The organism is Streptomyces sp. NPDC059828, from assembly GCF_042731955.1.
GTDB lineage: Bacteria > Actinomycetota > Actinomycetes > Streptomycetales > Streptomycetaceae > Streptomyces.
The window spans coordinates 1-57,671 of sequence record NZ_JBHWIW010000033.1 but is presented as its reverse complement, the minus strand read 5'-3'; the positions used below and the strand labels follow the sequence as shown (position 1 = coordinate 57,671).

The window sequence follows — 57,671 nt, the reverse complement described above, 5'->3', positions numbered from 1 at the left end:
GGGCGTCCGCAGGCACCCACCGGAGCACCTACTGGACGCTGTAGGTGAACCGGACGGTCGACGGGTTGTGGTCGGAGAGCTGTTCCCCCTTCGAGTCGAGGAACTTCGCGTACTCGTTGTTGTAGTACGTCGCCTTCAGGTCGAGGCCCGACCCGCTGCGGTAGAGGATCTTGTCGATGACCTCGCACGCGTTCTCGGTCTTGCAGGTGGCCGCGTTGTCGTCGATGTCCGGGGTCTTCCCGCCGTTGATCAGCTCCACCCAGGCGTCGGTGAACCCGTTGTCGTCCCGCAGTTCACGGATGATGTCCCCGGAGCGGGTGTAGCGGCTGTTCATGTCGCCCATGACGAGGACGGCATGGCCCGCGGAGTGCTTCTGGATGTACTCCGAGAGCTGGCGGGTGTTGTCCCGGCGGACGCGCAGTTCCTTCGCCGAGCCGGACCCGGCGTTCATGTGGACGTTGTACAGGTCGAGGGTGGCACCGCCGGGCATCTCGAGCTGCACGAAGCTGAAGCCCTTGGGCGTCAGGCAGTTGGTGCCCGTGCACTTGTCCCAGTCCTCACGGTCCAGGTTGCTCTGCCTGAAGTCGGAGAAGGTGTTGAGGCCGTCGGAGAACGGCACTCCGAATATCCAGCCCTTGGCGGACGCCTTCGTCCGGTAGGGGTGCTCGTCGTGCTTGCGGAGGTCGTCGTCGTAGGCGAAGTCCTCCTGGACGTTGACCACGTCGTAGGCGTTGAGCCGGGGCGAGATGAGCTTCGTGTTCTTGTCCGGACTGCTGCCGGAAAGCGGCTCGGGGAGGCCCGCCACGTTGTAGCTGAGGACAGTGAACGTGCCGGTGGCCGCCTGGGACGAAGCACCGGCGTGCGCCGCCGGCATCGTCGCCATGGCCGTTGCCGCCGACACCACTGCGGCGGCGATGACGGCGCTTCTGCGCTGTGTACGAAGTCTGGACACCATCTGGCCCTTCGGGGGAATTTTCCGTCGGAACTCTTGCGGAACGAGCGCTGACACGAGCAAGCGCTGTCTGCTCACCACCACTTCGGCGGTGAACTCCCTTACGAGTGAAGCAATATGACGATGCGTCGGGGGTTTTGTAAACCGTTCGGCGGGCTTTTCCGAACGTGCCGACCGCCGCCCGTCGCGCGGGGGCCGGACCGCGAGAGCGGACCCGGCGCGGGTTCGGACGGCGGGAGTGTAGCCCCTGAGACTATGTGCCTCGTGAACGCGCGAGACGATCGAGACGAACCCGCCTCCGGCACCACCGCTGCGGGACGGCAGCGCCGGTGGCGGCGTGATCCGGAGCGGACCAACGCGGTGCTGCTGGACGCACTGCTGGACCTGGTCTCCGAGGGTGTGCGCAAGCCGACCGGGAAGGCCATCGCGGAGCGGGCCGGAGTGTCGGAACGAAGCGTTTTCGTGCACTTCGCGGACCGCGAAGCGCTGTTCACGGCAGCCGCCGAGCGGCAGGCCGAGCGATGGCGGGCCCTGTCCGAGCCGGTGCCCCCGGAGGAGCGCACGGTGCGCAAGGTGCGGGCGTTCGTGGCCCAGCGTGGCCGGATGTACGAGGTGATGACGCCGATCCGCAGGGAAGGGCTCGGGCTGGAGGCGGACTCGCCAGGCCTGCGCCGGGTCATGGCCCGGGGGGACACCTGGCTGCGGGACGACCTGGCCCGGACCTTCGGTCCGGAGCTCGACCGGGTGTCAGGGGCGCGCCGGGCGGGCGGACTGCTGGACGCCCTGGAAGCCGCGTCGTCGTGGGGAGCCTGGGAACATCTGCGCGGCCGGCGGGGCCTGGGCGAGGCGGCGGCCCGGACGGCGATGGGCCGGACCTTGCGGGCGCTGCTCGGCGACGCCACGGAGGGCTGAACGGAAGTTGCGCCACGCATCTTCTTTTATTTCACCGTGGCTGCAATAGTGGCGCCTCGACTCCTGTTGCAGTCCTACTGCACTACGGCCCGCCCCTCGCCCCATGGAGGACCGGGCCTGATCCTTGCGGGAAGGGAAGGTGCACCATGGCCCCGATGGACCGGCGCGGATTCGTCACCGCAGCGGGCGCCGCAGCCGCGGCAGTCGCGCTGAACCCGCAGACCGCCCAGGGATTCCCCGGACAACACCATGCCGGTACCCCCTCGCCGACACGCACCGACGGCCTCGCCTACGACGACAAGCAGGACTTCGAAGACGCGGACCGCGGCTTCATCGCCGCGTTCGCCGGGGGACCGATCAAGAACAAGGCCGGTACCACCGTCTGGGACACGGACGCCTACGGCTTCCTCGCCGACGCAGGTGAGACGCCGCCCAGGACCGTAGACAGGAGCCTGTGGCGGCAGGCCCGGCTACTGTCCCGGCAGGGCCTTTACCAGGTGACCGAGCGGATCTACCAAATCCGCGGCCTGGACATGTCCAATATGACCGTTGTCGAGGGTGAGACCGGCATCATCGTCATCGACCCGCTGATCTCCGCGGAGACCGCGGCCGCCGCACTGACGCTCTACCGCACTCATCGGGGCGCTCGCTCCGTGAAGGCGATGATCTACACCCATCCGCATCTCGACCACTTCGGCGGCTGCCGCGGTGTCCTGCCGGACGGCGGCGCCGGGGTCCCCGTACTCGCTCCCGCGGGATTCATGGAGCACGCGGTCAGTGAGAACGTCTACGCCGGTCCGGCCATGGCCCGGCGGGCCTCCTACATGTACGGCACCCAGCTCCCCTGGGGAGCCGCCGCCCAGGTCGGCTGCGGGCTCGGGCTGACCGTCTCGGTGGGCAGCGTGGGACTGATCGCCCCGACCGAGTACATCAGCGAATCCGGTCAGGAGGTCACCCTCGACGGGGTCCGCATCCAGTTCCAGATGACCCCGGGGACCGAATGCCAGGCGGAGATGAACTTCCTCTTCCCCGACCTGCGGGCGGTGTGCATGGCGGAGAACGCCACCCACACCATGCACAACATCATCACCCTCCGCGGCGCCCAGGTCCGCGACGCCCATGCATGGGCCGGCTATCTCACCGAGTCCATCGGCCTCTACGAAGGCAGGGCCGATGTCGCCTTCGCCTCGCACCACTGGCCCACCTGGGGCAATGACAGCATCGTGGCCCTGCTCGCCCACCAGCGGGACCTCTACGGATATCTGCACGACCAGACGGTCCGCCTGATCAACCGGGGAATGACCGCGGCGGAGATCGCGGAGACACTGGAACTGCCTCCGGCACTGGAGCAGGTGTGGGCCAACCGCGGCTACTACGGCTCCCTCAGCCACAACGTCAAGGGCATCTACCAGCGTTACATGGGCTGGTTCGACGGCAACCCCGCCCATCTCTGGGAACACCCTCCCGTCGAGGAGGCCCGCCGCTACGTCGCCTGTATGGGCGGCCAGTCCGCCGTGCGGGCCCGCGCCGATCAGTACGCACGCAAGGGCGATCTGCGCTTCGCCGTCACGCTGCTCAACCACGCCGTCTTCAACGACCCCGAGGACACCCGGGCCAAGCGCCGGCTCGCCGAGGTCTACACCCGGCTCGGCCAGGCCTCCGAGAACGCCGTGTGGCGCAACTTCTACCTCACGGGTGCGCAGGAACTCACCAGGGGCGTCACGTCCGGGGCTGACGCGACCCTGGGTGCCGATGTGTACGCGGCACTCACGGTCGGGCAGCTCATCGACGGTATGGCGGTCCGGGTCAACGGCCCCGAGGCCTGGGACCTGAGTCTGGCCGTCGACTGGCACATCGGCGACGAGTACTGGCACCTCGTGCTGGCCAACGGCCTTCTCAGCCACACCACCGACAGCAAGCCCGCCCCGAACGCAGGCCTGACCATGACGATGACCAAGGCCCAGCTCCTGGTCATGCTGTCCACCAAGGCGACCGCGGGCATCACCATGACCGGCGACCCGCGCCTGCTGATGAAGCTGCTCGCCGTGCTGGACACCGCGGACCCGCATTTCGCCATCGTCACCCCCTGAGCACCCGGGCCTTCTGACCTCGGACCTCAGCCCACGGGGCCGACCGCCATCGAGCTGGCGGCCGGCCCCGGTCGGATCCCCGTGCCTGTACGGCTTCGCACCGGCAGGGCCGACACGAAGCACGTTCTGGGTGTGTACCGGCTTAGACCGGCGTACCCACGTTCTCGATGAAGCCGACACCGCAGGCCGCGGCGATGTTCGTGGCGTCGAGGATGGTGGCCGCCACACTGCACTCGGCCTGGTAGGCCACGCCCTTGTGGTCCACCACGGTGATGTAGAGGGTGCCCGGGTCCGGCTCCGCCTCGGTCACCGACACCGCGACATCCTGGACGCAGTCCGGGGCGCCGGGGATCAGGGAGAGGCTGAACCAGTCCGCCGGGTCCCGGCTGTCGTTGAGGAACCCTTCTCCCCGGCGGTCCGTCGTGGCGGTGAACACCGTGCCGAACAGCTCGCTCTCGCTGTCGTCGATGGTGGTGGTGGCCACGTCGTGCTCGGAGTTACAGCCACGGCCGCCGTATCCCCAGTCGTAACCGGACATCGCCAGGATGGTCGCGGCCACGCCGTCGGACGGGGTGTCCGAGTGGCTGCTGGCCATCGCGGTGGGAGCCACGACACCGCCCGCGAGCAGGGCTCCGGACACGGCCGCCAAGCTCCTGGCCGCCCAAGTGAGCTTCTTCATTCGTGCTTTCCTCTCCATGCGCACAAGGCCGGCGAGCATGCCGAAGCAGAGGCAATGTGCATGTCATTCAGCCGGAGTCGAACCGAATTCACACCTGGTGTCCCGGCAGGACTTCGCTCCGGAGAACGGGCTGAGTGGGGTGGGATGCCATTCCGGCACCGGCTGCCGCGGCGGCCTCTTTCGTCATCGAATATGAAGGGATACGGAGCCTGGAGCCGTGACATATTCCGGGTCGTCACTCAGGGAGAGCACGGCAGTGCCCCGAATGGTCCAGGTGGTATGACTGGTTCAGCCCGCCGGATTCAGGCCCGCCAGGTTCAGCCCCTCTGGGTTCCGCTGCCCCGGCCGTTGAGTCTTTCGATATCGGCAGTGCGGATGCGGATGACGAACAGGGCGATCAGCGCGGCGACCGCCGTGAACACGGCGGCGACGGCGAAGGCGGTCGTCGCCCCGGACGTGAGGACCGCGTCCGCGTAGGGCGCCGGGAGCCTGCCGGATTGTGCATAGCGCAGTTTCTCGTCGGCGGTGGCCCCGGTGAGGAAGAGCGGCGCCTGGCGGGCGGCCTCCTCGCCCGCTGCCGCACCGAACACCGTGGTCAGCAACGAAAGCCCGAGCGAGCCGCCCACCTGCTGGTGGGTGTTGAGGAGACCGGAGGCGGCGCCGGACTCCCATGCGGGGACACCGGAGAGCGCCGTGACCGTGATCGACACGAACTGGAGCCCCATGCCCAGGCCGAACACCAGCATCGGCCCCAGAAGACTTCCGGCATACGTGGAATGGACATCGACGCGGGTCAGCCAGATCAGGCCGGCCGTGGCCAGCACGGCGCCGGTGACCATGAAGGGCTTGGGCCCGAATCGGGGCAGCAGCCGTGCCGTGGTCCGTGCCCCCGTCACGATGATCGCGCTGACCGGCAGAAAGGCGAATCCCGCCTTGAGCGGACTGAATTCCAGCACGTTCTGCACGAAGAGCGAGAGGAAGAAGAACATGCCGAACATCGCGGCGGCGAGACTGAGCATCATCGCGTAGGTCCCCCGGCGATTGCGGTCGGCGAACAGATGCAGCGGGATCACCGGCTGCCTGGAACGGCGCTCGACGCGGGAGCACAGGGCCAGGATCACGATCGCCAGGGCGAACGACGCGATCGTGAAGGCGTCCCCCCAACCGTCCTGAGCGGCCCGGATGAAGCCGTAGACGAGCAGCACCATTCCGGCCGTGGCGGTGAGCGCGCCGGCGATATCGAAGGTGCCGGGCCGGCGCGTGGACTCCGCGATCCAGCGGGGCGCGGCAAGGACGATGAGCAGTCCGATCGGTACGTTGACGAAGAACACCCAGCGCCAGTCCAGCCATTCGACGATCACACCGCCCGCCATCAGCCCGAGCGCACCCCCTGCGGCGGAGACGGAGGCGAACACGCCGAAGGCCCGGTTGCGCTCCGGGCCCTCCGTGAAAGTCGTACTGATCAGGGCGAGGGCGGTCGGGGAGGCGACGGCGGCGCCCGCGCCCTGGAAGGCGCGTGCGGCCAGCAGCTCACCGGCGCTCTGGGCGAGCCCGGCGGCCATCGAGCCGACGACGAAGAGCAGCACTCCGCAGACGAAGACCCTGCGCCGCCCCAGGATGTCCCCCGTCCTTCCGCCGAGCAGCAGCAGCCCGCCGAAGGTGAGGGTGTACGCGCTGACGACCCACGACAGGTCGGTGGTGGAGAAGCCCAGCGAGGTCTGGATGTGCGGCAGTGCGATGTTCACGATGGTGATGTCGAGCACCACCATGAGCTGGCAGGACGCGATGACGAGCAGCGCCATGACGCTCCCACCGCCCCGCTCCGGGGCGGTGGTCCGCGGTGCTGGGGCGGATCGCGGGCTGGTCATGGCGTGGTGCGGCCCCGGCGGGCGTGGCCGGAAGGGCTGGAGTGGGCGTGGGGTCGATCGGCGAACCCACGCCTGCTCTTCGACCGTAGGCCGCGGCCGGAGCCGCCGCGAGTCGGCGGCTTCGGCCGAGCACCTCGGCCTGGCGGCTCGCGGCTGCTAGCGGCTGCCGAGTCGGTGCCGCGAGCGCGGCTCCACCGGTACGTCCCTCGCCTGGGCCCAGAGCGAACGCACATGCCCGAGGTGGCGGGCCATGCAATCCTGCGCACCCGCCGTGTCACCGGCCACCATCAGATCGAGCAGCTCCAGATGCTCCTCGGCCGAGGCGACCAGCTGGCCGCGCTCGTCCAGCCTGGTCAGCCCGTAGAGCCGGGAACGCTTGCGGAGATCCCCGACCGTCTCGACCAGCCGCTCGTTTCCCGCGAGGGCGAGCAGACCGAGGTGGAAGCGGCGGTCCGCGTCCAGATATCCGATGAGATCGTGATCCCGCGCACGCGTCACGATCTCCTCGGCGACCGGACGGAGCTCTTCGAGCTGCTCCACCGTCGCGAGCTGGGTGACCCTCCCGATGGTCGGCACCTCGATCAGGGCACGCAGCTCGGTGTACTGGTCGAGGTCGCGCTCGCTGACCTCGGTGATCCGGAAGCCCTTGTTGCGGACCGGCTCGACAAGGCCCTCACGCGCGAGGTCGAGCATGGCCTCGCGCACGGGTGTGGCGGAGGTCCCGAAGTCGGCGGCGAGTCCGGGCGCGGAGTAGACATGACCGGGTCGGAGCTCACCCGCCACGAGGGCGGCGCGCAGCGCGTGGGCGACCTGGTCGCGCAGCCGTTCCTGGGCTGTGATCAGGGTGAACTGCTTCGGGTCGCCCATGGCATGCCTCCGTGAATCCTCGAGGAGCCAGCGTACAATGTGACGTTTGCTCGACGGCCCGCGCTGTCACAGCAGGAAGCCTCCGGGAAACGGGTCGGACGGATCCAGGAAGTACTGGGCCGTGCCGGTGATCCACGCACGCCCCGTGATGGTGGGGACGACGGCGGGCAGCGCACCGACAGTGGTCTCCTCGATCAGCCGTCCGGTGAACTCCGTACCGATGAACGACTCGTTGACGAAGTCACGGCCGATGGGCAGCTCCCCGCGGGCGTGGAGCTGGGCCATGCGGGCACTGGTGCCCGTGCCGCACGGGGAGCGGTCGAACCAGCCGGGGTGGATGGCCATGGCGTGCCGGGAGCGTGCCGCGTCGGAGCCCGGTGCGGCGAGATAGACGTGCTTGACCCCGCCGATGTGCGGGTTCTCGGGGTGGACGGGACGGTCGCCCGCGTTGATGGCGTCCATGACGGCGAGCGAGGCGGTCAGCAACTCGTCCTTGCGGGCCCGGTCGAAGGGGAGCCCCAGCGCGTCCAGGGAGACGATGGCGTAGAAGTTGCCGCCGTACGCCATGTCGTAGGTGATCGTGCCATGACCGGGTACGTCGGCCTTGCGGTCGAGTGCGAGGCAGAACGCGGGCACGTTGGTGAGTGTGACGGACCGGGCCGCCCCTTCCTCGACTCGTACGTCCGCCCTCACCAGTCCGGCGGGGGTGTCGAGGCGGACGGTCGTCACCGGTTCGGTGACGGGCACCATGCCGGTCTCGACCAGCACGGTGGCGACACCGATGGTGCCGTGGCCGCACATCGGCAGCACCCCTGACACCTCGATGAACAGCACCCCGTAGTCGGCGTCCGGCCGGGTGGGCGGCTGGAGGATCGCGCCGCTCATCGCGGAGTGGCCGCGCGGCTCGTACATGAGCAGGGTGCGGATGTGGTCGAGGTGCTCGATGAAGTAGGTACGCCGCTCGGCCATGGTCGCGCCGGGGATCACCCCGGTGCCACCGGTGATGACACGGGTGGGCATGCCCTCGGTGTGGGAGTCGACGGCGTGGAAGACATGACGGGTGCGCATACGGATCCCTTCCCCTTCTGGCTCTGTTGCTGCGGGTCAGCGGTGGCCTTCGGCGAGAGCCTTCTCGGTGGCCGCGCGCACGGCCGTGTCCTGTTCCGGGGTGAGGGGGGAGCGTGGCGGACGGGTCGGGCCTCCCGGGCGGCCGGCGAGGTCCATGGACAGCTTGATGGCCTGCACGAACTCGGTCCTGGAGTCCCAGCGCAGCAGGGAGTGCAGGGACTTGTACAGGGGCAGCGCGGTCTCCAGATCCCGGTCGACGGCGGCGCGGTAGAGGGTGGCGCATGCCCTCGGCAGCGCATTGGGATATCCCGCGATCCAGCCGACGGCACCGGCCAGGGCCAGTTCGAGCAGCACATCGTCGGCGCCGATCAGCAGATCGAGTCCCGGGGCGAGTTCGGCTATCTCGAATGCGCGCCGCACATCACCGCTGAACTCCTTCACGGCGACGATGCTGTGCTCGGTGTGGAGCCGGGCGAGCAGGCCGGGGGTGAGGTCGACCTTGGTGTCGTACGGGTTGTTGTACGCGACGACGGGAAGACCGCAGCGCGCGACCTCCGCGTAGTGGGCCGTCACCGCCGCCTCATCCGCGCGGTAGGCGTTGGGCGGCAGCAGCAGCACGGATCCGGCGCCGGCCTCGGCTGCCTGGTCGGCCCAGCGGCGGGCTTCGGCGCTGCCGTAGGCGGCGACACCCGGCATCACCCGGTCTCCGTCGCCGGCCGCCTCGACGGCGGTACGCACCACTCGGGCTCGTTCGTCGTCCGTGAGGGTCTGGTATTCGCCGAGTGAGCCATTCGGCACGACTCCGTCGCAGCCGTTGGCGACGAGCCAGGACACATGGTCGGCGTAGGCGTCGTAGTCGATGGAGAGATCGTCACGCAGCGGGAGAGCGGTGGCGACCATGATTCCGTGCCAGGGGCGGGTGCGAGGTGCGAGTGTCATGCCAACTCCTCTTGTGCGATGTGACATTGTATAAGTGATCGACTGACGGTGTCAGCGGGATCGGCCGGTGAGTACCGGAAGTACCGGACAGTGCGGTCAGGATGATTCGGGCAGCTCTGCGAGATGGCTCAGAGGCACCGGACAGGACAGTGGGCGCCGGTCGGCCACGGAGTGCGGCGCGGCCCGATCCGCACTGGCTTCCGCCTCGGCCAGGCAGGCCACGGCGTGGCCGCACATCCGCCCCTGGCACCAGCCCATGCCGGCGCGGGTGAGCAGCTTGACCGTTCGCGAGTCGTGCGCTCCGAGCGCACCGGCCGCCTCCTTGATCAGCCCGGCCGGCACCTCCTCACAGCGGCACACCGTCGTGGTGTCGTCGAGCCACCCGGTCCAGCCCGCGCCCGGGCGGTGCGCGGCAGCCATCAGGTCGGCGAAAGCCCTCAACCGGGTACGGCCGGCGGTCAGCCGCGCTGCACGCCGGGGGCTCCCGGGCCTACCACGCAGGGCACGGGCGATGGAGTGTCCGGCCAGTTCCCCTTCCGTCAGGGCGAGTTCGGCACCGCCGATGCCACCCGCCTCCCCGGCCGACCAGACGCCGTTCACGGAGGTGCGCTGCTCGGCGTCGACATCCAGCGCCGCGCCGCCGTCGGGAGTGCGACGGGTGGCACAGCCGAGTCCCGTGGCGAGTTCGAGCTGGGGCACAAGGCCGTGCCCGATGGCCAGCGCGTCACAGGCGAGACGTCGGCCACTGCCCGGCACAGGCCGCCAGTCATGGTCGAGCCTGGTGACGGTGACGGCCTCGACCCGGTCCGTGCCATGGGCCTCGGTGACGGCATGCCTGCTGAGCATCCGCACACCGCGCCTCATCAACGCAGCTGTGTGAAGGGCTCCTTCGGCGAGCTTCGCGGGGACGCTCAGGAGCGTGGGCAGCCCCCGGGCGTACGCCGTGTACGCCGACCCCTCCACCACGGCGGGCACCCTGGCACCTGCGGCGGTGAGCGATCCGGCGACGGCGAGCAGCAGTGGTCCGCTGCCCGCGACGACGATACGCCGACCGGGCAGCACCAGCCCGGACTTGAGCATGGCCTGTGCCGCTCCGGCACCGACGACCCCGGGCAGTGTCCAGCCCGGGAACGGGAGTTGGCGCTCGTACGCACCGGTGGCCAGCAGCACGGTGCGGGTCTGGACCTGGACGGGCCGCTCGTCCTCGGCACGGTTGCCCGCCAAGGCGTGCAGCCGCCAGAGGGGAGCGCCGCCGTCGATACCGGCACTGTCGGCGTCGCCGCGAAGCACCGTCCACACATGGTGGGCCGGAAGGTACCGGATGCCCCCCGCCGCGCGAAGCACGTCCAGTCTGCGTTCCAGATCGGCGTAGGCGGCCCAGCCGTGGTGCAGTGCCTCGGGGCGCCGGGCGCGGAATGCGGGTGCGGGGTGGCGGTAGAACTGCCCCCCGGGCCGCTCCCCCGCGTCGAGCAGCGCCACCCGCAGCCCCAGCCCGGCGGCCGTGACGGCGGCCGCGAGCCCGGCGGGCCCGGCACCGACGACCGCCAGGTCATACGGTGAGGTCGTCATGGCCGGTGCCCTCCTGGGTGGTGATCGTGTCGCCCGGGCGGGCCGGCACCAGGCAGGCCCGCTGATTGGGACGGCCGTTGATGGTGGCGAGGCAGTCGTAGCAGACGCCGATACCGCAGAAGGCCCCGCGCGGGACGCCGTTCACACGGGTGGTGCGCCACGAGAGGATGCCCGCGGCCCAGAGCGCGGCGGCGACGGTCTGCCCGGGAAGCGCGCGGATGGGGCGCCCGTCGAAGGTGATCTCGTAGGCGGGACCGGGTTCGGCGCGCACGAGGGAAACGGGTGTTCTGGTCACTGTGCCGCTCCTGTCCGGCCGTCCGGGTGATCGGGGTTGCCGGGGCCGCGCTCGGTCGGCTCGCCGAACCGCTCCGGACGGAACGGCTTGAGGTCCAGGGCCTGCTGGCCGCCGCCGAGCGTGGCGGCGATCAGCAGTCCGGTGGCGGGCGCCAGCCCGATCCCGGCCCCCTCGTGGCCGCAGGCGTGGAACAGGCCGGGCACCCGGGGGTCGGGCCCGATGGCGGGCAGGTGGTCGGGGAGGTAGGGCCGGAAACCGTGGTACGCCCGCGTCACCCGCAGGTCCGCGAGGACGGGGAAGAGTTCCGCGGCCTGGCGGGCGAGTCTGCGCAGCGCTCCGGTGGACAGGCCCCGGTCGAAGCCGACCCGTTCGCGGGTGGCGCCGATCAGGACCGGTCCCGACGGTGTGCCCTCGACGACCGCGGAGGACTGGAGCTCCGCGGATCCGCTGGCGACATCGGCGATGTAGTCGGCGGCGTACACCTTGTGGCGTACGACGCGTGGCAGTGGCTCGGTGACCAGGACAAAGCCCCTTCGGGGCAGTACGGGCAGTTCGGTGCCCGCGAGCCGGGCGACGGCACCGCCCCAGGTGCCCGCCGCGTTGACGACGGCGGGTGCGAGGAGTCCGCCGCGCGAGGTGCGCACGCCGCGGACAGCGCCGCCCGGTGTGGTGAGCACTCCGGTGACCTCCTCGCCCAGCCTGATGACCGCGCCGCGCTCGTGTGCCGCGGCGAGGAGCCGCGCCGCCGCCCTGGCGGGCTGGACCTGGGCGTCCTGGGGGTAGTGGATGCCGCCCGCGAGCCCCGGCGCGAGATGGGGTTCGAGCTCGCGGAGCCGGTCGGCGGGGACTCCGAGTGCGGTGACACCGGCCGGGCGCTGCCGTTCGGCGAAGCGGTTCAGTGCGTCGAGCGCGCTCTCGCCGGGGGCCACGACGAGACCGCCCTTGGGTTCGTACTCGATGTCCGGCGGGAGCACCTCCGCCAGTTCGCGCCAGAGTCCGGTGGACAGCAGCGCGAGGTCGAGCTCGGGTCCCGCCTCCTTGTCGGAGACGAGGAGGTTCCCTTCCCCCGCACCGGTGGTGCCGCCCGCGACCGCGCCCCGGTCGACGACGGCGACCGCCAGACCGGCGCGGCTGGCGTAGTACGCGCAGGCCGCGCCGACGATGCCGGCGCCGATGATGACGGCGTCCAGGAGGCCACGGGATTGTGTGGTGAGCACGACAGTAATATGTCACATGTCATGCCTGCGGGGAAGGGAACCACGCCGGCCCAACACTCAGCTGCGCAGCGGCCCTTCACACTGGTAGGCCGACGTACCGGCGCGTCCGTTGGACCAGATCTCCACCGGGCCGAAGGAGCAGTTCATATCGGCGAGGTTGGTGGAGGCCGGTGCAGACCTGTCCAGGAGGAAGTAGTCCACCGTCTCGGACATGTCCTTGAACACCAGGTCCGGGCTGGTCGCGTCGGAGAGGTTGGCCGTGATGCGGCCCGTGCAGGTGAAGCGCCGTTTGCCCGGGTCGCCGTTCTCGGTGCAGGCCGGATCGGCGTACGTGGCGGCGGCGAGGGCCGCACGGACCGCGTCCGCCGATGACTGCGTGAGCCGGTCGTTGGGCGTGTACGACGTGTTGGGCACGAAGAGCTCGCCGACCTTGGCGATCTGCGCGTCCAGGAATGCGTCGTAGGCGCGCTGGACGGCCGGATCGCCGCCGACGCGGCTGCGCCAGGAGTCGAAGCCCGCGACGTCGTCGGCCCGCAGGTGGCCGTACATCTCCCGGAGCAGCGAGGGGCGTTCGGTCCACAGGAACTCGAAGAACGTGCCCGCGTAGTCGTAGAACCGGAAGCCGTCGCCGTCGTAGGTGGCGTGCAGCAGCTGGTTCACGCTCATCCGCGGCCCACCCGAAGCCGTGTCGTCGATGACGCCCTGGACGAGGGACTTGCGGACCGCGATGCCGTTGTCCCGGGTCGCTCCGTCGAAGAACTCCGCCGTGCCCTCGTCCATGGCGGTTGTGCGGTCACCGGTGTACCAGTCGCCTTCGCCGAAATAGCCGGGCACCGCCCAGCGGCCGTTGAGGTAGTGCACGTACTCGTGCCGGAAGAGCTCTTCGAGCGTGAGCGAGGAGTCCTGCGGCACTCGGCGCTGGTAGGTGTAGAAGGTGGCGCCGCGCTCGATGTAGATGCCGCCGTTCTCGGTGCCCATTCCAGTGAGGATCGGGTGGTAGACCTCGTAGTCGGAGCGCGAGGCGTACAGCACGATGCTGAGGGCGGTGTTGGTGTCACCGGCGAGTGGCTGCTCGGTGCCGAGCACCCGGTGGAACTGCGCCTTCACCTGCTTGCTCGCGTAGTAGAGCTGGTCGACGGTGGCCCGGTCGAGGGCCGTGCGGACCTTGATGGCCCCGTTGTCGTAGGTGTAGGTGTACGGGAAGATCCGCCGCTCGATGTCCTCCTTGCAGACCCCGTACGGCTTACAGGCCTGATAGAAGTCCAGCCAGCCGACGAGCGCCGCCCAGGGGCGGCCGCCCTTGCCGAAGTTGGCCTCGGCGACCGGCAGCAGCGCACCGAGGTCGGGGATGATCCCCTCCTTGAGCGCCGCCACCTGACCGAAGCGCCCGTACTCGCCGAGCGCGTCGCGTACGACCCACTCGTTGGGTGTGCCCTTGAGGTGGGTGTAGCCGGCGAAGGCACGGAAGGCGGCCCGGTAGGAGGCGTTCTGCGTGACGACGTTGTGGAACGCGGTGTCCTTGTTGCCGGGGTACACACCCAGGTAGTTGACGGACAGGGCGGCCAGTGCCGCACCACCCCAGGAAGCGTCGTCGTACTGCCCCTTGTGGTACTTGTCCATGGTCGCCAGGACCTTCTTGATCAGCCCGAGCTGGCTGTGCCGCAGACCGGGGGCACTGCCCGCGTAGAGCGCTTCGCGCAGGGTCTCGGCGTTGGTGCGGGTGACCTGGAAGGTGCGGGCGGCGGTGCCGAAGTCGTTGATGGCCCTCCGCAGGACCTCGGTGGTCGGCGGGTCGGTGACGTCGATCTCGGGGCGCGAGAAGTCGTGGTAGGCGACCGCATGGAGATACGTGAACATCTCCAGCAGGTGGGTGCCGTTGTGGCCGTCGTGGCGGGCGGCGAGTGAGGAGATCCTGCGGCCGACGGCCTGCACGTGGGCGTCGGACATGACGGGCACGAGGCGGGCGTCCCAGGTCCAGATGAGGTCACGGAGACAACCGTCGGCGGTGACGGCCGGGTCGGCGAGGAAGTCGGCGAACTGCTGCGGGCTCAGTCCGGTGACACCGTCGAGGGTGCAGGGCACCCCGGCCGCGGTGCGGACCGCCGTGGCGCGGGACCTGGCGCCACTCCCCGGGCCCTGCCGTCCGGGGATACGGCCTTCGGCGAGCTCACCGGGTGCGGGGGCGGTCCTTGCGGTGCGCTTGGGCGCGTTGGCCAGGCGCTCGACCTCGTCGAAGGGGTTCGGGGCCCGGGTGGGAGCGGGCGCCGGGGCCGGGCGGGCGGCCGGTCGGCCGAGCTGGGCCGCCGAGGCGGCCGGGGCGAGAGGCGCGAGCAGGGTGACGGCGAGGCCACCGGCAAGAGCGCCGGTGAGCAGCGGCCTGCGCAGGGATGCGGGCACGGATATGGGCAGCACGGATCTGGACTGTGACACCGAACGCTCCTGTGTGGGAGGTGACGGGGGATGTGCGGCAGTGCGGTCACCGCGAACCGCCGTGGCAGGCATGGGGATTGGCCGAACCGACGGGCGCGATGTGACCCGTAACATAGTAATGTGAAATTGCACTGACAAGGCCTCAGCACAACTCTGTTTCCAGGGAGCCCGGATGTCCGAAAATGCCCACCCCGAGAATCCCGTCACCCCCGCGCGCCCCACACCGGCGACCGGGAGTCACGATCTGACGGTGTCAGCGCAGTTGGCCGCCTTCATGCGCACGGGATGGGCACCGAGCCCCCTGCCCGCCGACGCCCGGGTACCCGCCCATGCCGTCACCGCGGCACGGCGGCAGCGGCTGTCGGCGCTCTTCCCGGACGAGAGACTGCTGGTCCCCGCAGGCGAGTTGAAGGTGCGCTCCAACGACTGCGACCACCGCTTCCGCCCGCACAGCGCCTATGCCTGGCTGACCGGGCTCACCGGCGAGGACCAGCCCGGCCATGTACTGGTCCTGGAGCCTTCGGGGCCGTCCGGCCATGAGCCCGTGCTGTATGTGCGGCCGCGATCGGCACGAGGGGACCGAAGCAGCGAGGAGTTCTACCGCGACCGCCGCTACGGCGAGTTCTGGGTGGGCCGCCGCCCCGATCTCGGCGAAACCGAGCGGCTGACCGGCATCCGCTGCGTACACCTGGACGACCTCGGTGCACTGCCGCCCGGCCGCAACGCGGCGAGTGACTCCGAACTGGCCACCACGCTGTCGGAGTTGCGCCTGGTGAAGGACGCCTGGGAGGTTGGGCAACTCCAGCTCGCCGTCGATCACACAGCCGCAGGCTTCGAGGACGTGGTGCGCGCCCTGCCGGCCGCCTTGCGCGACCCCCGTGGTGAGCGCCGGCTCGAAGGCGTCTTCGGGCTGCGCGCCAGACTGGAGGGCAACGGCACCGGATACGAGACGATCGCCGCGTCCGGGCCCCATGCCTGTGTGCTGCACTGGACACGCAACGACGGTCGGCTCGACCCCTCCGAACTACTGCTGTTCGACGCGGGAGTGGAGACCGACACCCTGTACACCGCCGACGTCACCCGCACCCTCCCGCTCTCCGGCCGGTTCTCCCCCGTCCAGCGCCAGGTGTACGAACTCGTGCTGGCGGCCCAGGAAGCGGGCATCGCCGCGCTCCGGCCCGGTGCGCAGTTCCGTGACTTCCACCGCGCCTGTATGCGGGTGATCGCCGAGGGGCTCGCCGAATGGGGCGTGCTGAAACACGCGGACGGCGACCTCCACCGCCGGTACACCCTGTGCAGCAGCGGCCATATGCTCGGGCTCGATGTGCACGACTGCGCGTCGGCGCGTGCCTCGGCCTATCCCGACGGAGTCCTGGCGGAGGGGCAGGTGCTCACCGTCGAACCGGGGCTCTATCTCCAGCCGGACGACGAGACACTGCCCGCCGAACTGCGCGGCATCGGCGTACGCATCGAGGACGACCTCGTCATCACCGCGGAGGGGGCCCGGCTGATGTCCGGTGCGCTGCCGCGCACCCCGGACGCGGTGGAGGAATGGATGGGCTCACTCCTGGAAGACCGATGACGGCAGCCTGCTGACACTGCGGTCTTCCGCGGACGAGGCGGCCCGGCGGTGGGGACGCTACGGCAGTACCGCGATCCCGTCGATCTCCACCAGCGCCTCCTCGTCCCAGAGCCGCACGATCCCGATGACCGCCATGGCCGGATAGTCCCGCCCGGCCAACCGGTGCCAGACCTGCCCGAGTTCGGCGGAGTGGGCGCGGTAGTCGGCGATGTCCGTGGCGTAGACGGTGACCCGGGCCAGATCGTGCGGTGTGCCGCCGGTGGCGTTGAGCGCGGCGAGCAGGTTGGCCAGGGCCGTCTCGAACTGCTCCACGATCCCGGCGCCGGTGATCTTGCCACCGGCGTCGAGGGCGGTCTGACCGGCGAGGTACACCACCCGGGAGCCGGTCGCGGCGACGGCGTGCGAGAAGCCGGTGGCCGGGGAGAGACCGGGCGGGTTGATGCGTTCGAGACTCATCGGGCGTCCTTCATCGTCGGTACGACTCCTCTATTCCTCTATACAGCTCACCGGTACAGCTCCTTCGCGATGATGCTGCGCTGGACCTCGCTCGCGCCCTCGTAGATCCGCGGCGCACGGACCTCCCGGTAGAGATGCTCCAGCAGATGGCCGCGCTGGAGTGCGCGTGCGCCGTGGAGTTGCACCGCCGTGTCGACGACATACTGCGCGGTCTCGGTCGCGAACAGTTTCGCCATCGCCGAACGCCGGGGGACGTCCGCCGCGCCGGAGTCGTACGCGCAGGCCGCCGCGTACACCAGCAGCCGCGCCGCCTCCGTCCGGGTCGCCATCTCGGCGGTCTGGTGGGAGACGGCCTGGAGGTCTTTGAGGGTGCCGCCGAAGGCGGTGCGGTGCGCGGTGTGTTCGAGCGTGGCCTCGAGCGCCGCCTGGGCCATGCCGACGGCGAAGGCGCCGACACTGGGCCTGAAGAGGTTGAGGGTGTTCATGGCGACCCGGAAACCACCGCCCGGCTCCCCGAGCAGATCGTCGCGGCCGACGGGTACGCCATCGAAGTGCAGGGCGCCGATGGGGTGCGGGGAGAGCATCTCCAGGGCGCTGCCGGTGAGCCCGGGCCGGTCGGCTGGGACGAGGAAGGCACTGATGCCGCGCGCTCCCGCCGCCTCACCCGTTCGGGCGAACACGGTGAAGAAATCCGCCTCGGGGGCGTTGGAGATCCAGCGCTTCTCTCCCGTGAGCCGCCAGCCGTCGCCGTGCGGGGTGGCTTCGAGGGCGAGTGCCGCCGCGTCGGAACCGGCATCGGGCTCGCTGAGCGCGAAGGCGGCCACGGCCCGGCCCGCGATGACCTCCGGGAGGACACGGTCGCGCTGGGCCGGTGTGCCCGCCTGGAGCACGGGGTAGCTACCGAGACCCTGGAGCGCCAGGGCGGTCTCGGCCTCCGTACAGCCGTGGGCGAGCGACTCGCGGAGCAGACAGAGATCGAGGGCACTCGCGTCAGTGAACAGACGTTTCAGGAGCCCGAGTTCGCCGAGGGCGGCGATGAGCGGGCGGTTGACCCGGCCGGGCTCGCCCTTCTCGGCGAGTGGGCGCAGCCGCTGCGCGGCGAGTGCGCGCAGCTCAGCGCACCAGGCGGTCTGTGCCGGATCGAGCGAGAATGCGAACATCCGATCCCCCACTTCCTGCGGCCGGGGCCCGGGGCCCGTGCGGCCGCGCCGCACTGTTTGGTCGTCCCCGGGGAAAAGCACAGTATCGCGGACCGTTGACTGTCGTCACCTACACGATACGCTCGATGCGCGACCCCACCACGACAAGGGGCGAACCATGGAGCTGTCACCCTCGGCCCACCTCGACACCTTCGCGCGCGACCATCTGCCGCCCGCGGAACAGTGGCCCCGGCTGCTGTTCGACGCGCTCGAGCCGCCCGGCTCGTCCGGGCTGCGCTACCCGGCGCGGCTCAACTGCGGTGCGGAGCTGCTGGACGCGACGATCGACCGCCACGGAGGCGGCCGGCCGGCCTTCCACGACGGGACGTCCGGCGCCGTCTGGACCTACGACGACCTGCGCACGCGAGTGGACCGCATCGCGCATGCGCTGACCGATGAGCTGGGTGTGGTGCCCGGGAACCGGGTGCTGCTGCGCGGCCCGACCACACCCTGGCTGGCCGCGTGCTGGCTGGCGGTGATGAAGTCGGGCGCGGTGGCCGTCACCGTACTCGCGCAGCAGCGGGCCAAGGAGCTCGCGACGATCTGCGAGATAGCCCGGGTGGAGCACGCGCTGTGCGATATCCGCGGGATCGACGAGCTGGTGAAGGCGGAGGTGCCGGGGCTGCGGATCACGGCGTACGGCGGGGACGCGCCGGACGACCTGCTGCGGCTGGCGGCCGGGAAGCCGGAGGCGTACACCGCCGTCGCGACCGCGGCCGACGACGTGGCGCTGATCGCCTTCACCAGCGGCACGACGGGGCGCCCGAAGGGGTGCATGCACTTCCACCGTGATGTGCTGGCGGTCGCCGACACCTTCTCGGCGCAGGTACTGCGCCCTACTCCCGACGATGTGTTCGCGGGCAGTCCCCCGCTGGGCTTCACCTTCGGCCTGGGCGGGCTGGTGATCTTTCCGATGCGGGCAGGCGCCTCGGCACTGCTGCTGGAGCAGGCGGGACCCAAGCAGCTGCTCCCGGCGATCGCGCAGCACCGGGTGTCCGTGCTGTTCACGGCCCCGACCGCGTACCGGGTGATGCTGGACGAGCTGGCGGCGTACGACCTCTCGTATGACGTCTCCTCGCTGCGGCGCTGTGTGTCGGCCGGGGAGAACCTGCCCGCCGCCACCTGGCAGTCCTGGCACGAGCGCACCGGTCTGCGCATCATCAACGGCATCGGCGCCACCGAGCTGCTGCATATCTTCATCTCGGCCGCGGACGGGGACATCCGCCCGGGCACGACCGGGGTGCCGGTGCCCGGCTGGGAGGCACGGGTCGTGGACGCCGACACCCGTATGCCGGTGCCGGACGGCGAGCCGGGGCTGCTGGCCGTGCGCGGTCCGGTCGGCTGCCGCTATCTGTCCGACCCCCGCCAGCAGGTGTACGTACGCGACGGCTGGAATCTCACCGGGGACACCTACGTACGCGAGCCGGACGGATGGTTCCGCTATGTCGCCCGCGCCGATGACATGATCATCTCAGCGGGGTACAACATCGCTGGACCCGAGGTGGAGGACGCCCTGCTGGACCATCCCGACGTGGCGGAGGCCGCGGTGGTCGGGCAGCCGGACGAACTCCGCGGCCAGACGGTGGCGGCGTATGTGGTGCTGCGGGAGGGTGTGGAGCGCGGCGACAGCACGGCGGCGGCGCTGCGCGACTTCGTCAGGGACCGCCTGGTGCCGTACAAGTGCCCGCGCGCGATCGTGTTCCTCGACGCGCTGCCCCGTACGCCCACGGGCAAGCTGCAACGCTTCCGGCTCAGGGACCTGGCCCCTTAGAGGACGCGGCCGTGCGGAACTAGAGTGATCACGTGGCCGAACAGCACACCCCTCGATCCCTGATCGTCACCCTGTACGGCGCGTACGGGCGCGAGACCACGGGCTCGCTCGCCGTGGCCGAGCTGATCCGTCTGCTCGGTGCGGTCGGCGTGGACGGCCCCTCGGTGCGCTCCTCGGTGTCCCGGCTCAAGCGGCGCGGACTGCTGGTGGCCGAGCGCACGCCCACCGGGGCGGCCGGTTACGCCCTCTCGCAGGATGCCCGCCAGCTGCTGGACGACGGCGACCAGCGCATCTACGACCAGTCGGCGCCAAAGCTCGCCGACGGCTGGGTCCTCGCGGTGTTCTCCGTACCCGAGGCCGAACGCCACAAGCGGCATCTGCTGCGCTCCCGGCTGGGGCGGCTGGGATTCGGGACGGCCGCCCCGGGTGTCTGGATCGCGCCCGCCCGCTTCCACGAGGAGACCGCGCACACACTGCGGCGGCTGGGGCTCGACCCGTACGTCGACCTGTTCCGGGCCGAGCACCTGGGTTTCGCGGCGACGGCCGATGCGGCGGCCCGCTGGTGGGACCTGGCGGCGATCGCCAAGCAGCACGAGGAGTTCCTGGACGCACATGGCCCGGTGCTGCGGGCCTGGGAGGCGCGCGAGGACACTCCGCCCGCCCAGGCCTACCGGGACTACCTGCTGGCCCTCGACTCCTGGCGCAGGCTGCCCTATGCGGATCCGGGGCTGCCCGACGAGCTGCTGCCCGCCGACTGGCCGGGTGGCCGCTCGGCCGCGGTGTTCATGGGGCTGCACGCGCGGCTGCGGGACGCCGGGGCGCGGTTCATCACGGAAGCCTGAGCTGCGCCCGGTGCCCGCTCATGCCCCGGCTTCCCCCTTGTCCCCGCGCCCTCTTATGCCGGCAGGGTGAGACGTGGCTTCGGCGCGTCGGTGCGCCCGGTGGGCGGCTTGCGGCTGCCGGCCCTGTAGGGCAACGGCCAGGGGGCGGCCGGGCCCTCGTAACTCTGGTCGGCCGCCGCGTGCAGGGTCCAGTGCGGGTCGTAGAGGTGCGGTCGGGCCACCGCGCACAGGTCGGCGCGTCCCGCGAGGAGCAGGGAGTTGACGTCGTCCCAGGAGGAGATGGCGCCGACGGCGATGACCGGGACGCGCAGGGTGTTGCGGATCCGGTCGGCGTACGGGGTCTGGTACGAGCGCCCGTACTCGGGGCGTTCCTCGGGCACGACCTGGCCGGTGGAGACGTCGATGGCGTCGGCGCCGTGCGCGGCGAACGCCTGGGCGATCTCGACGGCGTCCTCGGCGGTCGTGCCGCCCGGAGCCCAGTCGGTGGCGGAGATGCGCACCGTCATCGGGCGGTCGTCGGGCCATACGGCACGTACGGCGTCGAAGACCTCGAGCGGGTAGCGCAGCCGCCCGGCGAGGGTGCCGCCGTAGCCGTCGGTGCGCTGGTTGGTGAGCGGCGAGAGGAAGCCGGAGAGCAGATAGCCGTGGGCGCAGTGGAGTTCGAGCAGGTCGAATCCGCTGTCGGCGGCGCGCCGGGCCGCCGCGGTGAACTGCTCGCGGATGGCGGTGAGTCCGGGCTGGTCCAGCTGGTGCGGGGTCTGGTTGACGCCGGGCCGGTACGGCAGCGGCGAAGCGGCCACCAGCGGCCAGTTCCCGTCGGGCAGGGGTTGGTCGATGCCCTCCCACATCAGCCGGGTGGAGCCCTTGCGCCCGGAGTGGCCGAGCTGGACGCCGATGGCGGTACCAGGGGAACGGTGGTGCACGAAGTCGGTGAGGCGCCGCCAGGCCGCGGCCTGCTCATCGGTGTAGAGGCCGGTGCAGCCGGGGGTGATACGTCCCTCGGCGCTGACGCAGACCATCTCGGTCATGACGAGACCGGCGCCGCCGAGTGCCCGTGAACCGAGGTGCACGAGGTGGAAGTCCCCGGGCATGCCGTCCTCGGCGCAGTACATGTCCATGGGCGAGACCACCACCCGGTTGCGCAGGGTGAGTCCACGCAGCCCGAAGGGCGTGAACATCGGCGGGGTGCCGGGCGGGCAGCCGAAGTCCCGCTCGACGGACTCGGTGAAGCCGGGGTCGCGCAGCCGCAGATTGTCATGGGTGACGCGGCGGCTGCGGGTGAGGAGGTTGAACGCGAACTGGCGGGGCGGCTGGTCGAGGTAGGTCCCGAGCTCCTCGAACCAGCGCAGGCTGGCCGCTGCCGCGCGCTGCGTCGACTCGACGACCGGGCGCCGTTCAGCCTCGTAGGCGGCGAGTGCCTCGGGGATGCCGGGCTGCTCCTCGATACAGGCGGCGAGGGCGAGCGCGTCCTCGACGGCGAGTTTGGTTCCGGAGCCGATGGAGAAGTGCGCGGTGTGCGCGGCGTCCCCGAGCAGCACGGTGCCGCCGTGCGACCAGTGTTCGTTGACGACGGTTCGGAAGGCGACCCAGGCGGAGTTGTTGCCGCGCAGGGGCCGTCCGCCGAGGGCGTCCGCGAAGATCTTGGCACAGCGCTCGGCGGACTGCTGCTCGTCGCACTCGTGGAGCCCGGCAGCCTGCCAGACCTCCTCGCGCATCTCCACGATCACGGTCGACTCGCCGGGCGCGTACGGGTAGCCGTGCAGCTGCATCACGCCGTGCTCGGTCTCGGCGATCTCGAACCGGAAGGCGTCGAAGGCGAAGTCGGCGGCGAGCCAGATGTAACGGCAGCGGTGCGTGGCGATCCTGGGCCCGAACGCTTCGGCGTGGGCGGCGCGGGTGAGGCTGTGGACCCCGTCCGCGGCGATGACCAGATCGTGGCTCGCGGCCAGCTCCGCGGCGGGCGGCGCCTCGGTGCGGAAACGCAGCCGCACGCCGAGCGAGGTGCAGCGCTGGTGCAGGATCTCGAGCAGCCGTCGCCGCCCGAGCGCGGCGAAACCATGGCCACCGGAGGTGAGGGTCCGGCCGCGGTGGACGATGTCGATGTCGTCCCAGCGGACGAACTCGTCCTGGAGGGCCCGGTAGACGACGGGGTCGGCGTGCTCGATGCCGCCGAGGGTCTCGTCGGAGAGGACGACGCCGAACCCGAAGGTGTCGTCGGGCGCGTTGCGCTCCCAGACGGTGATCTCCCGCTCCGGGTCGAGCCGCTTGAGCAGCGCCGCGGCGTACAGCCCTCCGGGCCCGCCCCCGATGACGGCGATCCGCAGCGGTGCTGCGGCCGCGGACGCCACAGCGGGGCCGGCAAGCGCCGCGGGCGCGGCCGCTGTGAGGGGGCCGGATGGTGCCGTACTCCCGGCCGCTGGGGTGGGCCCGGTCGGCGTGGTCGGCGTGGCCACGGTCAGCGCCCCCGCCAGTTCGGGGCGCGCTTCTCGGTGAAGGCCGCGTGGAACTCCGCGTAGTCCTCGCCGTTCATCAGCAACGCCTGCGTCGCGGCGTCCAGCTCGATCGCCGCGGCCATCGGCATGTCGAGCTCAGCGGTCAGCAGCGCCTTCGTCTGCGCGTAGGCGAGGGTGGGGCCGTCCGCGAGTCGGCGGGCGAGGGCCGCGGCGGCCTTGTCCGCCTCGCCCTCCGCGGTCAATTCGCTGATCAGGCCGATGCGCTCGGCTTCGACGGCCCTGACGGGCTCGCCGAGCATCAGCAGCCGGGTGGCGTGGCCGAGGCCGACGACGCGCGGCAACAGATAGGCGGCGCCCATGTCACCGCCGGAGAGTCCGACCTTGGTGAAGAGGAAGGAGAACCGGGCTGTCGGGTCGGCGACCCGGAAGTCGGCTGCCAGGGCGAGGACCGCACCCGCACCCGCGGCGACGCCGTGCAGGGCCGCGATCACGGGGAAGGGGCACTCGCGAAGTGCCCGGACGACCTGGCCGGTCATCCGGTTGAAGTCGAGGAGCTGCGCGGTGTCCATGGCGAGCGTGGCACCGATGATGTCGTCGACATCGCCGCCGGAGCAGAAGCCGCGCCCCTCCCCGCCGAGTACCAGGGCGCGCACGGAACGTTCCCGGGAGAGCTCCGCGAGCAGATCGCGCAGGTCGGCGTAGGCACCGAAGGTGAGCGCGTTGAGTTTCTCCGGGCGGTCGAGGGTGACGGTGGCGACACCGTCCTGCCTGGTCAGCCTCAGATGGCGCCATTCCTCGGTGCGTGGCGCAGAGCTGGCAAAGGGGCTCATGGGTGGCCTCCCTCGGGGCTGCCGGGCGGGTTCCCGCCCTTCGAAGTTATCACTCATACGTGACTTCCGTCATGAGTCCGCGATACGACTGCCCCGACATGCCGTCACATGGTCGCAATTCGGCAAAGGTCCCATATCAGCTCAGGCACGAGACATGGGCAAAACCCCCATAAGGGTCAGGTCCTCTTGCCGGGCCTTCGTATGTTGACTGCTGCACCAGCAGTACGGAGCACTGCGAACGGACCCCTGCCTTGCGTCACGCACCCGCCACCGCGGAGACCGCGACCCCCGTCTGCCGGCGGCTCGCGCTCCCGCACTCGACGGCCGCCGTGCCGTTGGCGCGTGCGCTGATCCGCTCCCTGCTCGCCGGCGCCGCCGCCCAGGCCGACCGCGACACCGCCGAGCTCCTCACTGCCGAACTGGTCGCCAACGCGGTGGAGCACACCACGGGCGACGCCCCCATCGAGCTGGTCGTGGAGCTCCTGCCCACCGGCTGCCAGGTCGAGGTCCACGACCCCGACCCCGTACCGCCCGCCGGCCTGTCGATTCCGACCCCGGACCGCGAGCCCGACCCCTGGCAGGAGCATGGCCGCGGCCTCCTGCTGATCCGCGCTCTCAGCGCGGCCTGCGGCCACCGCCCCACCGCCGAGGGCAAGGCGGTCTGGTTCACCCTGCCGACCACCCCGGCCGCGGGTCCGGTCATACCCTCGGTGCCGTCGCCCCGCACCCCTCGCGCCGGGTCGTAAGGGCACCAGCAGATGCGCCGGCTCGGCGCGGCGGCGTTCCACGGGTGAGGGGACGGTGCCACGCGTGACCGCCAGAACGGTCAGATTCCGTCAGACGCCGCGAGATGCCACGCGTTCGGCATAGCTATTCACCAGGCGTCGCGAGCGTGGCCACCAGGACCGCCTTGATGGTGTGCATACGGTTCTCGGCCTGGTCGAACACGACCGAGTGCCGGGACTCGAACACCTCGTCCGTGACCTCCAGTTCGGCCAGACCGTGGCGTTCGTGTATGTCACGTGCGACCTGCGTACCCAGGTCGTGGAAGGCCGGCAGGCAGTGCAGGAACTTCACATCGGGATTCCCCGTGGCCCGCAGCACGTCCATGGTCACCGCGTACGGGGCGAGGGCCGCGATGCGCTCGTCCCAGACCTCCTTCGGCTCACCCATGGAGACCCAGACGTCGGTGGCGACGAAATCAGCACCGGCGACACCTTCCGCGATGTCCTCGGTCAGTGTGACCTTCGCGCCGCTGGCGGCGGCGAGTGCGCGGGCCTGCACAACGACCTCGTCGGCGGGCCAGTAGGCCCGGGGGGCGACGATCCGGACGTCCATGCCGAGCAGCGCGCCGGTCACCAGATAGGAGTTGCCCATGTTGAAGCGGGCATCGCCCAGGTAGGCGAAGGCGATCGGGGCACCCTCACGCCCCCCGGCGCGGTGCTCGGTCATGGTGAGCACGTCGGCGAGCATCTGCGTGGGGTGCCAGTCGTCGGTCAGACCGTTGTAGACCGGCACTCCCGCATGGGTCGCGAGCTCCTCGACCACCGCCTGGCCGTCCCCGCGGTACTCGATCGCGTCGAACATCCGCCCGAGCACCCGGGCCGTGTCCTTGACCGACTCCTTGTGGCCCAGCTGGGAGCCGGAGGGGTCGAGGTAAGTCGTCGACGCGCCCTGATCCGCCGCGGCCACCTCGAAGGCGCAGCGCGTGCGGGTCGAGGTCTTCTCGAAGATCAGCGCGATGTTCTTTCCACGCAGTCGCTGGACCTCGGCACCCGCCCGCTTGGCGGCCTTGAGCTCGGCGGCCAGCTCGACCAGCCCGCGGAAGTCGTCCGGGGTGAAGTCGAGCTCCTTGAGGAAGTGGCGGCCTGCAAGGTGTGTCGCCATGGTGCCTGCTCCTGGGTCGCGCATACGGGGACGGTGATATGCTGGAAGTATATACGATACCCAGTATCACTATACAGAGCAGGCCGGTGGCGGCGCCCCGCTCAGTCCGCGGCGTCCCGCTCGATGGGGCAGCTCATGCAGCGAGGCCCTCCGCGCCCTCTGCCCAGTTCGGAGCCGGGGATCTCGATCACCTCGATGCCCTGCTTGCGCAGATGGGTGTTGGTGGTCACATTGCGCTCGTACGCCACCACCACCCCCGGCTCGACGGCGAGCACGTTGCAGCCGTCGTCCCACTGCTCGCGCTCCGCCGCGTGCACGTCCTGCTTCGCGGTCAGGACCCTGATGTCCTTCAACCCCAGCGCGGCGGCGATGGCGCTGTGCATCTGCTCCGGCGGATGGTCGCTGACCCGCAGCCCCACCCCGTGCTCGCCCTCCGCGGGCTCGATGGTGTACGAGCGCAGCATGCCGAGCCCCGCGTACTGGGTGAACGTGTCGTGGTCGACCATCGTCATCACCGTGTCGAGATGCATGAACGCCCGCGCCTTGGGCATGTCGAGCGCCACGATGGTGCGTGCCGAACCCGCCGCGAAGAGACCCCGCGCCAGCATCTCGACGGCCTGCGGAGTGGTCCGCTCGCTCATGCCGATCAGCACGGCGCCATTGCCGATGACGAGGACGTCCCCGCCCTCGATGGTGGAGGGATAGTCGTCCTGGCCCTCCGACCAGTGGTGGAAGGAGCCCGCCTGCGGACCGGTGAACAGCGGATGGTGTTTGTAGATCGCCTCGAAGTGGACGGTCTCGCGCCTGCGGGCCGGCCAGCGCATCGCGTTGATCGACACACCGTCGTAGATCCAGGCCGAGGTGTCGCGGGTGAAGATGTGGTTGGGCAGCGGGCCGAGCAGGAAGTCGTCAAGGTCCATCACATGGAAGCGGACGGAGGAGGGCTCCGAATGCCCGGCGAGGAACTCCCGCTTGGTCATTCCGCCGATCAGCACCTCGGTCAGCTCGGCCGTGTCCATCGCGTCGAACGCGTCGCGGAGATGGTCCGTGGCCAGCGGACCGTACTCCTTCTCGTCAAAGACCCGGTCCAGCACCAGCTTCCGGGCCGCCGGCAGCTCGAGCGACTCGCGCAACAGATCGCCGAAGAGATGGACCTCGACACCGCGGTCCCTGAGCACATCCGCGAAGCCGTCGTGTTCCTGGCGGGCGCGGCGGACCCACAGGAGGTCGTCGAAGAGCAGCGCGTCCTTGTTGGTCGGGGTGAGCCGCTTCAGCTCCAGGTCAGGGCGGTGGAGTATGACCTGGCGCAGCAGCCCGGTCTCGGAGTCGACATGGAATCCCATGGAGGAAACGTTCCCAGACGGGTTTCGTTTGTGCCCCCAGGGCGGGTGAACTTGCGAGATTCTTGTCGATCAGCGATCAGGTGGGCCAATCCGAGCCGGTGGGTCGCGGGGCGGGGTGGACCCCGCCCCGCGTGCCTCACAGCCGCGGGTCCACCGGCTCCGACTCCAGCGCCAGCACCGCGAAGACTGCTTCGTGGACCCGCCACAGCGGCTCCCCATCGGCCAGCCGGTCCAGCGCTTCGAGACCGAGCGCGTACTCCCGCAGCGCCAGGGACCGCTTGTGTCCCAGCGTCCTGCCGCGCAGCCGGATCAGCTGGTCCTCACGCGTGTACTCGGGGCCGTAGATGATCCGCAGGTACTCCCGGCCCCGGACCTTGATCCCGGGCTGGACCAGCCGCCCCTTGTCGTCGCGCACCAGCGCGTCGAGGGGCTTGACGACCATGCCCTCGCCACCCGCCGCGGTCAGCTCCAGCCACCAGTCGGTTCCGGCTCGCACCGACTGCTCGTCGGCGGTGTCGACGACGACACGGCGGGTGGTCTGGAGCATCCCGGAGCCGGTGGCGGCGTCGGCCTCCACCAGACGGTCCAGCCAGGCCAGTTGCCCGTCGTGCGGCACCGCCGCCAGCGAACGCCCCTGCGCCCCGAGGATCTGGAACGGGGCGAAGCGCACGCCCTCCAGGCCGTCGGTGGTCCAGCAGTAGCGGCGGTAGGCGTCCGTGAACGCGGCCGCTGCCACGGCCCGTTCGCGCTGCCGCTCCAGGAGCCCGCCGAGGTCCACTCCGCGTGCCACGGCGGACTCCAGGGCGGCCGTGGCCCCGGGGAACACGGCGGCGGACGCGGCGCCGACGGCCGCGTACTGCTTGCGCAGCAGCCCCGATGCCTTGAGGGACCAGGGCATCAGCTCGCCGTCCAGCAGCAGCCAGTCGGTCTCCAGCTCGTCCCACAGGCCGGCACCGCTGATCGCCGTGCGCAGGCGGTCGAGGACCTCCTCGGTGACCTGGGGGTCGTCGAAGAAGGGGCGGCCGGTGCGGGTGTGCAGCGCGCCGGTCGTACCCTCCGCGCCGAATCGGGTACGGGCCGCGTCCGCGTCACGGCAGACCAGGGCGACCGCACGGGAACCCATGTGCTTCTCCTCGCACACCACCCGCCCGACACCGTCCGCCCGGTACTGGGCGAACGCCTCCGCCGGGTGCTCCAGATAGCCGTCCTCCCGCGAGGTAGCCGTCGGAGCCATGGTGGGCGGCAGATACGCGAGCAGACGGGGGTCTACCGCGAACCGGCTCATCACCTCGAGCGCCGCCGCGGCGTTCTCCTCGCGCACCGCGACGCGGCCCATGTGGCGGGTCTCCACGACACGGCGCCCCTGCACATCGGCCAGGTCCAGGGGGCGGCCCTGGTGTCCTCCGGGTGCCTCGGTGGCGAGCGGCCGGGTGGGCTCGTACCACACCTGCTCGGCGGGGACGTCGACGAGTTCACGCTCGGGCCAGCGCAGCGCGGTCAGCTTGCCGCCGAAGACGACGCCGGTGTCCAGGCAGATGGTGTTGTTGAGCCAGGACGCGGTGGGCACAGGAGTGTGGCCGTAGACCACGGCCGCACTGCCCCGGTAGTCCTCGGCCCAGGGATAGCGCACGGGCAGGCCGAACTCGTCGGTCTCCCCTGTGGTGTCGCCGTAGAGCGCGTGCGAGCGCACCCGGCCTGAGGTGCGGCCGTGGTACTTCTCGGGCAGACCGGCGTGGCAGACCACGAGCCTGCCCTCGTCCAGGACGTAGTGGCTGACCAGTCCCTCGATGAACTCGCGCGCCTGCTCACGGAAGAGCGGGTCTGCCGCCTCCTCGCGCTCGAACTGCTCGATGGTCTCGGCCAGTCCGTGGGTGTGCTGGACCTGGCGGCCCTTCAGCCAGCGGCCCAGCTTGTTCTCGTGGTTGCCCGGGACACACAGGGCGTTGCCGTCGGCCACCATGCCCATCACCCGGCGCAGCACCCCAGGGCTGTCGGGTCCCCGGTCCACGAGGTCGCCGACGAACACGGCGGTACGCCCGTCCGGGTGCGCACCGTCCCGGTAGCCGAGCTCGGCGAGCAGGCTGTCCAGCTCGGAGCGGCAACCGTGGATGTCGCCGATGATGTCGAACGGGCCGGTGAGCTGCCGCAGGTCGTTGTAGCGCTTCTCCAGGACGACCTGCGCCGCCTCGACCTCCGCCACACTGCGCAGGATGTGCACCTTGCGGAAGCCCTCGCGCTCGAGACCGCGCAGCGAGCGGCGCAGTTCGCGGCGGTGGCGTGCGATGACATGGCGCGGCATGCCGGCCCGGTCGGGCCGTGCCGCGTTACGCTCGGCGCACACGTCCTCAGGCAGATCGAGCACGATCGCCACCGGCAGCACGTCGTGCTCCCGGGCCAGCGCGACGAGCTGGCGGCGGCTCTCCTGCTGGACGCTGGTGGCGTCCACAACGGTGAGGCGGCCGGCCGCGAGGCGCTTGCCCGCGATGTAGTGCAGGACGTCGAAGGCGTCGCGGCTCGCGCTCTGGTCGTTCTCGTCGTCCGCGACGAGGCCACGGCAGAAGTCCGACGAGATGACCTCGGTGGGCTTGAAGTGCCTGCGCGCGAAGGTGGACTTGCCGGAGCCGGTGGCGCCGACGAGGACCACGAGGGAGAGGTCCGGGACGGGCAGCGTGCGGGGGGTGGTGCTGGAGCCGGTACCGGTGTCCGAGCCGGTGCCGGTGGTGCCGCTGTCGGTCATGCCGCCACCTCCTTCTTGTTCTCCGTGTGCGTGGTCAGGGTGAATACGGCCATCTGGGTCGGGGCGCCCACCTCGGGGTCGTCGTCGCCGACACCGGTGTGGCCGACGTCGTAGCCGTGGCGGTCGGCGACCCGCGCAGCCCACTGCCGGAACTCCTCGCGGGTCCACTCGAAGCGGTGGTCACTGTGGCGTACATGCCCCGCGGGCAGGGTCTCCCAGCGCACGTTGTACTCGACGTTCGGCGTCGTCACGATCACCGTTCGGGGGCGGGCCGACCCGAAGACCGCGTACTCCAGGGCGGGCAGCCGTGGCAGGTCGAGGTGCTCGATCACCTCGCTGAGCACGGCGGCGTCATGGCCCGTGAGCCGCTTGTCCGTGTAGGTGAGGGAGCCGTGGACCAGGCTGACCCGGCCCGACTGGCGCTCCCCCATCCGGTCCAGCCTGAGCCTGCGCGCGGCGATGGCGAGGGCCCGCACGGAGACGTCCACGCCCACGACCTGGGTGAACTGGGTGTCCTTCAGGAGTGCCTGCACCAACTGGCCCTGCCCGCAGCCCAGGTCGAGCACCGTCGTGGCGCCTGCTGCGCGCAGCGCTGCCAGGATCGCCGTACGCCGCTGCGCGGCCAGCGGGACGGGACGCTCGTCGGTGTCCGTGGTCTCGTCCACGGCGTTGTCGACGTCCTCCACCTCGAGGTCGTCGCTCTCCGCCAGCCGGACCAGTTCGAGACGCTCCATGGCCTGCCGGGTCAGGCCCCAGCGCCGCGCCAGATAGCGGCTGGTGATCAGCTTCTGCTCGGGGTGCTCCGCGAGCCAGCCGTCACCGGCCCGCAGCAGCCTGTCGACCTCGTCGGGTGCGACCCAGTAGTGCTTGGCGTCATCGAGGACCGGAAGCAGGACGTACAGCTGACGCAGGGCGTCGGCGAGCCGCAGCTCGCCTTCCAGCACCAGCCGCACATAACGCGAGTCGCCCCACTCGGGGAAGCTCTCGTCCAGCGGCACGGGTTCGGCGTCCACCGTGCTCCAACCGAGGGGCCCGAACAGCTTGCGCACCAGCTCGGTCCCACCGCGCGCGGGCAGCACCGGCACCTCGATACGGAGCGGCATCGGGTTCGCGGCCCGTTCCGGCATCGCCTGGCACACCCCGCGCAGGGCACTCTTGAACACCGTGCTCATGGCAACGGACAGCAGCGATGACGCCGCGTACGGCCGGTCGTTGACGTACTGCGCCAGCGCGGAATCCGGTGCGCCACCGCGCCCCTTGCCCTTGCCGCGCCGCACCAGCGCCACGGGATCCACCTCCAGCAGCAGCGCCGCCGTGCAGCGCTCCGCGGTGGCCTCGGGATAGAGGACATGCGCGGTGCCGTGGGAGGTGGAGAACGCCTGCGCCTTGTCCGGGTGCTTGTGCAGCAGAAAGCCCAGGTCCGTGGCGGGACGCTCCGGAGTGCCGGTGGTGGAGATCGTCAGGAACACGCGTCCGAGTATTGCCGTTGCGGCCCGGGCCCACCAGGCGTTTTCCCAGCGAGGGCGACGGGGCACGGGCGTTGGTGAGACGGACGTTGGTGAGTACGTGCCCGCACGAGCTGAGTATCCGCGCCCATCCCCTGCCGGCGCCCCGAGGTGAGGATCGTGTACACCTCACACACAAGGAGTCGGTGATGGACCCCGAGACGTACGCGAGGCTGTACGGGCCCTTCCAGCCGGTGCGGCACGCACGAGACGTACGGTCAGGGCGTCCCGGCGTCACCGTACTGGCCGCCACGCTGTGGGCACTCATCCTCATGTCGCTCGGCTGGCTGACCTGCTTGGTGATCATGGTGGCCGTCTGGGGGGCCGCGGAGGGTGCACCCGTCGGCGGACTTCTGCTGAAGTGGGTCCTGATCGTCGCCGGGTTCTTCGCCGCCCTGACCGCGCTGGCCTTCGCTCCCGGTGTCCGCCGCCTGGCGTGGGCGAACCGGCTCCTTCTGCTGGGTGTGCTCGCCTTCCCGGCCCCTGTCGGATTCGCCGTCTGGGCCTGGATCGCAACCGGCTGACACCGTTCGCATACAGCACAGGGCCCACGCGTGCCCCCGTGGCTCCTCGTACCGGTGCTACCGGCCGCCGATGACCTCGGCCAGGGCGGCAACACGCTCAGGGCCCACGCGGCAGCATCCGCCGATGAGCCGGGCACCTGCCGCCTGCCAGCCGCGGGCCCGTGCCGGGTCGAAGGTGGTCCTGCCGTACCAGCGGCCTGCGGCGGCGTCCCAGCGTTCACCGCTGTTGGGGTAGACCACCACCGGTTTTCCCGCCTCACGGGCGGCCAGCTCCACGGCGCGGTCCGCGTCGGCGGGGTCACAGCAGTTGACGCCGAGGGCGATCACCTGGTCGTCACCGGCGGCGATGGCGAAGGCACCGGCAAGGTCCTGACCGGCCCGGGTGTGCCCGCGCGCCACGGTGTACGAGAGCCACAGAGGCAGCCCGGTGTCCCGGGCGGCCGCGAGCAGGGCCCGGGCCTCGTCCGTGTCGGGCACGGTTTCCAGGGCCAGTACATCGGGCCGGGCGGCGGCGAGGGCCTGGATGCGGGGACGGTGGAAGTCCGCCAGCTCCCGCACCGTGAGCCCGTATCGCCCCCGGTACTCGCTGCCGTCCGCGAGCATGGCGCCGTAGGGGCCCACCGACGCCGCCACCCATGTCTCCCCCCGCGCCGCGTCCGCCGCGGCGCGGGCCAGCTCCACACTGCGGGCCAGCAGTGCGGCGGCCCCGGCCCGGCTCACCCCGCGGCGGGCGAAGCCCTCGAAGGTGGCCTGATAGCTGGAGGTGATGAGCACCTGCGCGCCCGCCCGCGCATAGGCCGCGTGGGCGGCCTCGATCTGCTCGGGGCCGTCGGCGAGCAGCCGCGCCGACCAGAGGTCGTCGGACAGGTCGCAGCCCTGCGCCTCCAGTTGGTTGGACAGGCCGCCGTCGAGGACGAGCGGCCCCTCGGCGAGGGCGGGGGCGAGGCCGCGGACGGGCTGCACGGGGGCTCAGCTCATCTGGCTCTGGACCTGGGCGGCGATCAGCTCCAGATGGTCGAGATCGTGGAGGTCGAGGACCTGGAGATAGGCCCGGGACGAGCCGATCGCCGCATAGCGGCCGAGCTTGTCCACGACCTCCGCGGGCGATCCCGCGAGCCCGTTGGCCTTGAGCTCGTCGACCTCGCGCCCGATGGCGGCGGCACGGCGGGCGACCTCGGCGTCATCCCTGCCCACGCAGACCACGAGGGCATTGGAGTAGCGCAGCTCGTCCGGCTCCCGGCCGGCCTCCACGGCCGCGGCGCGCACGCGGCCGAACTGGCGCTCGCTGTCCTCGATCGAGGCGAAGGGGATGTTGAACTCATCGGCATAGCGGGCGGCCAGCCGCGGGGTGCGAGTGGCTCCGTGGCCGCCGATGAGCACGGGGACCTTGGCCTGAGCGGGTTTGGGCAGGGCGGGCGAGTCCTGCAACTGGTAGTGGGTGCCCTGATAGCTGAACGTCTTGCCGGTCTCGGTGGCCCACAGGCCCGTGACGACGGCGAGTTGCTCTTCGAGCCGGGCGAACTTCTCCTTGGGGAAGGGAATGCCGTAGGCGTGGTGCTCCTCCTCGAACCAGCCTGCTCCCAGTCCGAGCTCGACCCGGCCACCGGACATCTGGTCCACCTGGGCGACCTGGATGGCAAGCACACCGGGCAGCCGGAAGGTGCCGGCCGTCATCAGAGTGCCGAGCCTGATCCGCCTGGTCTCACGGGCGAGTCCCGCGAGCGTGATCCAGGCGTCGGTGGGCCCCGGCATGCCGTCCGCCGAGCCCATGGGCAGATAGTGGTCGGAGCGGAAGAACGCGTCGAAGCCGAGGTCCTCGGTGGCCTTGGCGACGGTCAGCAGGGTGTCGTACGAGGCCCCTTGCTGGGGCTCGGTGAAGATGCGAAGATCCATGCCTCCATCCTGCACCGACGTCCGCACTTCAACCTTCTGGCCGCCCCGCGACGCGTCGCCTGCGGCGGGCACGCCGTCACGGTGGGCTGGTGGCCGAGTCGGGACCGACCCGGCCGCTCTCGTGCGCGGAGAGTCTTCGGAGCATGGCCCGCACCCGGTCGCCCGACTCGTCCGTGGCGTCGATGGCTTCGATGCACTGCCAGTACAGGCCCTCCTCGTCCGTGCCGCAGGCCACCCCGACCAGCGCTATGCCGACCTCCCCGAGCAGGGCGCTCAGCAGTGTCAGGGCACGCAGCGGATCGGAGACAGCGGTCAGCTGTGCCGCCCGGGGGCTGCCGGCACGCAGCAGCGGAACATCGATGGGGCTGGCGGGGCCGCCCCCGCGTCCACCGCCCTCACCGAGTGCGCGCGCCTCCCCCCGTAGTTCCTTGGGACCGCACAGGGCCAGTTGGCTGCCGATCACCTGGGCAAGGGCCTGTGCCTCCCATGCCTCCGTCACCACTTGCAGCGCGTCCCGGCACTGCGCGAGTGCGTGCCGTCCGGCCGAGATGAGTCGCTCCGCTTCCATGTACGCCGCCCCCGTTCGTACAACTTTCCGTCCACTGGGTCACTACCCAGAGTGAAGGCACTCCAAAGGAAACGCCAGGGGAATTCGGAAATCTGTGGACAGGAAGCCTGGTGTGGAAAGATCATTCACTCCGCAGAGTGACGATCTTCCTCTCAGGAGTCGTCGACGGACCGTTCGACGGCAGCCCGTTCGGCGGCAGCCCGTTCGGCGGGAGGGAAACGCAGTTCGTTCCGGTCGATCTTCTCGGAGAGCGCGGCCAGCGGGTCGATCCCGAGCACTTCGCAGAACTGGAGCAGATAGGCGAGGACATCCGCGACCTCATCGGACACCCGGTGGGCCTTCCCCGGGTCGTCCATGATCCGTGCGGACTCCTCCGGCGTCAACCACTGGAAGATCTCCACCAGTTCGGCCGCCTCGACGGTGAGGGCCACCGCCAGGTTCTTGGGGGTGTGGTACGGCCCCCAGTCACGGGCCGCGGCGAACTCCACCAGCCGTCGTTGCAGTGTCTTCACGTCCAGTTCCGTCACGGCACAGGTCTACCACTGCCACCCCCTCCAGCTCCCGCGCGAACGCCCCGTCCCCGCTCACCGCGCCCACGAGACGCAGATGCCCTTCGGCGCAGATCGACGCGGCCAGCGCGGCGAGCCCGGCCGCCTGGCCCGGGTCGAGGCAGCGGTCGAACCCGTCGGCGACGACGGTGAGGGACTGCAAGGCCCCCGGCACCTCGGCCGCCTGGTCGACCGACAGCACACCCGGTCCCGTCAGCAGCACCAAGGCCATTGCCAGGAAGCGCAGTTCACCGTCACCGAGCCGTCCGAGCGGGGTACCGGCACCGGAGTCCGCCCCCTCGCTCTCCGACCGGTCGATGACCGCCCGCACCAGGCCGTCCGCGAGCTCCTCCGTACCGACGCCGCTGACGGTGCCGGCGCAGCCCGCCCTGGCCATCGAGGTCAGCCGCGCATGCCTGCGGGCACACTCGTGACGGGTGCGGTGCAGCACGGCCGCGAGGTTGTCGCAGCCGGGCAGCAGACGCCCGTCACCCGGCCGCACGGGCGCCCGCATCCGCGAGGGCTGTGGATCGCAGGGGAACACCGACCGCAGTGCCACCACCATCTGTTCGGCAGCGGCCAGCACCTGCCGCTGGCCGTCGGTCCGGCCCGCTACGCGCAGCGGCAGCAGCGCCGTGCCGAGCAGTTCGCCGGGAAACGGTGCGCGGGTGACCGCGGCGGCGCCCCCGGTGTGCCAGGCGGCCTGCACGTGGCCGCGTCCGGGATCGCGCAGCGCCGTGCTCAGCAGGACCCGGTCGCCGCAGGTCAACCGCTCGCCGGCGATGCGCAGTTCGGGCTCGGCCTGTACGGCGAGGTCGAGCCGTACCGGACCCGCGGGGCCCGAGACGGTGCAGCCGATCCGGAACCCCCTGCGGCCCTGGGCGTCCCCCCGTGCGCTCTCGGGAACGCAGCACGCCGGTTCGGGGAAGACCTCGGCGAGCTCCGCGCCCGCGGCGAGCGCGGCCAGCGCCTCGTACGCCCGCAGCACACTCGACTTCCCGCTGCCGCTCGGCCCCGCGAACAGCGTCACGGGGCCGAGCGGAAAGGCGCCCCCACGATGTGCGGCGAAGGCGGAGAGCCGCAGCTCGGTGACCACCGGGCGGGTGCTGAGCGGTTCCATGTGCGGGACGCTACGCACCCTCGCGGACGCCGAACCGTTCCTCCGGGCGGGGGTTCCCACGAACGGGGGAAGGCTCCCGCCGACCGTCCCCGGCACCCCCGACGGCACACCTACCCCTGGGTCACCGCCGCGGCAGCGGCGCCCTCGACCTCCGTGCCGAACGGGGCGAGCAGGAAGACGTTGCGGTCGACCCGGTGCATCGCGCTGCCGAGCCCGAAGACGACGCCGCTGCTGAAGTCGAGGATGCGCTTGGCCACGTCCGGGTCGGCGCTCGTCAGGTCCAGCAGCACCGGGATCTGCGCGATGAGGTGTTCGGCGACCTCCCGCGCGTCGGCGAACACCTGCACCCTCAGCACCACCATGCGGCGCTGCTCCTCCGCCGCCACGGGGGCTTCCTCGTAGCCCTGCGGGATCGTGCGGTGGTTCACTCGCGACGGCCACTCGTTGCGTCCGCGCAGCGGGACGACCTGGGCCAGGCCCTCCCACTGCTCGTCGGTGACGTCGTACCTCTCGTACCTGCTCATGGGGTCCATCCTGGCGCCCCTCACCCGTTCGGCCCAACACCGACACGGCTGTCACTTCGTCAGTTCGTCACTTCGCCATGAGCTGTTTCAGGAGTGGATCGCACCCGATGTCGCCGTCAGCGGCGCACCGCTGCCGCCCCAGCGCAGGGCGACGATCTCCGCGGCGACGGAAACGGCCACCTCCTCCGGCGTACGGGCTCCGAGGTCCAGGCCGACGGGTGAGCGCAGCCGGGCCAGCGCGTCCTCGCGGAGGCCGGTGTCCCGGAGTCGTTTCATCCGGTCCTCGTGGGTGCGGCGGCTGCCCATGGCGCCGATGTACGCGGCCGGGCGGCGCAGGGCCTCCTCCAGCAGCGGCACATCGAATTTCGGATCGTGCGTCAGTACGCAGATCACCGTGCGGGAGTCGGTCTCGGTGGCGCCCAGATAGCGGTGCGGCCAGTCGACCACGACCTCCACGCCCTCGGGGAAGCGCCTGGGGGTGGCGAAGACGGGACGGGCGTCGCACACGGTCACCCGGTAGCCGAGGAAACTGCCGATACAGGCGACGGCCGCGGCATAGTCGATGGCGCCGAACACGAGCATTCTGGGTGGCGGGGTGAACGACTCCAGGAACACGGCGACGTCGTCCTCGCGGCGCTGCCCGCCGGGTCCGTAGTGCCGCGTCACGGTGGCGCCCTGGGCGAGCTCCCCGCGCGCGTCGGCGGTGACGGCCGCGTCGAGGCCGGGCGCCCCGAGCGTGCCGGCGGCCGTATCCGGCCAGACGGCGAGCGCGGCGCCCCGTGGCGCCGGACCGTCCGTCACCACCGCCACCGTCACCGGCCGGTGCGCGGCGACCGATTCGGCCACGGCGCCGAAGGCGGGGTCCGTCTCGGGTGACACCCGCCGCACCAGCACGGTGATCGCGCCACCGCACGTCAGGCCGACGGCGAAGGCGTCATCGTCGCTGTAGCCGAAGGTCCGCAGCCGCGCCTCGCCATCGGCCAGGACCTCCTGGGCGAGCTCGTACACGGCACCTTCCACGCAGCCCCCGGACACACTGCCCACGACCTCGCCGTCAGGGCCGACCGCCATCGCCGCACCGGGTCCCCGTGGTGCGCTGCGGTTCACGGCGACGACGGTGGCCAGGCCGAACGGCTCACCCGCCGCGTACCACCGCGCCAGTGCCGGCAGAATCTCGCGCATCCTCCGCTCCTCCCACGGGGCCCCACGAGGGCCCAGCACCCACGGCTCCATGGTCCGCCGCCGCGGCCGTCACCGCGACGCGACCGCCCCCGTCCGGGCCGGTGCGGCCGGCACGTACGGTGGGACACCGGGCCCTGACCATGGCCCGGCAGCGAAGCATCGACCGCAACACACTTACGGGGGCGGGCAGTACGACCATGAGGGCATACGGGCACACCACGGCGGCCACGCCGATCACACCCGGGAAACGGCTGTTCAGCGTGGATGCGGCCCGCGCGATCGCCGTGTTCGCGATGTTCGCCGCGCATATCGGTCCCCCCGTGGAACGAGAGGGTCCCGGCTGGCTGCTGGTCGCCTTCGACGGCCGTGCACCCGCGATCTTCACGCTGATAGCGGGGCTCTCGCTCACCCTCTCGCGCGGCGGCATCCGGCCTCGCCCCACGCCGGCGGGGGCGCTGCGCGGCACCCTCGTACGGTGTGCGGTGCTCGCGGTGCTCGGGCTTGCGCTCACCGAGCTGAGGTCGGGGATCGCGGTGATCCTCACCTTCTTCGCGGTGTACTTCCTCGCCGCTGAACCGCTCGCCCGGCTCCGCACCCGTCCGCTGATCGCGGTGGCGGCGGTGTCCGCGGTGCTGGGTCCGGTGCTGTCGTACGTGCTGGGTCCGTCTCTCGGCTACCGGGTCATCGGCCGCGGACGCTACCCCGGCTTCGAGGCGGTCACCAGCTGGTCCGGATTCCTCGACGGGCTCGACACGCTCCTGCTGTCCGGCGCGTACCCCTGGCTCACGTACTTCCCTTACGTGGTCATCGGCATGGCGCTGGGCAGGGTCGCCGATCTGGCCCGGCCCGGGGTCGTCCGCCGGCTTGTCGGCTGGGGAGGGCTGGCGCTGCTCGCGGGGCACGGGCTCTCGGCGCTGGCCCTGGGGCCCGGAGGCGGACGTGAGGCGCTGCTGCGGGCGATCGCCCGCAGCCATGCCTTCGCCGTGGCCGCCCCCGATCCGGTGGAGGCCGTACTGGCCAAGCAGGCGGGCGCGATTCCGAGCACGTCGTGGGCCTGGCTCCTGGTCGACGGCCCCTACAGCCAGACTCCTTTCGAGACCGTCGCCAACGCCGGTGCCGGGCTGGTGCTGCTCGGTCTGGCCGTCGCCGCCTGCCGTGTCGGTGGCGTCGAACTCCTGCTGCGCCCGCTGGCCGTCGTCGGCACCATGGGGCTCTCGGTCTACGTCGTGCATGTCGTCGCACGGGCCGAGCTGCGACCGCAGCACGGCTGGGCGGCGCTGGGCGCGTTCTGCGGGGTGTCCCTCGTCGCGTGTTCGGTGTGGGCGTATGTCTTCCGCCGCACGGCGCTCAGGCGCGGGCCGCTGGAGTGGGCGCTGCACCTGGTGATGCCGAAACCGGAGCGGGCGGCGGTGCGGAGGACGGAACCGGAGCGGGAGCCGGAGAGTGAACCGGTGGCCGTGGCGGGTGGTGGCGGGGCGACCGTGCGGGAGCGGAGCTAGGGGGTCGGCGCACCTCGCCACGGCGGCCGCCGGTGACCAGGCTTGAGCGAGCGGCCGGGTCGCCGCCGCGGCAACCGTGGGATCGGAGGGAGCACTGTGATCGCGCCATGTGCCGAGGAGGGTTCCGAGCGGGGGACGACGGCTCGTGCCCGGCTGCGGCTGCTGGCCGACCAGCCCGGGGACGCACGGGCCGGACAGGACGCACGGGACTCAGAGGCCCCACGGAACGCACCAGAGGCACGGGACGCACCGGATGCCGGGGACCCGTGGGAGGCGCCCCTGGTGAAGGAGCTGGCCGCCGCGCTGTTCGCGTCGTTCACGAGGAAGGACCAGCGCGAGAAGGGCGAGCAGTATCTGAGCGGGCTGCTGCGGACGCACGGCAGGAAGTCCATCCGCCGTATCGCCGCCCAGGTCGGAGGCTCAGCGGCGGAACAGAGCCTGCACCACTTCATTTGCAGCTCCACCTGGGAGTGGATGCCGGTGCGGGCGGCACTCGCCGTGTACCTGGAGGAGGTCAGGCCTTCCCGGGCATGGGTGGTGCGGTCCATGCCGATCCCCAAGGCGGGCGACCAGTCGGTGGGCGTCGACCGGATGTTCGACCCCTGTCTCGGTCAGGCGTTCCACGGGCAGCAGGCGTTCGGGGTGTGGCAGGCATCGGAGGCGTTCAGCACACCGGTGCACTGGCGGCTGAGGCTGCCGGACGCCTGGGTACGGGACGCCGGCCGGCGCCGCCGCGCGGAGATCCCGGAAGGCATCGGGACGCAGACCGACGAGGAGTGTGCGGCGGACGCGGTGCTCGAGTCGATGAGCGCCTGGCGGGTGCCGGTGCGGCCGGTGGTGCTCCACGCGCACATCAGTGATCTCCCGGCCACCATCGGTCGGTTCACCCGCGCCGGGATACCGGTCATCGCACGTGCCGCGGACACACCCACCACCTCCACGCTCGCGGTGCGCGCGCCCGCGCTGCCCGGCTACCGGGGCGGACCGCTGAGCGCGCGGACCATCCTGGATTCGGTCAGGGGGCTGCGGCGCCGGGTCGAATGGACCGACCCGGCAACGCCGTCGTTCGCCAGCCGTACGTCGCTGGCCGTCGCCGTCCCCGTCGGAAGGGCACACCCGGGCCGGGGCGCCGTACCCGGTGGCGATGAGCTGATGCTGCTCGGGGAGTGGGCCGACACGCGGCAGGCCCCGGTCGCCATGTGGGGCACCAACATGACGTCCGTACCGGCGGCTCCGCTGCTGCGGCTGACCAAACTGGCCGACCGTACGGCCAGGGATCTGGCCGACATAGGCGAGCGGGTCGGGCTGAAGGACTTCGAGGGACGGTCCTTCCGGGGCTGGCACCGGCATCTCACCCTCGCCTCCGCCGCGCACGCCGTGGCCTCGCTCGCCGGGCACGGGGACCGGGGGACGGGTTACGCCTCGCGATCGGCCTGACTGTGCTCGGTCGTCCCCGGTCTTCGGTACACCGCCTGCTGCGCCCGCCGCACCCGCAGCGCCAGCTGGATCTCCAGGGCCTGGGCCGGCTCCTGCCAGTCGGGGCCGAGGAGTTCGGTGATGCGGTCCAGACGGCGCGCGACCGTGTTGGTGTGCACATGGAGGTGCTGCGCCGCGCGTGTCGGGCTGCCGCCCGCGGTGAAGTACGCCTCCAAAGTGCGGACGAGTTCCGTGGAGCGCCCGCTGTCGTAGTCGAGCACGGGACCCAGGGCCGCGGTGACGAAGGCGTCGGCGTCATGGTCGTCGGACAGCAGTAGTCCGAGGAACCCGAGGTCCCCGGGCGCGGCCGTGCCACCGGTGCGGCCGAGCGCGACGAGGGTGTCGAGGCAACGGCGCGCCTCCTGGTACACCTTGCCGACCGATGACAGCTCGGCGGCCGGGCCCGCGGCCCCCACGGAGACGGGATGGCCCAGGAGCGGTGACAGTTCACCGGCTGCCGCGCGGGCCGCGGCCGACGCGTCCGTACCGGGGATGAGCAGCACGAGGCAGTCGCCACGCACGGTCTTGAGCCCACCGTGCCGGTAGGCGTACGACGAGGCCCACGCGGCGGACTCCCCCTGTTTTCCGCCCTCGGGGCGGACGATGAGGACGAGGTGCCGGCCGGTGGGGTCGATACCGAGCCTGCGGACCCGCTCAGCGAGGCGGCGGGGTGACTGCGAGGTTCCGGCGAGCAGCTCTTCGAGGCACTCGTCACGCGCCGGGCCCGCCGCGGCCCCGGCACTGTGGCCGAGCAGCAGGACGAGCGCGAGCGTCTGGGCCGTGGCGCACAGCAGCCCTTTGTCCTCCTCGGACAGAGGTTCCGCCGGCGTGTCCGTGAGGGATTCCGTGCAGGGCGTGCCCGGCCGCCGGAACAGCAGGGCGCCGGGAGCCTCGACCCCGGTGGTGACATGGGTGGCCCAGACGCCGGGCACCGCGTCGCCGCCCACGGTCACGGGCGCGCCCGCGGCATGGGAGTCCACGAGGGCCCTGACCACCGATGCCGCGTCGAGCTGCGGGAGTTCGCCGGCGGAGGCCAGGGTCCTGCCCTCCGCGTCCCACAGCACCAGGGTGCCGCCCAGCGCCTGAGCCGCCGCCTTGGTGACGTCGTGCAGCGCGCCGCCCTCCAGGACCAGGCCCATCAGCCGTTTCTGGGTCGCGGCCAGCCGGTCCATGCGGGCCAGGGCCGAGGTGCGGCGCACGCTCTCCGACTGCGCCTCGGCGAGGGCGGCATCGATCCGGGCCCTGCGCCTGGTCGCCTCGATCGCCGACGCCGACAGCACCGCGAGCGAGCGCATCAGACTGACCTCGTCCGGGGTGAAGTGGCGGATCTCCCTGGACGCCCCGTACAGCGCGCCGGTGGCGGCACCGCCGTGGATCAAGGGCACGGCGAGCACCGCGTGCAGGCCCTCGGAGCTCACGACTTCGTCGATGTCGGGCGAGTGGGGAAAACGCTCGTCGGCGAGGTAGTCGGAGGTCCAGAACGGGGCCTGCTTGCTCTGCGCGTACTCACCGAGACCGAAGCCCCTTCCCAGCTCCAGACCGACACTGAGTGCGGTGGTCTCGCCGTCCGACTTGTGCACGTACGAGCCGCCGCCCGGAAGACGCAGGCTGACGTAGGCCATGTCGAGATTGAGCAGCCGCCTGGCGTGACTGGTGATCACATGGAGCAGCCCGTCGAGGTCGTCGGTGTGTGACGACAGGTCGTGCGTGGTGTCGACGAGGGCGGCGAGCCCCGCCTCGCGCCTGCGCCGCTGCTCGGCGGTGGCGCGGACGTCGAGGGCCAGCCGCACGGCACGCTCCAGACCCCGCAGCCTTTCCCGGGGCAGGAGTTGCTGGCGCGCGGTCCGCAGGAGTTCGTCGAAGCGGCTGGACGGCGCCTCGCGGGCGAGGAGTTCGAGGACGGCCAGTGCGTCGGAGTCCGAGGACCCTTCGTCCGGGTTCACCAGGTGCCCCCCAGCAAAAGTCAAGATCATTCACTTCGAGCCTAAGTTCCGTGTTTGCGAAGGTCAAGTGGGGGTCTCCGGTCCGGACCCACGAGGTGTGGCGTGAGCACCCATGTGATGGGGCGGTGCGGTGCTCGCAGCACCTTCCGGGAGTTCTCCGGCTGGGAAACCATGTCCCGGGGGTGTCGGTGGAAGCGGCACCCCATCGGTATGCAAGGGGCGGGGATGACAGAGCACAGGAGCTATCTCAGGTCGCTGGAGCGAAGCAGACGGTCCCTGACCCGCGAGGACCGGCCGGAGGTCTTCGCGATGGCGGGCAGGGAATGGGACCTTCTGGACGGTGTGTTCGCACCGCCCTTCTCGGCCACGACCGGGATCGCCCTGGATGTCCTGGGTCTGACCGGGGACGACGAGCCCCGTTACCGGCCGGGCGGATCGTTCCTGGAGATCGGTACGGGCACCGGGATCATCGCGGTGTCGGCCGCACTGGCCGGCTGCGCGCGTGTGGTCGCCGCGGACATCAGCGCGGCGGCGGTGAGGAACACGGCACTGAACGCGGTACGGCACGGTGTCGGCGACCGGTTGAGGGCGGTGCACAGCGATCTCTTCGCGGCGCTCGACGCGGACGAGAGATTCGACACCGTGTACTGGCACTCCAACTTCGTGCTCGCACCACCGGACTACCGCCCGGAGACCCAGCACGAGATCGCCTATGTCGATCCGGGTTACCAGGCGCACCGCCGCTATCTCTCCGAGGCGCCCGGTCTGTTGACGGAAGGTGGTTCCGCCCTGCTCCAGTTCAGCGACCGCGGCGATGTGGCCCTCCTGCACGAAATGGCCGAATCCTGCGAGCGCGAGCTGTTGGTACGGGACCGGCGCCGCTTCCTCGAAGGCACCGAAGAGCTGGAGCACATCCTTTTCGAGATCCGGGGATGACCGTGCGCACCCTGCTCATCGACAACTACGACTCCTTCACCTACAACCTCTGTCACCAGATCGCCGAGGTGAGTGGGTCCTGGCCGGTCGTCCTGCGCAATGACGCCCAGGACTGGCACCGGGGGATGCTGGACTCGTTCGACAACGTCGTCATCTCACCGGGGCCCGGAGACCCCGCGATCGCCACGGACTTCGGGATCTGCCGCGAGGTCGTCGAGCACACGGAGATCCCCCTGCTCGGTGTCTGCCTCGGGCACCAGGGCCTCGCCCTGGCCCATGGCGCCACCGTGTCGCGTGCGCCCGAACCGCGCCATGGGCGCCTCTCTCCGGTGGTGCACCGGGGCACGGGCCTGTTCGCGGGGCTGCCGTCGCCGTTCGAGGTGGTGCGCTACCACTCGCTGGCCGTGTCGGACCTGCCGGACGACCTCGAGGCCGTCGCCTGGACCCCGGACGGTGTGGTCATGGCGGTGGAGCACCGGGAGCGGCCCATGTGGGGAGTGCAGTTCCATCCCGAGTCGGTCCTGACCCGCTACGGGCACGAACTGATGGCCAACTTCATGCGGTTGACGCGGTCATCGGGCGGTGCGCCGCCGGCCCCTGGGACCGCAGGGGCGCCGGCGCCGGCTCTTGAGGTTCGGGAAGCCCAGGAGGTGCACGGGGTCCAGGGGGTTCAGGACGTCGAGGGGGTTTCACAGACGGCGCCCACGCGCCACCTGCGCGTCCTGACCGAAGCACTCCCCACCCGCTGGGACGACGAGGTGGCCTTCGACCGCCTCTTCCGCTCGGGGCCGTACGCCTTCTGGCTCGACAGCGGCCGACCCGGTGCGTCGGATACATCGGGCACAGGGGGTGCTGTAGACGCCCCTGCCGCCTCTGGTGGCCGCTTCTCGATCATGGGGGACGCCTCCGGGCCCCTCGCCAGGGTGGCGAAGGCCGATGTGTCCAGCCGTACGGTGACCATCCGCTCCGGGCACGACACCCAGGTGTTCTGGGGCACCTTCCTCGACTGGCTCGACGCGGACCTGCGGTCGGCGCGCACCGAAGTGCCCTCGCTCCCCTGCGACTTCGCACTGGGCTGGGTCGGCTACCTCGGCTACGAGCTCAAAGCCGAGTGCGGCGGCGCCGTCGCGCACCGGTCCGATGACGCCGACGCGGTCATGGTGTTCGCCGACCGGGCCGTGGTCTTCGACCACACCACCCGGACCACCCACCTCCTGGCCCTGGCCGAGGACGGCGACGAGAGCGCGGCCCGGGAGTGGCTGCGCGCCACCGCGGACACCCTGGAGTCGTCGGCGGGTCTCTCCGCCGAGCCCGTGTCGCCCGCTCCGGACGACCTCCACGGCGGGGAGCTCTCGGAGATCCGGCTGCGGCACGACCGCGAGGCGTATCTCCGTCTGATCGCCCACGCCCAGGAGCAGATCGCGGCGGGCGAGACATACGAGGTGTGTCTGACCAACATGGCGGAGGTACAGGGCACGCTGGACCCCTGGGAGGGCTACCGGCTGCTGCGGCGCCACAGCCCCGCGCCGTACGGGGCGCTGCTCGGCTTCGGCCCGCTGGCGGTGCTGAGCACCTCCCCCGAGCGCCTTCTGCGCGTCAGCGCCGACGGCGCCGTCGAGTCACGCCCCATCAAGGGCACCCGCCCGCGCGGGGCGACCCCGGCCGAGGACGCCGCCCTCGCGGCGGAGCTCCGGTCGGACGAGAAGGACCTCGCGGAGAACCTGATGATCGTCGACCTGGTGCGCAATGACCTCGGACGGTGCGCCGAGAGCGGATCGGTCGAGGCCGTCGACATCTTCCGGGTAGAGACGTACGCGACCGTGCACCAGCTCGTCAGCCCGGTACGCGCGCAACTGCGCTCCAACCGCACCGCCGTGGACTGCGTGCGCTCCTGCTTCCCGGCGGGCTCCATGACCGGGGCACCGAAGATCCGCACCATGCAGATCATCGACCGGCTGGAGGCGGGCCCGCGCGGTGTCTACTCGGGTGCCATCGGCTACTTCTCACTGACCGGGGCCGCCGACCTGAGCGTGGTGATCAGGACCGCCCTGGTCACGCCCGACCGGGTGCGCTACGGGGTCGGTGGAGCGGTGATCGCGCTGTCCGACCCGGAGGCCGAGTACGAGGAGACGGCGGTGAAGGCGGGGCCGTTTCTGGCCCTGACCGGACGCGGCTTCCCCGCGCGCGTACGGTGAGCCGACCAGCCGCGGCTGACGCGGTCCGGGCGTCCGATGAGGCTCCGGACAGCCCTCGCTCACGCTCCCGCGAGGGAGACCTCGGTGGACTTGATCAGAGCCACCACGGGGAGGCCGACCGCGAGCCCCAGGTCGACGGCGGCCTCCTTCGTGATGGCGGCGGTCAGTTCACCGCCGGCCACACGCAGCCTGACACCGGCCATGGCGCCCCCGGTGACGATGTCCGTGATCGTCCCGGGGAGCTGGTTGCGGATGCTGATGCCCTCGACCGGACCGGTGGCCAGCGCCACCTCGGTGGACTTGACCAGCGCGCGCACGGCCGAACCTTCGGTGAGGCCGAGGTCCCTCACCGCGTCGGCGGTGATCGCGGCGGTGATGTCCTGACCGCCGCCGAGACGGACCCTGACCGCGGCCATGACCTCGCCGGAAGTGACGCCGGTGACGGTGCCGGGGAGCTGGTTGCGGATGCTCAGGCTCATGGGAAACGCGCCTTCGGTTGAGGTAACGCCCGGGCTGTATCGGCCTGATATCGGCCTGGTATCGGCCTGTATCGGTCCGCACCGGCTCGCATCGACTGCATCGGTCCGCACCGGCCTGCCTCCGGAACTGTAGCCAGGGGCACCCGCCAGGCGGCCGTCAGGCACACCAGGAGCGACACACAAGCCCTCCCCTTGGCGCATCCTCCAAGCCCGCCGCAGCATTCTTGGCATCTGCGCTGGATATTCCTGACCTGACTTGCATATGCCAAGAATCGAGCCCTACGGTGTCGCACATGCAGTCCTACACCATCGGACAGGCGGCTCGTCTGCTCGGCGTCAGCCCCGACACCGCGCGCCGCTGGGCGGATGCCGGCCGGGTCGCCACCCATCGCGACGAGAGCGGGCGCCGCCTGATCGACGGCCGGGACCTGGCCGCGTTCTCCATCGAGATCGCGCAGGGTGGCGGCAGCGGCGATGACGACCCCTCGTACACCTCGGCGCGCAACGCCTTCCCCGGCATCGTCACCGCGGTCAAGCTCGGCGATGTCGCGGCCCAGGTCGAGATCCAGGCCGGTCCGCACCGCCTCGTCTCACTTCTGACCCGGGAGGCCGTGGAGGAGCTGGGTCTGGAGGTCGGCATGCAGGCCACCGCCCGCGTGAAGTCGACCAACGTGCACATCGACCGCATCTGACCCTCACGCAACCAAGGGAGTTCCCCCCTGATGTCCCCCGTGCCCCCCCGCGCCGTCAGACGCCGCACCGCCACCACGTCGGCCGTCATCGCAGCCGCCCTGTTCATGTCCCTCACCGCGTGCGGCGGCTCGGACAAGGAGAGCGCGGGCGCCTCGGGCACGGCCTCCGCCGCCGGCGCTCCCGAGGCAAACCTGACGGTGCTTGCCGCTTCCTCGCTGACCGACGTCTTCAAGAAGGCCGGTGCCGCGTACGAGAAGGCGCACCCCGGCACCAAGCTCACCTTCTCCTTCGCCGGCTCCCAGGAGCTGGTCTCCCAGGTGCAGCAGGGCGCACCCGCGGACGTGCTGGTCACCGCCGACACCAAGAGCATGGACAAGGTCACCTCGGACACCGGCACGCCCGCGGTCATCGCCAGGAACCGTCTGGTGATCGCCACCGCCGAGGGCAACCCGAAGAAGGTAGACGACCTCAAGGACCTGGCCGACAGCAAGCTCAAGGTGGTCCTGGCCGCTCCCGAGGTCCCGGCCGGCAAGTACAGCGACAAGATCCTCGACGCGCAGAAGATCACGGTGAAGCCGGTCTCCCTGGAGCCCAACGTCCGCGCGGTGCTGAGCAAGGTCGAGCTCGGCGAGGCCGACGCTGGCCTGGTCTACAAGACCGACGCCGAGAGCGCTCCCGACAAGGTCGACGCCGTGACGATCCCCGACGCGCAGAACGCCATCGCCGAGTACCCGGCGGCGACTCTGAAGGAGTCGAAGCACGCCGAGGCGGCCGCGGCGTTCGTGGCCTGGCTGGCCACGCCCGAGGCACAGAGGATCCTCCTGGACGCGGGCTTCCAGCAGCCGTAGTACGCACCGAGCAGGGCACGTGGCAGGCGAGGGAGTTCCGCAATGGGGTGCCGACGATGAAACGACTCCGCGGGCGCGCGTCCGGTCCCCGGGCGCCCCTCGTCCTGGCGGTGCCCGCGCTGGTCGCCGTCGCGTTCCTGCTGCTCCCGCTCGTCGCGATCCTGGTACGCACCTCCTGGGGCGAACTCGCGGCCCATCTCAGCAGCCCCGGGACCACCGAGGCGCTGACCCTTTCTCTCCTGGTGTCGTTCTGGGCGCTCGGTCTTTCGCTGTTGCTCGGTGTGCCGTTGGCGTGGCTGCTGGCCCGTGTGCCGTTCCCGGGCAAGGCGTTCGTACGGTCGCTGGTGCTGCTGCCGATGGTGCTGCCGCCCACCGTCGGCGGTGTCGCGCTGCTGCTGGCCTTCGGCCGGCGCGGGCTGCTCGGGCCCTGGCTGGAGGACGGCTTCGGCATCACCCTGCCCTTCCACACCTCGGGGGCCGTGCTCGCCGCGACCTTCGTGGCCATGCCCTTCCTGGTCATCAGCCTGGAGGGCGCGCTGGGCGGGCTGCGGCCGCGCTATGAGGAGACCGCCGCCTCGCTCGGCGCCTCCCCTGTGCGGGTGTTCTTCACCGTCACCCTTCCGATGGTCGCCCCCGGGCTTGTCGCCGGTGCGGCCCTGACCTGGGCCAGGGCGCTCGGTGAGTTCGGCGCCACCATCACCTTCGCGGGCAATCTGCCGGGCGTCACCCAGACGCTGCCGCTGGAGGTCTTCCTGCTGCTGCAGGACGAGCCGGAGGCGGCGACCTCGGTCTCCCTCCTCCTGCTGGCCATCGCCATGGTGGTGCTGATCGCGCTGCGCGGTCGCTGGAGCGGCACGCCGGTCGACCGCTCGCGCGTGCCCGGGCCCGTGGCCTCCGACGACGAGGAGGGGCCACGCCCGGCCGCCGCGCCGGCTCCGGGGGACGCGCCGTTCCCGGAGGAGCGTGAACGATGGCCCCTGCACGCCGAGTTCAGCGGCTTCACCCACCTAACGCTGGATGCCGAGCCGGGTACCACCATCGCCGTCGTCGGTCCCAACGGCGCCGGAAAGACCACCCTGCTGCGTGCCCTCCTCGGGCTCACCCCCCGCGCCCACGCACAGCTCACACTGGGCGGTACGGATGTCACCGGGCTTCCCCCGCACCGCAGGGCGGTCTCCTGGGTGCCGCAGGACGGCGCACTGTTCCCCCATATGACCGCGCTCGCCAACACCGCGTACGGGCTTCGCGCCCGGGGCACCTCACGCGCCGAGGCCCGGCGTGTCGCGCAGGGCTGGCTCGACCGGCTCCAGGTGGGACACCTCGCCCACCGCAAGCCGGCCCAGCTCTCCGGTGGGCAGGCCGGGCGGGTCGCCCTGGCGCGGGCCCTGGCGGCCCGCCCCCGGCTGCTGCTGCTGGACGAGCCGCTCGCCGCGCTCGACCAGACCACCCGCGCCCATGTGCGCCACACCCTGCGCACCCACCTCGACGGCTTCGGCGGGGTGTGCCTCATCGTCACCCACGATCCCGTCGAGGCCGTTTCCCTCGCCGACCGGGTGCTCGTGCTGGACGAGGGTCACGCCCTCCAGGACGCCCCGCCCAGCGAGGTCACCCGGCACCCCCGCTCCCCCTGGGTCGCCCGGATGCTCGGGCGCAACGCCTGGCCGGGCATCGCGACCGCCGACGGCCTCCGGCTCCCGGACGGCGGCACGCTGATCGTCGCCGAACCGCTGCCCGCGGGATCCGAGGGACTCGCCGTGATCGCCCCCGAGGCGGTGTCCGTCCATCGCGAGCAGCCGACCGGCAGCCCGCGCAACGTCTGGCCGGGTACCGTCCGCGAGATCACCGCCAGCGGCAGCCGGTTGCGCATCCTGATCACGTCCGACCAGGCTCCTGACCTCGTCGCCGAGATCACCCCCGGGGCCGCGGCCGAGCTGGCCCTCGCCGATGGTGTGCGGGTCTGGACCAGTGTGAAGGCGACCGAGGTGACCGTCGTACCGCTATGAGCTTCCGAGCGGGCACCCGGACGGGACCGACCTGACGATGACCAGCGACCCTTCGAAGTGCCTCTGCGTACGCAGCTGTCCGTACCGCCGGTCCCAGGTCCCGTCGGCCAGGTCGCGCCGCAACCGCTCGTCGAACCGCGCGCGCACCGGGTCGTCCACGAAGCTCCACGCCGAACACGCCTGCCGCGCACCGGGGTCGAGGAGGCACTCGGGGCGCGCGAAGTACGCCTCGTTGAAGCCGTCGGAGCAGTCGGCGGGAATGGGCACCGCCTCCACGGTCGTACGCCCGCCGAGTGCCCCCGCGAGCTCCGCGACGGCCGGGTGGCGGCGGGCCTCGGTGTCCAGGACCTCGGGGGCGTACGCGTACAGCCAGAAGTCGCGGACCCGGTCCGGGTCGCAGGTCAGCACCACGACCGGCCCGCGCGCCACGCGCCGCATCTCCCGCAGCCCCGCACCGGCGTCGCTCCACTGGTGCACGCTGAACGTCGTCATGGCCGCGTCGAAGGCGTCGCCCTCGAAGGGCAGGCGCTCGGCCACCGCGTCGATCGCCCGCGGCAGGTGGGCGGGCCGCTGGGCACGCATCGAGGCGGAGGGCTCGACGGCCGTCACGGCAATCTCCGGCTCCCCCGCACGGGTTGCGGACACCGTCTCATAGGAACCGGCACCCGCACCGACGTTGACGACCGTGCGGACGTCCGGTCCGAGCGCCGCGCGGATGTGCGCGGCGATCCGCCGGTCGGGGCGGCGGTATGCGGCGTACGCCCCGCCCACCCGGCCGTAGTCGACGTCCCCCGCACGCCGTCGCGCATTCGTATGGTCATGATCGGAACCTAGCGTCGCGCCGTGTCTCCGTCACTCGGGTCTCCAGGCGATCGGCAGGGAGACGAGGCCGCCGAGGAAGTTGGAGTACACACGCCGCGGCGGTCCCGCCGTCTCCATGGTGCCCACCCGCTCGCGCAGGTCATCCAGCACGGCACCGATCTCGGCACGGGCGAGGAACGCCCCGAGACAGAAGTGCGAGCCGTAGGCGAACGTCAGATGCCGGTTCGCCTGCCGGGACAGCAGGAACCGGTCCGGCTCGGCGAAGGCGTCACCGTCCCGGTTGGCGGAGGCGTTCCACAGGGTGACGACGTCCCCTTTCCTGATGGTCCGTCCGTGCAGGTCGGTGTCCGCCCCCGCGGTGCGCCCGGCGTGCAGGGTCGGGGTCGCCCAGCGCAGCACCTCTTCCACGGCGGTCTCCGTGGCGATCCGGCCGGACCGGTAGGCGGACCACTGGCCGGGGTCGTCCAGCAGCGCGGCCACGCCTCCGACGAGGGCGAGCCGGGTGGTCTCGTCACCGCCGAGGATCAGGCTGTAGCAGTTCAGGATCACTTCCTCGTCCGTCAACCGCCCGCCGTCGACGGTGCACTGGGTGAGGAGGCTGACGATGTCCTCTCCCGGGTTCCTGCGCCGCTGCGCCGCGAGGTCGGAGAAGTACAGCAGGATCTCGCCCTTGGACACCCACGCGTTCTCCCGCAGCGCGTCCTCGCTGTCCGAGCCGAGGGCCGATGAGGTCATTTCGAGCATCAGCTGCCGGTCGCGATGCGGTACGTCCAGGAGGTCGCAGATCGCGCGCAGCGGAAGCAGGCCCGCGATGTCCCGGGCGAAGTCGCAGCGTCCCCGCTCCAGGAACTCGGTGACCAGCTCACGCGACGCGGTGCGGACGCTGTCGACGACTCCGGCCAGTGCCCGTGGGGAGAAGGCCTTCATCAGCGCGCCGCGCAGTGCCGCGTGGCGGGGGCCGTCCATGAGGGGCAGCATCATTCCGGCCGCGGAGTCACCTCCTGCCAGGAGGGTGTCCAGGACGTTGCCGCGGTCCGAGTGGAACCTCCGGGTGTCACGGTAGGCGGCGGACACGTCGTCGTAGCGCGTCAGGACCCAGAAGCCGGGGCGGTTGCCCCGTGGCGGTTGCCAGTGCAGCGGGTCCTGCTCGCGCAGATGGCGCCAGAGTGCGGTCAGGTCCCGTTCGGCGTGCAGATTGGGGTCCGCGAGGTCGATAGCCGACGGGTCGGTGTTCGCGAGGTCGATGTCAGGGAACGCGGGCATGTCGGCGCCGGTCCTCCCTTCAGTGCCGGGTGAACCACGCGGCCAGCACGTCGCCGATGGCGTCGAGCGGTGCGGGATCCAGCATGTGGTGGTGGTCGCAGTCGATGTCGTGCACGGTGATGCGCGCATCGTGGGTGTACGCCTGCCAGGCCTGCGGATCGGCGGATGCGCTGTCCGTGGCTACGGCGGCACGGAAGAAGACGATGTCGAACCCGGGGCTGCGCGGTGGAGCGCTGCGCAGGATCTCGACCGCGGATTCCGCCGCCACCCGCACCCCGTCGGCGGCCGCCGCGCCGAGCGCCCCGTCGGCGGTGAAGTCCAGACCGCGGAGCAGCTCTTGCCGTATCTCGTCCGTGCGGGGCATCAGCAGCGGGTCCGTCGGCGGCGGGTAGGAGTCCAGCAGGGCGACGAACTCGACCTGTTCGCCCGCGGCGACCAGGTGCGCCGCCAGGGCGTGGGCAATGTTGCCGCCCACCGACCAGCCGAGGATGCGGTACGGCCCGGTCGGCTGGACCGTGCGCAGCTGCCGTGCGTAGTCGCTCACCAGGTCGTCCGGTTTCTGCGGCCCTGCCTCGGGTGCGCCGAGGGAGGGTGACTGCAGTCCGTAGACCGGTACGTCCGGGTCGATCCGCGGCAGCAGCCGTGCGTAGGGCCAGGCGAGGCCGCTCGCCGCGTGCACGCAGAACAGCGGGCGGTCGCCGCCCGAGGTGCGCAGGGGGAGCAGCACACCGAGTCCGGCGTCCGGGTCGGTGTGGTTCTGGTCATCGAGCTTCCTGACCAGTGCGGCGACCGTCGGGGCCTCATAGAGCGCGCGGACCGTCAGCGCCGCCCCGAGCACCGTCCTGACCCTGCTGACCAGCCGGGTCGCGAGGAGCGAGTGCCCGCCCAGGTCGAAGAACCCGTCGTCGGGGCCGACCCGGTGCACGCCGAGCACCTCCGCGAACAGCGCGCACAGCGCCTCTTCGCGGGCACCGCGCGGGGCCCGTCCCGACCGTTCACGGCCGGCGTGGGCAGGGGGCGGCAGCGCGGCACGGTCCAGTTTGCCGTTCGGCAGCAGAGGGAGCCGCGGCAGCTGGACCACGGCCGACGGGATCATGTGGTCCGGCAGCGCTCCGGCGAGTGCCACGCGCAGCCCCGGCCCGTCGAGTTCCGCTTCCGGCGAGGCGGCGACCACGTACGCGACCAGGCGCCGATCCGCCGCACGGTCCTCCCTGACCACCGCCACGGCCTGGGCGATGTCCTCGTGGCGCAGCAGCGCCGACTCGATCTCGCCCGGTTCGACACGGAACCCGCGGATCTTGACCTGGTCGTCGAGGCGCCCGAGGAACTCGAGGCTGCCGTCGGCGCGCCACCGCACGCGGTCGCCCGTGCGGTACATGCGCTCGCCCAGGGGCCCGAACGGGCAGGCCACGAAGCGCTCTGCGGTGAGACCGGGGCGCCCCAGGTATCCGCGGGAGACCCCGGCGCCCGCGATGTGGAGCTCGCCCGCGACCCCGACGGGGACGGGCCGCAGCCGCTGGTCCAGTACGTAGACCCGGGTGTTCAGGACCGGTCGGCCGATGGGCGGGCTCGCTGCGACCGGCCCTTCGGCTGCCTCTTCCGGGGTTCGTCCAGGGGCTTCTCCGGCGGTCTCACCGGTCGCGCTGCCGGAGCTGCGCCACGCGGTGGCGTAGGCGGTCGTCTCGGTCGGACCGTAGGCGTTGGTGACCACGCAGCCGGGGGCGCGCTCGTGGAGGTCGCGGACCAGTGCGCGGGGCACGGACTCCCCGCCGAGCACCACGTGGCGCGCGGCGAGCCGGGTGCCGCCACCGCTCAGCAGGCTCGCCATCGCGGAAGGGACACCGCAGATCAGGCTGCCCTCCCAGTGTCCGCGTTCCTGGAGCGCGAGGAGGTCGTCGGCGATGTCCAGGCAACCGCCGCTGGTGAGCGTGGTGATGATCTCGAAGACGGACACGTCGAAGCTCAGGGAGGTGGCGGCCAGGGTCCTCGCCATTCCCTCGGAGCCGAAGTGTTCGTCCACGGTGGCGGCGAAGTTGACGACGTTGGCGTGCTCGACCACCACGCCCTTGGGGGTGCCCGTGGAGCCCGATGTGTAGATCACGTATGCCGGGTGGCTCGGCAGCAGGGGGCGAATCCGCTCGCTGTCCCGGACGTTGCCGCCGTCCGCTGCTTCAGGGTCCGCCACCGCGTCCGCCGCCGGATCGACGACGAGACGGGGCACGCCCTCCGGCAGGGGCCCGGCCGCCGGCGGGACGACCACGAGGCACGGCCGAGCGTCGGCGAACATATGGGCGATGCGTTCGGCCGGGTAGCGCACATCGACGGGGACGTAGGCGGCACCCGCCTTGAGCACGGCCAGGAGAGCCACGATCAACCCGGGCGTTCTGGGGAGGGCCAGCACCACCCGTGTCTCAGGGCCCGCCCCGTGCCTGATGAGCTCGCGGGCCAGCCGGTTCGCGCGCCGGTTGAGCTCGCGGTACGGGAGCGTCTGCCCGTGGTGCACAAGGGCGGGTGCGCCGGGTGTGCGCTCCGCCCATCGCTCGATCAGTGCCGGCAGTGTGGTGGCGGGCACCGCGCGCACGGTGTCGTTCCAGTCCACGAGGATCCGTCTGCGTTCCCGCTCGGTGAGTACGCAGAGCTCGCCGACGGGCTGCTCCGGGTCGTCGGCGATCGCCTCCAGCATCCGTGTGAACCAGTCGCAGTACCGCTCGGCCGTGTCCCGGTCGAACAGGTCGGGCCGGTAGTCCAGGCGGATGTGCAGTCCGTCGCCCGGTGTGCAGACGAGGGACAGCGGATAGTGGGTGGCGTCGAAGCCACCGGAGCCCACCACGCGTACCGAGCGGGGATCCTGGTCGCCCTCTCCCACGGGGTAGTTGCCGAAGGCCGTTGTGGTGTCGAAGAGCCGGCCGAATCCGGCCCGGCTCTGGATCTCCGTCAGACCGATGTGGTGGTGCTCGAACAGGTCGAGCTGCTGGTCCTGGACCCGTTCCAGCAGGGTGCGCAGGGTGTCGCCGTCGTCCGCCGTCACCCGCGCGGGCAGGGTGTTGACGAGCAGGCCCACCATCGTCTCGATACCGTCGGCATCCGCTGTGCGACCGGAGACCGTCATGCCGAACAGCACGTCGTCCTGACCGGTCAGCCGGCGCAGGACCAGTCCCCAGGCCACCTGTACGGCGGTGTTGAGTGTGGCGCCGCAGTGCCGGGCGCGCTCGGCGAGCCGCGCGGTGCGGCCGGGCGGGAGCGCACGGACCACCTGCCGGGGCACGACCGTGCTCCAGTCCCCGGCCTCCGGGGCCACCAGCGTCGGGCCCTCGATATCGGACAGCGCGTCCGACCACGCCTCACGCGCCTCGTCCGGATCTGCGTCCGCAAGCCACTCGAGATACGAGGTGAAGGTGGGTGCCTGCGCCAGCTCCTCGCCCTCGTAGAGCTGGAAGAGTTCGTCGATGAGCACCGAGGTGGACCAGCCGTCGAGGATGATGTGATGGTTCGTCAGAATGAACCGCCAGCGGTCCGCCGTGATCCGGATCAGCAGGAAGCGGACCAGGGGCGGCGCGCCGAGATCGAATCGCCGCTGACGTTCCTCGTCCGCCGCGCGTCGCATGGCCGCCGATTCGACGACGTCGCCTCCCTCCGGGCCGGGTTGGAGGTCGACGTCGAGTTCGAGTTCGAGTTCGCGCCAGGCGAGTGGCGCCTCGGGAAGCACGAACCGTACGACATCCCCGGCCGGGTCGGTGCGGAAGCCGGAACGCAGGGAGTCGTGCCGGCGCAACAGCGCTCGGCAGGCCTGGCGCAGCGCGGCCGGATCCAACGCGCCCTCGATGTCGAGGGTCAGCTGGATCGTGTAGATGTCCTGCCCGTCATCGTCGAAGGCGGTGTGGAAGAACAGGCCCTGCTGGAGCGGCGCGGGCGTCCGGCCCTGTCGGTGTTCTTCCCGCTGTGGCCGTGTCATGCGGTTGCTCCCCCTTCCACGGCCGAGGCGGCGTGCCCGGCCAGCCGGTCGAGCGCCTCAAGCCATCGGTCGGCCAGGTCCTCGACCCGGTGCCGCTCCAGCAGATGGGACGCGTACGCCCAGGTGATGTGCAGCTCGGGGCCGCCCGTTCGCCGGAGCGCGACGACGGACACCTCCAGTGGATGGGTGAGCGGCATGTCGGGGTCGCCTCCACTGCCGACCGCCCCGGCTTCGGATGCCAGCGCCCACTCGGTGTCGTCGGGGCGGTCGAACCTGCCGAGGTAGTTGAAGAGGATCTGCCCCCGGGGCAGCCGCTCCAGCACGGGTGCGGTGTCCGGGTTGAGATGGCGCAGCAGGCCGTAGCCGAGCCCCTTGTCCGGCATGGCGTCCAGCTGTTCCCGTACGGCGCGCAGGGCGTCGTACGGGTCATGGCGCCGTGTGTCGAGGCGGACGGGGAACATACTGGTGAACCACCCGACGGTGGCGGAGATGTCGAGGTCGTCCGCGATCTCCTCGCGGCCATGGCCTTCCACGTCCACCAGGAACGGCGCGGTGCTCTGCGGGAAGTGTGCGGCGCGCCAGCCCCGCACGGCGAGGCCCAGCGCGGCGAGCAGGACCGTGTTGGCGCCGGTGCCGAGCCGTGCGGGCAGCCGCGTCAACAGGGCTTCCGTATGCGCTGCCGACAGCACGCGGGCAACGGTGGCCTGGGTGCTCAGGACGTCCCTTCCAGGCAGCACGGCGGAGCCTTCGATCAGCTCGCCCGCCCCTTCCAGTACCCGCTTCCAGAGGGGGAGTTCACCTGTCCGCTCCAGAGCGGTCTTCTCCAGTCGGCTGCCCCATTCCATGAAGGAGACCGTGGTCCCCGCCGGCCCTGCCGCCGTTCCGCTCGGCTCATCCGGCTCATCCGGCTCGCTCCAGGCGGAGCGCAGGTCCTGGAGCAGGATCCGCCAGGAGACACCGTCCACGGCCAGATGGTTGATCAGGAGGAGCAGGCGCCCGGGGCGCCCCGGTCCCGCGTCGAACCACACCGCTTGGAGCATGTTCGCGGTACCCGGTGCGAGCCGTCGGCGCGCCAGGTCGGCCTGGACGCGCACCGTACGTTCCCAGTCCGCTCCTCCGATGCCGGTAGCGGAGCCGGAACCGCCGACCGCCACACGGACGATGCGCTCGTCCACCGTGACCGCCCCGCGCGGCAGGATGTCGAGCCGCCATTCCGGGGTCCGGCGCAGGCGCATTCGCAGGGCGTCGTGCCGGTCGAGCAGCGACTGGAGCACCGCGCGCAGCCGCGGCAGCGCCAGGCTCGCGGGGGTGCGGACGAGTACATGCTGGTGGAAGCCGTCGACCGGGCCACCGCGATCACGCTGCCAGCGCATGATCGGGGTCAGTGGCACAGGGCCGTCCGGGCCCGGGAGGCCGATCGCGCCGGCGGGGCCCTGAGAAACCGGCTGCATCCCCGTCCTTCCGCGCCTGGCCCCGGGCGGCGCCGTCCTCGGCGGCCGCTGCCGTGCGTGTGCGGCCAGTCCCGCGACGGTCTTGTACCGGAACACCTCGCGTGCGGAGATCACCACGCCTTTCGCGCGGGCCCTCGACACCAGGCGGATCGAGGTGATGCTGTCACCGCCGAGGTCGAAGAAGTCGTCGTCGATACCGACCTGTTCACGCCCCAGCAGATCGGCGAACAGACCGCACAGCAACTCCTCCACCGCCGTACG

General features: G+C 71.3%; 45 protein-coding genes. 14 read left to right on the top strand and 31 right to left on the bottom strand.

The window, feature by feature from the left end:
- Nucleotides 1-28: 28 nt before the first annotated feature.
- Nucleotides 29-955, bottom strand: coding sequence for an endonuclease/exonuclease/phosphatase family protein (locus tag ACFV6V_RS20420; RefSeq protein WP_385566856.1), 927 nt, complete (start codon nt 953-955; stop codon nt 29-31).
- Between the two features lie 261 nt (nt 956-1,216).
- Here ACFV6V_RS20420 and ACFV6V_RS20415 point away from each other — a divergent pair, with 261 nt between their 5' ends.
- Entirely contained in the window at nt 1,217-1,864 is a 648-nt protein-coding gene (locus ACFV6V_RS20415) for a TetR family transcriptional regulator (RefSeq protein WP_385566853.1), read from the top strand.
- Nucleotides 1,865-2,010: 146 nt separating this feature from the next.
- A complete protein-coding gene (locus ACFV6V_RS20410) occupies nt 2,011-3,954 on the top strand; it encodes an alkyl/aryl-sulfatase (RefSeq protein WP_385566850.1) in 1,944 nt (647 codons plus the stop codon).
- 142 nt (nt 3,955-4,096) lie between these two features.
- On the opposite strand, the gene ACFV6V_RS20405 is transcribed toward ACFV6V_RS20410, so the two are convergent.
- The 9 genes from ACFV6V_RS20405 to ACFV6V_RS20365 all read right to left on the bottom strand — a co-directional run bounded on the left by ACFV6V_RS20405 (nt 4,097) and on the right by ACFV6V_RS20365 (nt 15,000).
- Nucleotides 4,097-4,633, bottom strand: coding sequence for a hypothetical protein (locus tag ACFV6V_RS20405; RefSeq protein WP_385566848.1), 537 nt, complete (start codon nt 4,631-4,633; stop codon nt 4,097-4,099).
- Between the two features lie 317 nt (nt 4,634-4,950).
- On the bottom strand, nt 4,951-6,501 hold the full coding sequence (locus ACFV6V_RS20400; RefSeq protein WP_385566845.1) for an MFS transporter: 1,551 nt from the start codon (nt 6,499-6,501) through the stop codon (nt 4,951-4,953).
- 156 nt (nt 6,502-6,657) lie between these two features.
- The gene (locus tag ACFV6V_RS20395; RefSeq protein WP_385566843.1) at nt 6,658-7,368 is read right to left on the bottom strand and encodes a GntR family transcriptional regulator; all 711 of its coding nucleotides are present in this window, start codon (nt 7,366-7,368) and stop codon (nt 6,658-6,660) included.
- 66 nt (nt 7,369-7,434) lie between these two features.
- On the bottom strand, nt 7,435-8,436 hold the full coding sequence (locus ACFV6V_RS20390; protein ID WP_385566841.1) for a proline racemase family protein: 1,002 nt from the start codon (nt 8,434-8,436) through the stop codon (nt 7,435-7,437).
- 36 nt (nt 8,437-8,472) lie between these two features.
- Nucleotides 8,473-9,375, bottom strand: a complete 903-nt coding sequence (locus ACFV6V_RS20385) for a dihydrodipicolinate synthase family protein (protein WP_385566839.1) — start codon at nt 9,373-9,375, stop codon at nt 8,473-8,475.
- A gap of 96 nt (nt 9,376-9,471) precedes the next feature.
- Nucleotides 9,472-10,944 (bottom strand): FAD-dependent oxidoreductase, encoded by a 1,473-nt coding sequence (locus tag ACFV6V_RS20380; protein WP_385566837.1) that lies wholly within the window; start codon nt 10,942-10,944, stop codon nt 9,472-9,474.
- A complete protein-coding gene (locus tag ACFV6V_RS20375) occupies nt 10,925-11,239 on the bottom strand; it encodes a (2Fe-2S)-binding protein (protein WP_385566834.1) in 315 nt (104 codons plus the stop codon). The genes ACFV6V_RS20380 and ACFV6V_RS20375 overlap by 20 nt, the downstream gene beginning before the upstream one ends.
- The gene (locus ACFV6V_RS20370; protein WP_385566832.1) at nt 11,236-12,456 is read right to left on the bottom strand and encodes an NAD(P)/FAD-dependent oxidoreductase; all 1,221 of its coding nucleotides are present in this window, start codon (nt 12,454-12,456) and stop codon (nt 11,236-11,238) included. The genes ACFV6V_RS20375 and ACFV6V_RS20370 overlap by 4 nt, the downstream gene beginning before the upstream one ends.
- Before the next feature lie 57 nt (nt 12,457-12,513).
- Nucleotides 12,514-15,000, bottom strand: coding sequence for a collagenase (locus tag ACFV6V_RS20365; protein ID WP_385566829.1), 2,487 nt, complete (start codon nt 14,998-15,000; stop codon nt 12,514-12,516).
- Nucleotides 15,001-15,058: 58 nt separating this feature from the next.
- Between ACFV6V_RS20365 and ACFV6V_RS20360 the strand changes: the two genes are divergently transcribed.
- A complete protein-coding gene (locus ACFV6V_RS20360; protein WP_385566827.1) occupies nt 15,059-16,468 on the top strand; it encodes an aminopeptidase P family protein in 1,410 nt (469 codons plus the stop codon).
- Between the two features lie 57 nt (nt 16,469-16,525).
- Here ACFV6V_RS20360 and ACFV6V_RS20355 read toward each other — a convergent pair whose 3' ends face one another.
- Both ACFV6V_RS20355 and ACFV6V_RS20350 read right to left on the bottom strand, forming a co-directional pair.
- Complete coding sequence (locus tag ACFV6V_RS20355; protein WP_385566824.1) at nt 16,526-16,924, bottom strand: RidA family protein; 399 nt, start codon at nt 16,922-16,924, stop codon at nt 16,526-16,528.
- Between the two features lie 47 nt (nt 16,925-16,971).
- Nucleotides 16,972-18,084 (bottom strand): acyl-CoA dehydrogenase family protein, encoded by a 1,113-nt coding sequence (locus ACFV6V_RS20350; RefSeq protein ID WP_385566821.1) that lies wholly within the window; start codon nt 18,082-18,084, stop codon nt 16,972-16,974.
- 157 nt (nt 18,085-18,241) lie between these two features.
- On the opposite strand from ACFV6V_RS20350, the gene ACFV6V_RS20345 reads away from it, so the two are divergent.
- The gene (locus ACFV6V_RS20345) at nt 18,242-19,894 is read left to right on the top strand and encodes an AMP-binding protein (protein WP_385566819.1); all 1,653 of its coding nucleotides are present in this window, start codon (nt 18,242-18,244) and stop codon (nt 19,892-19,894) included.
- A 32-nt stretch (nt 19,895-19,926) separates the two neighbouring features.
- Nucleotides 19,927-20,736, top strand: a complete 810-nt coding sequence (locus ACFV6V_RS20340) for a PaaX family transcriptional regulator C-terminal domain-containing protein (RefSeq protein WP_385566816.1) — start codon at nt 19,927-19,929, stop codon at nt 20,734-20,736.
- Between the two features lie 53 nt (nt 20,737-20,789).
- Here the strand turns inward: ACFV6V_RS20340 and ACFV6V_RS20335 are convergent, their stop codons facing one another.
- Both ACFV6V_RS20335 and ACFV6V_RS20330 read right to left on the bottom strand, forming a co-directional pair.
- Nucleotides 20,790-23,084: a bifunctional salicylyl-CoA 5-hydroxylase/oxidoreductase gene (locus ACFV6V_RS20335; RefSeq protein WP_385566896.1), complete on the bottom strand. Its 2,295-nt coding sequence runs from the start codon at nt 23,082-23,084 to the stop codon at nt 20,790-20,792.
- Nucleotides 23,085-23,191: 107 nt separating this feature from the next.
- Complete coding sequence (locus ACFV6V_RS20330; protein WP_385566814.1) at nt 23,192-24,019, bottom strand: enoyl-CoA hydratase family protein; 828 nt, start codon at nt 24,017-24,019, stop codon at nt 23,192-23,194.
- Nucleotides 24,020-24,270: 251 nt separating this feature from the next.
- Between ACFV6V_RS20330 and ACFV6V_RS20325 the strand changes: the two genes are divergently transcribed.
- Nucleotides 24,271-24,765, top strand: coding sequence for an ATP-binding protein (locus tag ACFV6V_RS20325; protein ID WP_385566811.1), 495 nt, complete (start codon nt 24,271-24,273; stop codon nt 24,763-24,765).
- 124 nt (nt 24,766-24,889) lie between these two features.
- On the opposite strand, the gene argF is transcribed toward ACFV6V_RS20325, so the two are convergent.
- The 4 genes from argF to ACFV6V_RS20305 all read right to left on the bottom strand — a co-directional run bounded on the left by argF (nt 24,890) and on the right by ACFV6V_RS20305 (nt 31,455).
- On the bottom strand, nt 24,890-25,906 hold the full coding sequence (gene argF / locus ACFV6V_RS20320; RefSeq protein WP_385566809.1) for an ornithine carbamoyltransferase: 1,017 nt from the start codon (nt 25,904-25,906) through the stop codon (nt 24,890-24,892).
- A 101-nt stretch (nt 25,907-26,007) separates the two neighbouring features.
- Nucleotides 26,008-27,249, bottom strand: coding sequence for an arginine deiminase (locus tag ACFV6V_RS20315; RefSeq protein WP_385566806.1), 1,242 nt, complete (start codon nt 27,247-27,249; stop codon nt 26,008-26,010).
- Between the two features lie 136 nt (nt 27,250-27,385).
- Nucleotides 27,386-29,986: a polynucleotide kinase-phosphatase gene (locus tag ACFV6V_RS20310; protein WP_385566804.1), complete on the bottom strand. Its 2,601-nt coding sequence runs from the start codon at nt 29,984-29,986 to the stop codon at nt 27,386-27,388.
- On the bottom strand, nt 29,983-31,455 hold the full coding sequence (locus ACFV6V_RS20305; protein WP_385566802.1) for a 3' terminal RNA ribose 2'-O-methyltransferase Hen1: 1,473 nt from the start codon (nt 31,453-31,455) through the stop codon (nt 29,983-29,985). The genes ACFV6V_RS20310 and ACFV6V_RS20305 overlap by 4 nt, the downstream gene beginning before the upstream one ends.
- A gap of 185 nt (nt 31,456-31,640) precedes the next feature.
- Here ACFV6V_RS20305 and ACFV6V_RS20300 point away from each other — a divergent pair, with 185 nt between their 5' ends.
- The gene (locus ACFV6V_RS20300; RefSeq protein ID WP_385566800.1) at nt 31,641-32,015 is read left to right on the top strand and encodes a hypothetical protein; all 375 of its coding nucleotides are present in this window, start codon (nt 31,641-31,643) and stop codon (nt 32,013-32,015) included.
- Between the two features lie 57 nt (nt 32,016-32,072).
- Here ACFV6V_RS20300 and mmuM read toward each other — a convergent pair whose 3' ends face one another.
- From mmuM to ACFV6V_RS20265, 7 genes are all read right to left on the bottom strand, one after another.
- A complete protein-coding gene (gene mmuM / locus ACFV6V_RS20295; protein ID WP_385566798.1) occupies nt 32,073-32,978 on the bottom strand; it encodes a homocysteine S-methyltransferase in 906 nt (301 codons plus the stop codon).
- A gap of 6 nt (nt 32,979-32,984) precedes the next feature.
- On the bottom strand, nt 32,985-33,908 hold the full coding sequence (locus tag ACFV6V_RS20290) for an LLM class F420-dependent oxidoreductase (RefSeq protein ID WP_385566795.1): 924 nt from the start codon (nt 33,906-33,908) through the stop codon (nt 32,985-32,987).
- A 76-nt stretch (nt 33,909-33,984) separates the two neighbouring features.
- Nucleotides 33,985-34,476: a DUF6099 family protein gene (locus tag ACFV6V_RS20285; protein WP_385566792.1), complete on the bottom strand. Its 492-nt coding sequence runs from the start codon at nt 34,474-34,476 to the stop codon at nt 33,985-33,987.
- 152 nt (nt 34,477-34,628) lie between these two features.
- The gene (locus ACFV6V_RS20280) at nt 34,629-35,003 is read right to left on the bottom strand and encodes a nucleotide pyrophosphohydrolase (protein WP_385566790.1); all 375 of its coding nucleotides are present in this window, start codon (nt 35,001-35,003) and stop codon (nt 34,629-34,631) included.
- Complete coding sequence (locus ACFV6V_RS20275; protein ID WP_385566787.1) at nt 34,942-36,144, bottom strand: ATP-binding protein; 1,203 nt, start codon at nt 36,142-36,144, stop codon at nt 34,942-34,944. Before ACFV6V_RS20275 ends, ACFV6V_RS20280 begins: the two co-directional genes overlap by 62 nt.
- A gap of 110 nt (nt 36,145-36,254) precedes the next feature.
- Nucleotides 36,255-36,668 (bottom strand): cell division protein SepF, encoded by a 414-nt coding sequence (locus tag ACFV6V_RS20270; RefSeq protein WP_385566784.1) that lies wholly within the window; start codon nt 36,666-36,668, stop codon nt 36,255-36,257.
- Between the two features lie 87 nt (nt 36,669-36,755).
- The gene (locus ACFV6V_RS20265; RefSeq protein WP_385566782.1) at nt 36,756-37,850 is read right to left on the bottom strand and encodes an XdhC family protein; all 1,095 of its coding nucleotides are present in this window, start codon (nt 37,848-37,850) and stop codon (nt 36,756-36,758) included.
- 197 nt (nt 37,851-38,047) lie between these two features.
- On the opposite strand from ACFV6V_RS20265, the gene ACFV6V_RS20260 reads away from it, so the two are divergent.
- Both ACFV6V_RS20260 and ACFV6V_RS20255 read left to right on the top strand, forming a co-directional pair.
- Nucleotides 38,048-39,349 carry a hypothetical protein gene (locus tag ACFV6V_RS20260; protein ID WP_385566779.1) on the top strand — a complete coding sequence of 434 codons (1,302 nt, stop codon included), beginning with the start codon at nt 38,048-38,050 and terminating at the stop codon, nt 39,347-39,349.
- A gap of 96 nt (nt 39,350-39,445) precedes the next feature.
- Nucleotides 39,446-40,786, top strand: coding sequence for an IS701 family transposase (locus ACFV6V_RS20255; protein WP_385566777.1), 1,341 nt, complete (start codon nt 39,446-39,448; stop codon nt 40,784-40,786).
- On the opposite strand, the gene ACFV6V_RS20250 is transcribed toward ACFV6V_RS20255, so the two are convergent.
- On the bottom strand, nt 40,765-42,798 hold the full coding sequence (locus tag ACFV6V_RS20250; RefSeq protein WP_385566774.1) for a helix-turn-helix domain-containing protein: 2,034 nt from the start codon (nt 42,796-42,798) through the stop codon (nt 40,765-40,767). The genes ACFV6V_RS20255 and ACFV6V_RS20250 overlap by 22 nt on opposite strands.
- Before the next feature lie 195 nt (nt 42,799-42,993).
- Here ACFV6V_RS20250 and ACFV6V_RS20245 point away from each other — a divergent pair, with 195 nt between their 5' ends.
- Together ACFV6V_RS20245 and pabB are read left to right on the top strand one after the other, a co-directional pair.
- Nucleotides 42,994-43,704, top strand: a complete 711-nt coding sequence (locus tag ACFV6V_RS20245) for a methyltransferase domain-containing protein (RefSeq protein WP_385566772.1) — start codon at nt 42,994-42,996, stop codon at nt 43,702-43,704.
- A gap of 2 nt (nt 43,705-43,706) precedes the next feature.
- Entirely contained in the window at nt 43,707-45,899 is a 2,193-nt protein-coding gene (gene pabB, locus ACFV6V_RS20240; RefSeq protein WP_385566893.1) for an aminodeoxychorismate synthase component I, read from the top strand.
- Between the two features lie 59 nt (nt 45,900-45,958).
- Here pabB and ACFV6V_RS20235 read toward each other — a convergent pair whose 3' ends face one another.
- Complete coding sequence (locus ACFV6V_RS20235; protein WP_385566769.1) at nt 45,959-46,378, bottom strand: molybdopterin-binding protein; 420 nt, start codon at nt 46,376-46,378, stop codon at nt 45,959-45,961.
- Nucleotides 46,379-46,671: 293 nt separating this feature from the next.
- Here ACFV6V_RS20235 and ACFV6V_RS20230 point away from each other — a divergent pair, with 293 nt between their 5' ends.
- The 3 genes from ACFV6V_RS20230 to ACFV6V_RS20220 are packed head-to-tail and all read left to right on the top strand — an operon-like array spanning nt 46,672 to nt 49,922.
- Entirely contained in the window at nt 46,672-47,070 is a 399-nt protein-coding gene (locus ACFV6V_RS20230) for a molybdopterin-binding protein (RefSeq protein WP_385566767.1), read from the top strand.
- Nucleotides 47,071-47,100: 30 nt separating this feature from the next.
- Nucleotides 47,101-47,919 carry a molybdate ABC transporter substrate-binding protein gene (modA, locus tag ACFV6V_RS20225; RefSeq protein ID WP_385566764.1) on the top strand — a complete coding sequence of 273 codons (819 nt, stop codon included), beginning with the start codon at nt 47,101-47,103 and terminating at the stop codon, nt 47,917-47,919.
- Between the two features lie 56 nt (nt 47,920-47,975).
- A complete protein-coding gene (locus ACFV6V_RS20220) occupies nt 47,976-49,922 on the top strand; it encodes an ABC transporter permease (RefSeq protein ID WP_385566762.1) in 1,947 nt (648 codons plus the stop codon).
- Here the strand turns inward: ACFV6V_RS20220 and ACFV6V_RS20215 are convergent.
- The 4 genes from ACFV6V_RS20215 to ACFV6V_RS20200 form a co-directional block, all read right to left on the bottom strand.
- Nucleotides 49,917-50,693, bottom strand: a complete 777-nt coding sequence (locus ACFV6V_RS20215; RefSeq protein WP_385566759.1) for a class I SAM-dependent methyltransferase — start codon at nt 50,691-50,693, stop codon at nt 49,917-49,919. The two genes, ACFV6V_RS20220 and ACFV6V_RS20215, sit on opposite strands and share 6 nt — an antisense overlap.
- A gap of 81 nt (nt 50,694-50,774) precedes the next feature.
- Nucleotides 50,775-52,007, bottom strand: coding sequence for a cytochrome P450 (locus ACFV6V_RS20210; protein WP_385566757.1), 1,233 nt, complete (start codon nt 52,005-52,007; stop codon nt 50,775-50,777).
- A 19-nt stretch (nt 52,008-52,026) separates the two neighbouring features.
- Nucleotides 52,027-55,959 carry an amino acid adenylation domain-containing protein gene (locus tag ACFV6V_RS20205; RefSeq protein WP_385566754.1) on the bottom strand — a complete coding sequence of 1,311 codons (3,933 nt, stop codon included), beginning with the start codon at nt 55,957-55,959 and terminating at the stop codon, nt 52,027-52,029.
- A partial coding sequence (locus ACFV6V_RS20200) for a condensation domain-containing protein (RefSeq protein ID WP_385566752.1) occupies nt 55,956-57,671 on the bottom strand: 1,716 nt, incomplete at its 5' end. The genes ACFV6V_RS20205 and ACFV6V_RS20200, both read right to left, overlap by 4 nt.

Coding starts and splice junctions, on each gene's coding strand:
- ACFV6V_RS20420 (WP_385566856.1), bottom strand. CDS start 955: ATGGTGTCCAGACTTCGTACACAGCGCAGAAGCGCCGTCATCGCCGCC.
- ACFV6V_RS20410 (WP_385566850.1), top strand. CDS start 2,011: ATGGCCCCGATGGACCGGCGCGGATTCGTCACCGCAGCGGGCGCCGCA.
- ACFV6V_RS20405 (WP_385566848.1), bottom strand. CDS start 4,633: ATGAAGAAGCTCACTTGGGCGGCCAGGAGCTTGGCGGCCGTGTCCGGA.
- ACFV6V_RS20400 (WP_385566845.1), bottom strand. CDS start 6,501: ATGACCAGCCCGCGATCCGCCCCAGCACCGCGGACCACCGCCCCGGAG.
- ACFV6V_RS20395 (WP_385566843.1), bottom strand. CDS start 7,368: ATGGGCGACCCGAAGCAGTTCACCCTGATCACAGCCCAGGAACGGCTG.
- ACFV6V_RS20390 (WP_385566841.1), bottom strand. CDS start 8,436: ATGCGCACCCGTCATGTCTTCCACGCCGTCGACTCCCACACCGAGGGC.
- ACFV6V_RS20385 (WP_385566839.1), bottom strand. CDS start 9,375: ATGACACTCGCACCTCGCACCCGCCCCTGGCACGGAATCATGGTCGCC.
- ACFV6V_RS20380 (WP_385566837.1), bottom strand. CDS start 10,944: ATGACGACCTCACCGTATGACCTGGCGGTCGTCGGTGCCGGGCCCGCC.
- ACFV6V_RS20365 (WP_385566829.1), bottom strand. CDS start 15,000: ATGTTACGGGTCACATCGCGCCCGTCGGTTCGGCCAATCCCCATGCCT.
- ACFV6V_RS20360 (WP_385566827.1), top strand. CDS start 15,059: ATGTCCGAAAATGCCCACCCCGAGAATCCCGTCACCCCCGCGCGCCCC.
- ACFV6V_RS20355 (WP_385566824.1), bottom strand. CDS start 16,924: ATGAGTCTCGAACGCATCAACCCGCCCGGTCTCTCCCCGGCCACCGGC.
- ACFV6V_RS20350 (WP_385566821.1), bottom strand. CDS start 18,084: ATGTTCGCATTCTCGCTCGATCCGGCACAGACCGCCTGGTGCGCTGAG.
- ACFV6V_RS20345 (WP_385566819.1), top strand. CDS start 18,242: ATGGAGCTGTCACCCTCGGCCCACCTCGACACCTTCGCGCGCGACCAT.
- ACFV6V_RS20330 (WP_385566814.1), bottom strand. CDS start 24,019: ATGAGCCCCTTTGCCAGCTCTGCGCCACGCACCGAGGAATGGCGCCAT.
- argF (WP_385566809.1), bottom strand. CDS start 25,906: ATGGCGACACACCTTGCAGGCCGCCACTTCCTCAAGGAGCTCGACTTC.
- ACFV6V_RS20315 (WP_385566806.1), bottom strand. CDS start 27,249: ATGGGATTCCATGTCGACTCCGAGACCGGGCTGCTGCGCCAGGTCATA.
- ACFV6V_RS20310 (WP_385566804.1), bottom strand. CDS start 29,986: ATGACCGACAGCGGCACCACCGGCACCGGCTCGGACACCGGTACCGGC.
- ACFV6V_RS20300 (WP_385566800.1), top strand. CDS start 31,641: ATGGACCCCGAGACGTACGCGAGGCTGTACGGGCCCTTCCAGCCGGTG.
- ACFV6V_RS20290 (WP_385566795.1), bottom strand. CDS start 33,908: ATGGATCTTCGCATCTTCACCGAGCCCCAGCAAGGGGCCTCGTACGAC.
- ACFV6V_RS20285 (WP_385566792.1), bottom strand. CDS start 34,476: ATGGAAGCGGAGCGACTCATCTCGGCCGGACGGCACGCACTCGCGCAG.
- ACFV6V_RS20275 (WP_385566787.1), bottom strand. CDS start 36,144: ATGGAACCGCTCAGCACCCGCCCGGTGGTCACCGAGCTGCGGCTCTCC.
- ACFV6V_RS20270 (WP_385566784.1), bottom strand. CDS start 36,668: ATGAGCAGGTACGAGAGGTACGACGTCACCGACGAGCAGTGGGAGGGC.
- ACFV6V_RS20265 (WP_385566782.1), bottom strand. CDS start 37,850: ATGCGCGAGATTCTGCCGGCACTGGCGCGGTGGTACGCGGCGGGTGAG.
- ACFV6V_RS20260 (WP_385566779.1), top strand. CDS start 38,048: ATGAGGGCATACGGGCACACCACGGCGGCCACGCCGATCACACCCGGG.
- ACFV6V_RS20250 (WP_385566774.1), bottom strand. CDS start 42,798: ATGATCTTGACTTTTGCTGGGGGGCACCTGGTGAACCCGGACGAAGGG.
- ACFV6V_RS20245 (WP_385566772.1), top strand. CDS start 42,994: ATGACAGAGCACAGGAGCTATCTCAGGTCGCTGGAGCGAAGCAGACGG.
- ACFV6V_RS20235 (WP_385566769.1), bottom strand. CDS start 46,378: ATGAGCCTGAGCATCCGCAACCAGCTCCCCGGCACCGTCACCGGCGTC.
- ACFV6V_RS20230 (WP_385566767.1), top strand. CDS start 46,672: ATGCAGTCCTACACCATCGGACAGGCGGCTCGTCTGCTCGGCGTCAGC.
- modA (WP_385566764.1), top strand. CDS start 47,101: ATGTCCCCCGTGCCCCCCCGCGCCGTCAGACGCCGCACCGCCACCACG.
- ACFV6V_RS20220 (WP_385566762.1), top strand. CDS start 47,976: ATGAAACGACTCCGCGGGCGCGCGTCCGGTCCCCGGGCGCCCCTCGTC.
- ACFV6V_RS20210 (WP_385566757.1), bottom strand. CDS start 52,007: ATGCCCGCGTTCCCTGACATCGACCTCGCGAACACCGACCCGTCGGCT.
- ACFV6V_RS20205 (WP_385566754.1), bottom strand. CDS start 55,959: ATGACACGGCCACAGCGGGAAGAACACCGACAGGGCCGGACGCCCGCG.